Source organism: Paenibacillus sp. 3LSP (assembly GCF_032465655.1).
Lineage (GTDB): Bacteria > Bacillota > Bacilli > Paenibacillales > Paenibacillaceae > Fontibacillus > Fontibacillus barengoltzii.
Map to the genome: position 1 here is coordinate 1 of NZ_JAWDJI010000232.1, position 49,777 is coordinate 49,777.

Consider the following 49,777-nt stretch of genomic DNA (forward strand, 5'->3'; position numbering starts at 1 on the left):
TCGCCGCCCTTCAGGCGCACGACCCGCTTCCCGTCCATGGCGTAGCGGATCAGCCAGCGCTCGATTTCCTCCTGCGGCATCGCATGGCGTCCCGGCGCCTTGCCGACGTACACCAGCTCCGCGAACGGCCCGGCGTATGCCAGCAGCTCTTCACTGACGAGGCGGTCGTACAACACAACCTCGGCTTCCCGCAGCCGGTTCATCGCCTTGACCGTGATCAACTCGGGGTCGCCGGGCCCCGCTCCGATAATACTAACCGTTCCGGGCTGCTTCATAGGCGTTCCCCTGCCACGGACAACGCGCGGCCATCCGGCTCAGCCATTTCCGCTCCGGTAACCGGTGCCTTCGCTCCGCGCCGCAAGCTGCCTTTTTGCGCCACATACAGCATCAAACCGGTGAACACGACGCCGCCCAGGAAGTTGCCGATCAAGACAGGAATTTGGTTCCACAGCCACCAGTCGGCCATACTGACGTCCGCTCCCAGCATCATGCCGGCGGGGATGACGAACATATTCACGACCGCATGCTCGAAGCCTTGTGCAAAAAAGATCAGGATCGGCAACCACATCGCTGCGATTTTGCCCGCCGTCGACTTCGAGGTCATCGCCATCACCACGCCCAGCGTCACCATCCAGTTGCACAGAACCGCCTTGATGGTGACCAGGGCGAGACCGCTGCCGCCCATCTGCTTGTAAGCCAGCGTCTTCGCTTCGCTCGTCTGGATCAACATCTGCACAAGCGGTTGGGACAGGTCCGTGCCCATTTTCGTAATCGTCAGCCCATAGAGAACAGCATACACAGCACAGCCGATGAGATGCCCGAGGATCACCCATCCAAAGCTGGAGAGCATCCGCCCCGGCGAAGCCTGCCGTTCCATCACAGCCAGCGGGATCAAGGCGAAGCTGCCAGTGACAAGCTCCAGACCCAGCAGAACAATCATCACAAAGCCAACCGGAAAAATCACCGCCCCCACGATTCCCAGCGAGGTCTGCTGCGTTGCGGTAAACGCCAAGGTGGTGGCGAATGCCAGGATCGCCCCGCCCAAAAATCCCTTGACCAACAGCTGCAGAATGCTGAGGTTGGCTTTATTTTTCCCGGTCTCAATCATGCTCCCTAGTACTTCTCCTGGTTTGACGTAATCCATGGTTCGTTCACTCCTTTATTCGCACTGCGATTCTCTATACGCTCTATACGCTACAGTGAAATATATATAGCTCCGGTCGCTTCATCCACTTCGGTCTCATAGACCGTGACCTCCCCGTGGTCGGGCTCTTGGACACGTCCGCTCCGCAGATTGATCTTCCAATCGTGCAGGGGACAGTGCACGGCTGCACCGCACACCATCCCTTCCGACAGCTTGCCGCCTTTGTGCGGACAGCGGTTTTCAATGGCGTGAACACTGCCGTCGCTGAGGCGGAAAATCGCAACCTCCTTCCCCTCAACAAACACCGTACGTGAACCAAGCCGATCAATGTCGTCCAACCGTGCCACTTGAATTTTAGTTATCATGGTATCTGCCCCCCCAAAAAAGATCACGAATTTTGCAGTTGTACGTCTTGCAGCGGTTCGAAGTTTTTACGCAGCTCCTGGTTTTCAATAATTTCTTTCCACGGGTCTGTCGTCCGGCTTAAGGTGTCTTGAATCCGCTCAGCCAGTGCTTTCCGTTCATCGGCTTGCTCCAACACTGCCTTGATGGCGTCCAATCCTACCCGCTCAACCCACTGCGCTGTCCGTTCGTTCCAGCTGGCTTGCTCACGGTAATGCTGCAAGAACGCTGCGGTCCATTCGACCACTTCATCTTCGGTCTTCACTACGCAGAGCAAATCTGCCGCCCGAACCTTCACACCGCCGTTACCGCCCACATAGATCTCCCAACCGCCGTCGATAGCCACAACGCCAAGGTCCTTAATCGTGGCTTCGGCGCAGTTCCGCGGGCAACCCGATACCGCCAGTTTGACCTTGCCTGGGGTGTTCAGGCGTTCAAACGTTTTTTCCAGCTGAATGCCCATGCTGATGGAATCTTGGGTCCCGAACCGGCAGAACGTGGAGCCGACGCAGGTCTTCACCGTCCGCAGCGCCTTGCCGTACGCATGACCGGACGGCATATCGAGCTCCTCCCACATTTTCGGCAAATCTTCCTTCTTTACGCCCAGCAGGTCAAGCCGCTGTCCGCCGGTGAACTTCACCATCGGCACTTGGTATTTCTCGGCAACCGCCGCAATTCGCTTGAGTTCAGCCGGTGAGGTTACACCGCCGTAAATCCGAGGCACCACAGAGAACGTTCCGTCCTTTTGAATGTTGGCATGGTAACGTTCGTTGGCGAAGCGGGATTCTTTCTCATCCACATACTCAGCCGGCCACAGCATCCCCAGGTAGTAGTTCAACGCCGGGCGGCACTTCGAGCAGCCCTCCGGCTCGCGCCATTCCAGCACGTTCATCACCTCGCGCACACTCTTGAGCCCCATCTCTTTGATGCTGGCGACGATCTCGTCGCGGCCCAGAGGGGTACAGCCGCAGATGCCTTCCTTCACCGCTTTGACATCGCCTTCTGCATATAGATGTAGCAGTCCCTCGACCAGCGGTTTGCAGCCGCCGCAGGAGCCGGACGCCTTCGTGCACGCTTTGATCTCGCCGACGCTGGAGCAGCCGCCCTTCACCGCTTCGACGATGGTGCCTTTGGTGACGCCGTTACAGCCGCAGATGATTTCGTCGTCCGCCATTGCGGCCAACCGGGCATTCGGGGACGAGGCCCCTGCCCCGGCTTGACCCGGAGTAAACCCAAGCAGCAGCTCCTTCTCTTTCCCGGCTACGGATTCTCCGCTTTTGATCTTGGCAAATAACGATGGGCCGTCCGTTGTGTCGCCGAACAGTACCGCGCCGATGAGCCGATCGTCTTGCAGGACGATTTTACGGTACGTGCCCTCCAGTTCGTCTTGAATGCGCAGCGAGCGCGTGCCTGGCGCATCATTGAAATATCCCGCAGAAAAAACATCTACTCCCGACACCTTCAGCTTCGTCGAAGTGACGGATCCTTCGTACGCGGCGGTTTCGACACCAGCCAGCCGCTTGGCCAATACACTGCCTTGCTCATAGAGCGGGGCCACCAGCCCGTAGGCGATGCCGCGATGCTCAGCGCATTCCCCAACGGCATAAACCCCCGGTGCGCTGGTTTCAAGATAATCGTTGACGATAATGCCTCGCGCCACATTAAGGCCTGCCTCTTTTGCCAATTCAATGTTTGGTTTGATGCCGACGGCCATCACAACGAGGTCCGCTTCCAACCGGCTTCCGTCTGCAAATTCCAGCCCCTCGGCCCGCCGTCCGCCGTAAATGCTGGCTGTTTGCTTTTGCATGAGGAACTTCATGCCTTGCGCTTCCAGCTCATGTTGCAGCATCCGCGATGCCGGCTCGTCGAGCTGACGCTCCATCAAGTAAGGATGGATATGCACGACGGTGACGTCCATGCCGAGATTAAGCAACCCGCGGGCCGCTTCCAGGCCTAAGAGACCGCCGCCGATCACCGCAGCTTTTTTATGTTTGCGGGAGGCCTCCATCATCAGCTCGCAGTCCTTGATATTGCGGAACCCGATGACACCATCTTTGCGTGCCCCGGGAATCGGTAAGATAAATGGATTGGAGCCCGTGGCCAAAATCAATGCGTCGTATTCTGCTTCTACCCCGGAGGCCGATACGACCTTGCGCTTATCGGTATCGAGCCGAACAACCTCATCGCCCAGATGGAGGTTGATGTGATTTTCCTCGTACCAGGCCAAATCGTTAATTACAATCTCCTTCATGTCTGCCCCGCCAGCCAACACCGAAGACAGCATAATCCGATTGTAGTTCGGATACGGCTCTGCACCGAAGACCGTAATCTCGTACGCCTCCGGAGCCAGCTTCAGCACATGCTCCACCGTGCGGATTCCCGCCATCCCGTTACCGACCAGCACCATCTTTTTCTTTTGGTTCATCTCCATCTCCCCTTTTCCCAAATTACCAAGAAAACACAAAAAGCCTGCTTCGCCCCTAGAGACACGCAGCTACACCACGTGATTTCTACGGATTGCGAAGACAGGCTCCATTGCCGCTTCTAGCGGGCACCCCATTGTACCCGGCATGATTACGATCGAATTTTTGAATAAACAAATTTGAATCAAGTGTTAAGTTGACATTAACTATAAAGGAGGTTGGAGGTTATGTCAATATACATTACATAAAATTGTGTGATTAAAATTTTTATGTCAGTTTTCATTACATTTGTATTGATTTTTCAGAAAAAAGGCGAGAAAATACATTTATCCTTTAAAATTTGAAATGTGATGTAAGGTTTTCTTTCCTCGCTGCAATTTCGCAGTTGCAGTTGTTGAAGTTATTCGTGTATCTCGATCCTTTATGACTTTAAAGCTAAACACCGCTTGGATTATGAAACAGATCGTTATGGATAGGAGGGATCCCTCTCGATGCGCTTCTTATTGGTCATTCGCGAAGCCGGTTTACCCGGGACTGCCTCGACAGATCCCCTGAAGTCTTTGCCCTTGGCTGATCCCGAAACCTTCCTCAAAACGAGCGGGTATCAAGTCTTCGCCTCCTGTCAGGAGCCGCAAATTCGCAAACGGATCAAGGAGGTTGACGCTGCGGTGCTGGATATGCCGCTTGAGGGGATGCAGCGCTGGGGCAACATGCTGCTCAAGTGGAAGCCACTCCCGCTCCTCTGGTGGTGTAGCCCCGAGACGGCAAGCTCCTCATTGGAGGCATGTGAGACAGAGGTCCCCGTTGACGGCCTGCTCTCCCCGTCCATGACGGCATCGGAGCTGCATTGGGCGCTGCATTTCAGCGCTAGGCATTTTTTTGAGAGGCAAACCTGGCAGAATGAACGGGCGCAATTGGTCTCCCGGCTGGAGGAACGGAAGTGGATCGACATGGCCAAGAGTATCTTGTGCGACGTGAACAAAGTGTCCGAAGCCGAGGCTTACGACATGCTGCGCAAGCGGGCGATGAATGAACGGAAACGGATGGTGGATGTGGCGACTTCGGTCGTCAAAGCCCATCAGCAATTAAAATTTTGAACCGATCTTACAAACAAAGGGGGGGCTCCCGATGACGATGACAGAAATCCTGAAGGAAGTAGGACGAGGCAAAAGAGGCGCCCGCGACTTGACCTATGAGGAAGCAACCGAAGCCGCCGAATTGATGATCAGCGGCCAAGCGACTCCGGCGCAGATTGGCGCCTTCTTTATGGCACAGCGGATCAAGCTGGAGAGCGTGGCGGAACTGAAAGCATTTGTGACCGTCTTTCGCAAACATGCCCGTCGCTCGCCGATTCCTCAGGGACTCGACTGTGCCGGACCTTATGACGGCCGCACCACCTCCTTTATGGCGACGTTTGCCACCTCCTTTCTGCTGGCTTCAGGAGGTTTACCCGTCACGCTGCACGGCACCCCGTCGCTCCCGCCCAAGTGGGGCGTGACCCTGACCGATCTGCTTGACGAGTTGGGCGTGGACAGCCGCTTGATGGAGTGGGCGCCGGCAGCCCGCCCGGCAGACTTCTCCGGCGTCCGGTTCGTGCCGTCTGAGGTCTGGTGCCCGCCGCTGGAGAAGCTTCGTCCGATCCGCGAAGAGCTGGGTCTGCGGACGATCTTGAATACGATCGAGAAGCTGCTGGACTTCAGCGATTCGCCTTATTTGGTGTATGGTGTATACCATAATACTGTGTTCGACCGGATGGCCCAGCTCATCGAGCAGCTGGATTACCGGAAAGCGTTGATCGTCCAAGGGGCACAAGGCTCAGAGGACCTGTTTATCGATCGGCCGACCCGCACCTATGTGGTGGGCAACGGTGAAGCGAAGCTGAACATTATCGATCCGGAAACGTACGGGCTGGACACCCCGCTGCCCGAAGAAGACGATACCGCCTGGAACGCAGCCAAACAACTGCACGTTACCGAACAGGTGCTGCAAGGGCAGGCGCACCCGGCTTACGTAAACCAGGTGCTGCTGAACGGAGCGGTTCGCCTGGAGCTCGCCGGGCGCGTCGATTCGATCGAAGAGGGCATTTACACCTGCAAGGCCCTTCTGGACGACGGCAGTCCATGGGCGACTTACTGCAGTTGGCGCGACACGCTGCGCTTGGAGCAATCGGCCGCCGCAGAACGCGCAAAAGCCCCCCATCAAGCCTGATTTCAAGGCGAATGATGGGAGGCTTTCTCGAATCATTCACCTTATTCCCGGGAATCACGCCAATTTGATGGCCACGCTCGGTGAATAAGGTGATTTCGCTTTAATACGCCCCGCGGATATGCTGCGCAACTTCGTTTTGGTAGAAGTCGGCCAGCCGCTCTAACTCTTCCTTGCTGAAGGAAGGCACGTCGATCGCGCCGAGGTTGTCCTCGACCTGACGCACGTTGCGGAAGCCCGGGATCACGCAGGAAACTTCCGGCTGGTCTAGAATCCAGCGCATCGCCGCGCGGGCCATGTCCCCGCGTCCTTCGGCGATCCAGCGGAGCTGGGCCGCCAGCTCAACACCTTTAACGAACGGCAAGCCGGCAAACGTCTCACCGACGTTGAACTGCTCGCCGTTCGCGTTAAAGTTGCGGTGGTCGTCGGCCGCAAATGTCGTGTCCGGCGTGAATTTACCGGTCAACAGACCGCTGGCCAACGGAAGCCGCACAAGGATGCCTACACCGGCTTCGTGTGCCTTCGGCAGCAGCTCTGCGAGCGGCTTCTGACGGAACAGGTTCAGGATGACCTGCAGCGCCTTAACTCCCGGCACTCCTAGGCAGAACAGCCCTTCCTCCACCGTCTCTACGCTTACGCCGTAGTGGCGGATTTTCCCCTCTTGTTGCAGCTTATCCAACACCTCAAAGACCCGGCCGTCCTTCAACACAGCCAACGGCGGGCAGTGGATCTGATACAGGTCGATACGCTCGCGCTCTAACCGTTTGAGGCTGGCTTCGCAATAAGCCCGTACCCGCGCTTCGGAATACGTCTCCAGGTCATGAATATCGCCGGCCCGGCAAAATTTGGTCGCGATATAGATTTCGTCTTCCTTCCCCTTGGTCGCTTTGGCGAGCAATTGTTCCGCATGTCCGTCACCATAGACATCCGCCGTATCAAAGAAGTTAACGCCTTCTCCAATCGCTTTATCCAATCCCTTTAGGGCTTCATCATCATTCGTGTTGCCCCAGCTTCCGCCGATGGCCCAAGTGCCGAAGCTCACTTCGCTGACTTGAAGACCCGTGTTTCCAAGCTCCCGATATTTCATCGAATTTCCCTCCTAAGGTTCGATAGGTCCAGATTCTGAACAGGTTCTGTATACTTCAAAAGAGGCCCTTCCAACCAGAAGGGCCTCTCTCATTTTACACCGAAAACGCTAGCAGAATAAAGCGTTTTCCTTATATCGTTGCTTTCCCTGTATGCGTACCGTTATGCTCGTTGCTCCGCAGCCAATGCCGCCACACGGTGATAAGCTGCCTTCGGCTGGTGCTGGGCATCGAACAGAAACGGCCAGTTCTTCCGGCCGCGCACCGGAAAATTGTCCAGCCAGGTATAATCATCCGCCGCTCCCCAGAAGGTAACGCCGCTGATGACGTCACGATACTCCAGCAACAGCCGGAACACGGCTTCATAACGCTCGGCCTGTTGCTCCAGCATCCCCGGCTCTGGCGCGGTCAAATCGGTTCGCCGGTCATCGAAGCGGAACATCGAGATATCCAGCTCCGTCAGCTGCAGCTGCAACCCCAGCGAAGCATACTTCTCAATCGCTGCCTTAATCTCATCCAACGATGGATCGTACAGGTTCCAGTGCGCTTGTAATCCGATGCCATGGATCGGCACCCCTTGCTCCAGCAGCGAATGAACGAGTGTGTAAATTTTATCGCGTTTCAGAGGATTCGATTCGTTGTAGTCGTTATAAAACAACAGCGCCTGTGGATCCGCCTCATGTGCATACTCGAACGCTTTAGCGATAAATTCAGGTCCCGCGATTTCCGTCCATTTGGAAGTGCGCAGCAGCGCCTCCCCTTCGTCCGCGATGACCTCGTTGACGACGTCCCAGGCGTAGATCTCGTTCTTGTACCGGCCTACTATGGTATGAATATGCTCCCGAAGCCTGCCGAACAGCACTTCCTTGCTAACCGCCGCGCCTTGGCGATCCTGGAACAACCAGTCAGACGTCTGATTATGCCACACCAGTGTATGCCCCCGCATGGCCATGCCGTGCTCTCGGGCGAAATTAACCAGCCGATCCGCGTCCTCGAAGGTATAGGTCTGTTCCTTAGGATGCACGCTGACGAACTTCATCTCGTTCTCCGCAGTCAGGCTGTTGAAGTGATACGCCAGCAATGCCTTCTGCGTCCGGATCGTCGTCGGATTGACCGCCGCTCCAATTTTGAAGTCCGCCGCAAACAGTTCCTTTAATGCCGGTACGGAATGGAACGTTGGATTCATGAAGATTCCTCCTCTGCCACGCTTGGGAAAATACTCGTACGAACGGTTCACGAAATAAAACAACTATTCTTTAACGCTCCCGACATTCAGGCCAACCACGAAATATTTCTGCATGAAAGGATATACGAGCAGAATTGGAACGGATGCCACCACGGTAACCGCAGCCCGAATCGATAACGGTGTAACCATGGAAGCCGCCGTATCCTGGGTCATGCCCGCCCCGTTAGCCACCGCCGGATTGCTGTTGGCATTCATGCTGGAAGAGAGCAATTTCATCAACTCATATTGCATTGTGCTGAGCTCTTGTCTCGAAGACGTGTACAGGAACGCATCAAACCAGGAGTTCCACGCGCCGACAGCCACAAACAACGCAATCGTCGCTAATACCGGTTTGCACAGCGGGAAGATGATGGTCCAGAAGATTTTGAAGTCTCCTGCCCCGTCAATTCTCGCCGACTCCACCAAGCTTTCGGGAATGGTGCCGATATACGTCCGGATAACAATCAGGTTAAATGCGCTGATCATCGTAGGAACGACATAAACCCAAAACGTGTTGATCAGATGTAAATCCTTCATCAGGAAGTACCCGGGAATCAACCCCGCATTAAAATACATCGTAAGCACGAAAATCAACGTAATTGGCTTGCGGAACACGTATTCCCTTCGGCTCAATGTATAGGCGAGCATCGTTGTCAGGAAGATGTTCAGAATCGTAGATAACACCGTTCTCGCCACCGAGATCAGGAAAGCATCGTAAATCGTGCCGGAAACAAAAATCGCCTTATAGTTCTGCAGCGTAAATTGTCTCGGCCACAGGTAGAGTCCTCCGCGAATCGTATCATTCCCCGCGTTAAGCGATACCACAATCGTGTTCAGAAACGGATACAGCGTCACGACGACGAGAAAGATCATGAAGATCGTATTCAGCGTATGGAAAATCACCGGCTCCACCTTGCCGCGTCCGACCCGACGTGGCAAAGCAGCTGCAGATACTCGCTCTGGGGTAATGGATTGGTTTGCCATCTCTATAACAGCCTCTCTTCCCCTAGTCGTTTGGCGGTCCAGTTTGCAAGAAGCAGCATGGTTACGCTAACGACCGTTTTGAAGATCCCGCCGGCGGTTGCCAGGGAGTAGTTGCCTTGGGCAATCCCGTATTTCAGCACGAAGATATCAATTGTCTCTGCCCAGTCCACCACCAGACCGTTCCCGAGCAGGTATTGCACCTCGAAGCCCGCTTCCAGGATATGTCCGATGGACATGATCAGCAGAATGACAATCGTTGGCTTAATGCCGGGAAGCGTGACATGCAACATCTTCCGGTATCGGCTGGCTCCGTCGATATCCGCAGCTTCGTATAACGACGGGTCAATCGCCGCCATCGCAGCCAAATAAATGATCGTGTTCCAGCCAACCTCTTTCCAGACATGAGAGGCACCAACGACGCCCCAGAAATACTTGCCTTCACTAAGCCATAGAATCGGCTCCTTGATCAGATGCAGCCGCATCAGAACATCGTTGATAATGCCATCGGAAGCAAGGGAAGTCGCAACAATCCCGGTGACGATGATCCAGGATAGGAAGTGCGGAAGATACGAGATCGTTTGAACCGTTCTTTTCCAGAAAATGTTCTTGATTTCATTCAGCAGCAAGGCTAGAGCGATTGCGGTGACAAAGCCCAGCACCAGGTTGATGATACTCATCCCCAACGTATTGCGCAGCACCCGAAGGAAGCTGTCGTCCGTAAACAGGAACTTGAACTGCTTGAACCCGACCCATTCCTGCTGACCAAAGCTTCTTGCCGGCTTGTAATTTTGAAACGCCATCGTCCAGCCCCACACCGGGACATAAGCAAACAATATAATATAAGCCAATAACGGAACCGACATGAAGATCAACTGCCGTTGACTCTTGATCAGGGACCAGGTTATTTGCTGTTGTTTTCGTTTTTTCGCTTTCGGGACGGCGTGTTTGTCCATTAAGGTCTCATCCATATTTTGTTCTCCCCACAAAGCCTAAGATTTCGAAGAATGGAAGGCTTAGATGCCTTCCATTCTTCGATTGAATCCCTGGATTATTTCACGGACCAGTTGTCAATTCTCCATTGCAACACTTCGTTAATGCGGTCTTCGTAAGCTTTAATGTTGAGCTTGCGGATTTCTCCCACGTATTCATCCCATACCTTATCGAAATCAGCCGGGTCGGCCAAAATCGCTCTAGGCAGATACTTCGTAGACAAATCATTCTGCTTGGTGTTCACTACCTTGGCTTCCGAACCTTCCACTAAGTCAACCGACCATGCCGGATAAGAAACTTCGTTTTCCGGTGCTGGTGTAAAGAAGTCAACATAGCTGTTATATCCATAAGCGGCCAAGAATTTTTTATCGTACTCTTCCAGCCCTGCTTGGTATTCTTCAGGTTGGGCTGCCGCATCGGTAGCATTCCCATCGCTGAAATACCCTTCCATTTTCGGACTGAATTTGTGCAACGTATCCGCTTTGTTCGCCAGTTTCCAAGTCGCATCCGTAAACTTGTCGCGTTGCTCTTGGGTTTTCATGAAGCGGCCTTCTTCGGTAACAATGTAGTCTTCGCCTTCAATCCCCCAAGACATGATTTTTTGCCAATCTTCCTGGATCAGGCGATCCCAGAATTTAAGAATTTTGATCGCCTTATCTTCCCCAGCATTTACGCTGATCCCAAAGCCATTGTTCAGGTTCAGTGCCGGGCGATCCAGATAATGGTCTGTAATGCTTGTATCGTAAACCAGCGGCAAGCCGACATAGGTTCTTTCATGCTTCTTCGCCGTAATTAACACATTCTCGGCATCTTGGAAGTTCCAGTGCTGGTCAAAAAATCCGAGCACCGTACCGCTGGAAATTTTCGCTTGATACTGGTCATAGTTTTGTGTAAATGTCTCTTTATCGATCAGACCTAAGGCATTCATTTCATTCAGCTTCTTGTAGTACCGTTTAGCATAATCCTTGTCGGCGAAAATCTCCGCTTTGCCGTCCTTCACGACAACGCCGCCGTCATTCGGGTGTCCGATCAGATGCTGCGGCGCATTAAACAGTCCCCAGTTTCTCCAGTCATAGTTCAGAATTTCGAAACCAATCGTTGGGCTGCCATCGATCGTTGGGTGTTTCTCCTTGTACTTGATGAGCAGATCAAAATATTCATCAAGCGTTTTGACTTGAGGATATCCTGCCTCCTCCAGCACAGCCTTTTGGATCCAGAAAGCCGGACCCGAATACCAAGTTGTGCTGACTTCCCCGTTATAGGCCCCGTAGTTTGGCAGGATGTAAATATGACCGTCATTCGGGTCCTTCATCATGTTCCAATATTTCTCATAGTGCTTCTTCAAATTCGGTGCATGTTCTTCAATCAGATCTTCCAAAGGGATATAAGCCCCTGCTGCCGTCAACTTCGTATTGCCGGTCATAATATCGGGATAATCGGAGCCTGCGATCATAACGCCAAGCTTCTGGTCAATGTCCCCGGCAAGAAATTCAAATTTGAATGTGACGCCCAGCTCATCTTTAATCTTCTTGTAAATCTTGTTGTCCGGCGTCGGCTGTTGGCCGGCTTCCCCGATAAACGCGGTGATTTCAAGCGGTTCGACTTTATCTCCGGCATTGTTCCCTGTAGTCCCCGTATTGCCGGTGTTGGTTTCGGCTGTGGTAGTTTTGTTACCGCCGCCACATCCCGCTAGGATGACGCTGAGCGATAACAGCAGGATAACGCTGAGCCGGAGCATTGATTTGGTCTTGCCCCCCATGTAAAGCACCTCCGTAATGATTTGTTGATGTTTAAGCTATTTTGTAAGCCCTTTCATCAACTTATCTTTAATTCTAAGAGCGCTACCCAGCCACAACTAGTTCACAATTAAAGGTTCCATCTTCAAAATTTCAGTTCCTGTTTCTGTACTCATTAGGCGACATTTGTAATCTTTTTTCAAATTGCTTCAGGAATTGGCCATAGTTCGCGTACCCCACTCGCTCGGCAATCTCCCCGTTATTTAAGCTTCCGTCCCGGAGCAGCCCAACGGCTTCTTCAATGCGAAAGTTATGGATCATTTCGTTAAAAGAAACGCCGTTCTTCTTCTGGAGTAATTGGCCCAAATAAACCGGATGAAGGTAAAACACCTCCGCTAACTTTTTAATCGTCAAAGGCTCACGGTAATGCTCCCGGATATAGGCGTTGATGTCTTGAATGACTCCCTGGGACCGTTGGGCTTTGTCCATCAGAAGCCCATCGATGCACTCTATCCCTAACGCTTGGATCCGGTCCATTAATTCCCGCAGGGTTGGCACGGCCGAAACTGTACCGGGAATGTCGTATTTGCTTTGCAGTTCCGCCGCCTTGCCCGGGAGTTCCTCCAGGTGTTCCATCATGAGATAAAACAAATGAATCCCAAATTTACGCACGATGTCCGGCGTAAGGTAAAGTTCCCGGAACCTACGCTCCGCCTCGGACAGCCCTTCCTCCAAGCCCGCTTTGTCCAGCAGTTGAATCGCCCCTATAATGCGATCCACCAGCTCGGTTTGATCGTACCTGCGGTGGAACTTCAGCGCAGCCACGTTACGATACTCCATAATCCCGGCAGGGCCTTCCGCATAAAACTGATGCTGCATCGCTGTCTGAGCCTGTCTGAACGCAGCTGGAATCTCTTGCAGGCTTGTCACGCCCTGCCCCGCCGATGCGACGACTCCAAGACTGCGGCATAATCTCTCCAGTTCGCTGATCCATTTAGCGCCGTCCGGCCCATCCTCGCCGGGATGAAATCCGTACACCAGGGCCAGAAGGCCCTCATCCAAGCCGCTATAGTCCAGATCGATGAGATACATGGCTTCCCTCTCCCCGACATAGGCGGCAACTTGCTCCCGGGTCTCGGCAAAGCAGCTGTCTCTTGGCTGAATGAGACACACATTCCACGCCTTCCGCAGGCTCGAAAGCGCAGCGATCCGCCCCTCATCCCGAGGGAGCCCCGGCGAGGGATGGAGCCATCCCTTAAGCAGACCCACTGTCTCCTCATAGGAAGCGATCCGGCTGATGCGTTGACGCTCCTGCTCCTCCACCAGCTCCTGATAGATCGCCCCGAGCTCTTCGGCGGCGATCTCCTCGTCAATCGGCTTCAGCAAATACCGGGTGACACCAAAGCGGAGCGCTTTTTGTGCATATTGAAATTCACTGTATCCGCTTATGATCGCAAAGCTGACCTGTCGGGTATTCTGCTTCTGCCACGCCTCGATCATTTCCAGTCCATCCATTCCCGGCATCCGCACATCGGTAACAACTAGGTCCGGCTGCAGCTGGCCGATCTTCTCCAGCGCCTCCGCGCCGTTGCTGCTAGTCCCGCATATCTCAAAGCCCAGCTCCGGCCAGTTGATCCACAGCTGCATCCCCTCCAATGCTGCCGGCTCGTCATCCACCAATAACACCTTGAATCTCATGGCTCTTTCCCCCCTGATTATCCTCCCTGGTGTTGAAGCCGTTTGACCGGAATTTCGATACACACTTTTGTCCCTTGTCCCGGCTTGCTGTCGATGTTAAAGCGAACCTGATCGTTGTAGTACAACTCGAATCGGCGATACACATTGCGAATGCCAATGCTGTTCCCGGACGTGTTCTCGCTCCGTACGGTTAGCAGCATTTCCCGCAGCTGCTCCGGTTTGATGCCTTTGCCGTTATCCGAAATGACGATGCGAAGCCGTCCGTCTTTCACGCGGGCTTTAACGGTAACGAGCCCATTGCCCTGCACCGCTTGAATTCCGTGCTTGCAGGCGTTCTCGACCAGCGGCTGGATGCTCATCTTCGGAATCGTATAATGCAGCGCTGCCTCCTCAATGTCGAAGACGTACTCGAATTTATCCCGGAAGCGGAATTTTTCGATTTTCAAATACATGTCGATAAACCGAATCTCCTCTTCCAGCGTAACGAGGTCCTCCTTCCAGCGGAGCAACCGGCGCAGCAGCTTGGACAAGTTCTTAATGATGTCCGTAACGTCGGAGTAGTTCTTTTTCGTACAGACCACTAATATCGCGTTCAGCGTATTAAACAGAAAATGCGGGTTCATCTGGCTCTGCAAGAAGTTCAGCTCTGCCCGCACGCGCTCGGCTTCAAGGCTTTTCTGCTGGATTTCCAGCTTGTAGACGTTGTTGATCAACGCGTTGATGCGAGCGGTCATCATGTTAAAGTTGCGGATCAGACCGCCGATTTCATCGCGTCCTTCATCGATGTTAATCAAATCGAATTTCTCATTAGTGACCTTCTGCATATGGCGCGAGAGCCGCTTCACCCGGTAATGATAGGAGCGGAGCATGACGAAAATGAAGATCGACGTGAATAAGGTGATTGCCGCAACCAACATCCCAACGAACAAGCGCATATCGAACATCGCCTTGGACAACCGGGTGCCCTGCGGGATCCCGATCAGCCGCCAGCCTTTCACGTATTTGGCATTCCCGATGACTACGGACTCCACCCCCTTCTCCCGATCCTCGGCAGACAATTCAAGCTTGGGATAACCCACACTTGTATCCTGCCGATAGCCGCTGTCCGCCGACACGATGATTTCATCGTTCCCGTTGACCAGATACAAATCCAGGTAGTCCCGCTCCCGGACGATCACGTCGTAAATTTTGCTGAGATCAATATCGATCCGCAGCAGCTTGTCGAAGGTGTTATAGGAATCGTAGTAGTCCATTTTCTCAATCACGCTGAAATAAGGTTCGGTATTCGCTCGGTTCGTAGCTTGAGATGCGCGGTACGCTGCGACAACCACCGGGTCCGACGAACTGCTCCAGATCCGGTACCATTCGCTACCCTTCACCTCATCATTGATCATATGATAATTGCCCCCGGGGACGATCGTCGGATTGGTGGTGTATATCCCGATTCGCAGAATCTGATTATTGACCGGAATGTAGCTGGTCACCCGATTGCGCAGCTGCTCATCAAACGTTTCGTAAAAATCGACCGGGCCCGAGTAGATTCGGTCCATCTTTTCATACAGCGTCTTATCGGTGTTCAGGGCATGACTAACCGCTACCCCGCCGTCGATAAAATCGAGAATATCCTTACGGGCACGCTCCATGGAAATCTCCAGGTTCTGCTTCTCGCGCTCTTTAATAAAGTCAGTCATCCGCCCCATGAACACCAGGTTAATAACCAGGATCGGCAGTAGCACGCCAATCAGGTAGATCAGCATAAATTTCGTCTTCAGCGGAATATCGTTCACTCTTCCCCGGAATCTCCATCTTCCCATGCTAGCACCACCTCGGGCTTATTCGGCCAATCTGGGCCCCTTTACTTTCTGGGGACCGTCATGTTGAAACTCGGATTTATAGACAGAGGGCAGCATACCGATTGCCTGCTTGAATTTGCTGATAAAATAGTCCGTATTGGGATAGCCCACTTGCAGCGCAATGTCGGAAATTTTCATGGAAGTGCGCTTCAGCAGTCGTTTGGCTTCCTCCAGCCGTTTCTCGTTGAGATAGTCGTTGAAGGTTTTGCCTGTTTCTTTTTTGAACACCTGTCCTAAATAGGTCGGGTTCATATGAAACTGCTTGGCAAGGGTTTGCAGCTTCAGCTTGCTGCGGAATTCCTCATCCACGTACTGAATGACCTGAAAAATCGTGTTATTCTCGTTCTTCCGGCGCAATCCGGCCAGCAGCAGCGAGGCTTCCCGGCACAGATTTAGGAGATACGGCTTCAACGCGGCGTAATCGCTGATCCCGTTCGATTCTCCTTCGTTCCCCTGCACACGAACCATAAAAGCGTCGGCATCGCCGCCGGCTTTCTTGATCCTGCGGCATAACGTGAGCTCCACATTAGCTGCGAAAGCTCGTAGGGTCTCCAGACCAATCTGGCTGCTGGCAAGGGCGCCAAACACTTCCTCCACCACTGCTCCCGTTGATCCGGGATCCCCTTGAAGCACGGCGTCCAAAAGCAGCTCAACCTTGCCCTTCAACACATCCTCCGAACTGTGAGTCTGCGGAAGATGGCATAGCATGAAGAAGCCAGTTTTCCCCTTCTCGCGCTTTGCTTTGACGGTCTCCAGCGTTTGCAGGTACAGCTCCCGGATGGAGCGGATGCCTTTCCCGACACGGCTGACGGCAATCACTGCCGGCGACCCTATCTCCGAAAGTTCACTGCTGATCGCCAGTCCCATCTCTTCGATCCGCGGCTGCGGCATTTCATCCGTCCGCAGGATCATCCCGAACCGGCCTGAGCCGTCCATGAAGGAACGATCCGCATCCGCGGGTTTCGAGAAATAACTGAGTACGCGTTGCTTTAGAGGTTGCGGATCCATCCCGGCGTCGAACAGCATACACTGCAGCTCCGGCTCACCCCCGAGCTGAAGCGCGGCGGCCGCCTCCTGCTCCAGCTGAAGGCCATCTTCCCCCTGAATCAATCGGTTCAGGAGGTTATTTTTAAATAACGTTTGCTTCCGTAACTTGGACTGCTCCAGTTCCCGCTCCTCGGCAATCATCTGACCGAGACGGTCCAGAATGGCCCCGAACTCGTCTTCGTCAATCGGCTTCAGTAAATACTCCGCCACCCGTTGCCGCATCGCCGTAAGGGCGTAGTTAAAATCGTCGTAACCGCTTAGAATCACAAATTTAGGGGGCCTTGCGAGCAGCCGTTTACTCCGTTCGATCAGTTCCAAGCCGCTGATGACAGGCATATGGATATCCGTAACGACCAGTTCAGGTCGCAGTTCCTGCATTTTGACTAAAGCCTCCGGACCGTCCAGCGCTTCACCGCAGACTTGAAAGCCGTGCCTTTCCCAATTCACCATGGTTCGCAGACCCTCCAACACCCAGGGCTCATCATCAACCAGAAGCACTTGCAACATCGCTGTCGTCCCTCCCTTTTTACGTGAATTCCATGGATCTATAATTCAGCCAATATCCACCATGTAAGCGTACACATTTTTATGCTAGCACAAAATCTTTCATTTGTGGGACTTAATTTATCCAACAAACAAAGGCAGTTCAGAGCAATGTGCTCCGAACTGCCTTTGTTGATTGTTGGGATTATTGATTTAGAAGATGATCTCGAAACCACGCTGCCGCTGCCTGAACCTCGGTTTCGGTTAACTGATGCCCGTAAGGCTCCCAATGCACATGCACTTGGGCCCCGGCACCTCGGAGCACCCCCGCCAACTCCTCGGTTTCCTCCGGTTTGCACATCACGTCGTTCCGCCCCGCCCCGATAAAGACAGGGATTCCTGTCATCTCCGGCAACGGCACGCCCCGCCGTGGAACCATCGGATGGTGCAGAATCGCCCCGCTCAGTGCGCCCGCATGGTGGAACAGGAGGCTTGCCGCGATATTGGCACCGTTGGAATACCCCACGGCCACGAGACGGCTCCGATCGAAGCCGTAGTGCACTGCCGCCTCGTCCAGGAATTCATGCAGCTCCTTCGTGCGCAGCACCAGATCCTCCTCATCGAATACGCCCATCGCCAGCCGCCGGAAGAAGCGCGGCATCCCGTTCTCCAACACGTTCCCTCGCACGCTAAGCACAGCGGAAGTTGGGGAGATGATCTCTGCCAGCGGCAACAGGTCCCGCTCCGTGCCGCCGGTGCCGTGGAGAAGAAGCAGTGTAGGTGCCGTCGCTTCACCGCTGGCCGTTAGGGTCCCCGGCTTGAAGATATGCTTTAGCTTCATCCCAGCAGGTCCTCCTTCAGCACCCGGACTTCAAACGGGGTGAGGTTTTGTTCAATGGCTTCACGATGCGGTTCATACCAAGCGGGAAGCATCAACCGTTCCCCTAAATGCTCCGGCGACTCATCATTGGCGAACCCCGGCGGATTTGTAGCGATTTCGAACAAGATGCCGCCCTCCTCCCGGAAATACAGCGCGTGAAAATATTGCCGGTCCACAATGGGCGTCGGATGATAGCCGTGCTCGGCAACCCGAACTCTCCAGGCTTCATGTTCCGCAAAGTCCCGGGCTCTCCAGGCGATGTGATGCACCGTCCCGGCTCCGCCCGACCCGTAATCCAACGGCTTGATGTTGACGTCGATCACGTCGCCAAGGTCACCCTCGGCTTTGAAGCGGGTATATTGGCCCTCTGTTCCAAGCTTCTGCAAGCCCAATACGGTTTCGAGCAACGCAGCCGTTTTCTCTGGGGCCATGCTGTAGAGCACCGCACCGCCAAAGCCTTTGATCGCCCGATCGGCCGGAACGCCGCCAAACGACCACATGTTAAGCGGACCCGCAGCCCGTTCCACCAGCTCGAGCTGGAGTCCGTCTTTGTCACGGAAATGCAGATAGGATTCACCGAATCGGCGGGTTTCGGTCGTGGAGATGCCGAATTTGTGCAGACGCTCCTGCCAGAACCCCATTGTGCCAACCGGTATGGCGAAGGTAGTGACGCCGACCTGACCGCCGCCAACCCGGCCGCGCCGAGCCCCGGGCGTCGGGAAGAAGGTCATAATCGTTCCCGGATTCCCGTCCTCATCGCCGAAGTACAAATGGTACACCTCCGGGGCATCGAAGTTGATCGTTTTTTTGACCAATCTAAGCCCCAGCACTCCTGCGTAAAAATCGACATTCGCCTGCGGATCGGTAGCAAATGCGGTAATATGATGAATCCCTGAAGTTGGATGTACCATGTGTAGCTCCTCCTTGTTTTGGGTGATAAGCATGCTCAGAAACGGTTAAAGCTGACGAACTCGCCAACCGGCTTACGGTAGCCGCGCGGACGGAAGCTCGAGCTGTCTTCTTTGCCGATCGCTATCAGCATCACCGGCACGTAATTGTCCGGAACGTTCAGCAGGCGGCGCATGGCGTCGGGATCAAACCCGATCATCGGGCATGTATCCCAGCCGCGGTCCTTCGCGATGAGCATCATCTGCATGGCCGACAGGCTGGCGCTGCGAATCGCCTCATCCCGCATAAACGCTTCGCCCCGGCTTTCATAGAACCTGATCGTATCCGACACGAGCATGTCGTACTCCTGCTTGCTGAGAACGCCCAAATTCAGCAGGCCTTCATTCATCATCCCGACATCCTTATGGGCATCCAATTTTCCCAGCACCAGGATCACCGCGGAGGCAGTTCGGACTTTATATTGCTTGGCCGCAGCCTCATACACTTGCTCCTTCAATTCGGGATCCTTCACCACCACATAATGGGTATGCTGCAAGTTAAACGCCGAAGGAGCGAATTTCGTAAGATTAAAGATTTCTTCCAGTTCCTTGTCTTGGATTTCCACGCCCGGGATAAATTTATTCACCGACCGGCGGGTTTTGATAATCGTAGTAAAATCATGCTCATTCGAACTCATCCCTAATTTCCTCCTAAATAAAACCCTAAGTTACGTTTGCGATCTCATTTGATGGCTCATAGCAGAGCATCGAGGGAGTAATCTCCGGCCCCGGACAACATCAAGCCAACCAAAACGGCAATCAGCAGCAAATTGTATTCAAAGCCGCCTGATGTCGACCAATACCCGTTCTTCCCATGAACGGAAACGATCGCCACGATCATCGTAAGAATCAGCAGTGCCACGCCCACGTGCGTAAACAAGCCAGTTGCCACCAACAAGCCGCCGCCAAACTCAGCGAGACCTGCTAGCACAGCCATCAGCACCCCAGGCTTCATCCCGATGGATTCAAACCAACCGCCGGTTCCTCTAGGACCGTGACCGCCAAACCAACCAAACAGCTTTTGCGCGCCATGCCCCATCATCGTTAATCCCAACACCAAACGAATAATTAATAATGCCAATTCCAGATTCATGTTATATAACTCCTTGCTTTTTATTTTTTTTGAGTGCGTACCTTTACGCACGAATCGCATACCTCTAAGCATTAAGAATCTTTATATTAAGATATTTGGCCTGAAAAGACGTCCTCTGACGCCCTTTCCCGCCGCCTATCGGAGCTTCGTCATGAAATCAATTCCTTTGCTAGCGATGATTCTAGGTCCTCCGGCTGCCCCTTGCCCCCTTGCCGCTACTTAAAGCCAGCCTGCGCCGATTTCCCAAGCTTCTTCAGCAGCATTCCCGCGATCTGCTTCTCTTCCGAGGAAAGACCGCTGACGGCCTCCTCGATGATATCGGTAATCCGCGGGAATACCTCTTCGATGAACTCGCATCCCTGCTCGGTGAGTTCTGCGTAAACTAACCGCCGGTCTTCCGCGCAATCCTGACGGGTGACGTACCCCTTCTTCTCCAGCTTATCCACGACATACGTAATGTTGCCGCTACTCATCAACACTTTAGAGCCAATTTGCTGAATCGGCTGTCTGCCTCTATGGTACAGCAAGTCTAATACGCTAAACTCAGTCCGGGTTAATCCGTATTTCCGAATCTCCTTATCTGCATGCGCATGTACCCACTCGTTGGCTCGGGACAAGACGATAAACAAATGCAACGCCTCACGCTTTGATGGATCCATCTATGAGTTCACCTCCCTGCCGTGATCTGACTATGACAACTATTGTATAAGGTAACCTCAAGCTTCTTCAACAATTCTTAATTTGTGATATCTTGATATTAAGATATATGATATCGAGATAACTGTCAACCTATTTGTGCAAAAAAAATATCCCCCGCAGATATCTCTCGGGGGCTAATGAAGGATAGATACGTCTTTTTTCGCTTGCGAATGCTACTTTCTGCCGCGCGCCGACGCGCTGGTTCGCACGTTCGTCAGCACGTTAACCGCAAACAAGATCACGCTGAATACGACCAGTGTTCCGCCGATCGCAGCCAAAGGCTCCAGCTGATCGGAACCATTCAGCACCAGAGATAAGCTGATCATCATGACCGGAAGTCCGATGGAGTACGTCCAAAACTGGATTTTGCTCAGCACGCTTTCCCCTGCTCCTGGAAACAACACATAAATGACACCAGCCAACGCGAAGGACGCCCACCCCAGCAAATTCACGTGAGCATGAACGCCCGATAAAGTATAGTCATGCTGCATGGACATGTACATGCCTAGCAATACACCGATGACAAAATAAACGACCGACACCTTAATATACGTGATCCCCAAACCGTCGCCTCCCCCAACTGGAACAAGTGATCCTTACATGTTCAAAATATGTCACAATTAAGGGGAATATTCGGACGTTGACTAATGCCATTCCTCCGGCAACAGCCGGGCGTAATGCGGTTGAAGATATCGGTCGTCGATCAGGGCCAATCGGCCATAATCCGTCTCCGAGCGAATCAGGCGCCCGCCGGCCTGCAGCACCTTATTTATGCCGGGATACACATAAGCATAATCGAAGCCATCTCGTCCGGTCGCCTGAAAGTAGTCGCGAATCAAGTTGCGTGCCGGACCGATTTGCGGCAAGCCAACACCGACAATCGCCACGCCTGTCAACCGGTCGCCGACTAGATCGATGCCCTCCGAGAACAATCCGCCCATGACGGCAAACGCGATAAAGGTCCGACCTGGTTCAGGGTTCGGGACAAACGCAGCCAAAAACTGCTCCCGCTCCTCCTCCTTCATCCCCGCCTGCTGAAGCAACAGCTCCGTCCCATCCTCCTTGGCAGCGGCAAAGTCCTCATAGATCATGTTCATATAAGCGTAAGAAGGGAAGAAAAACAAATAATTCCCCGGCCGTCCGCGGGTTACCTCCTGCAGCGCACGAACAAGCGGGCCTCGCGTCTGTTCCCGGTCCTGATATCTGGTGGACAGCGGCACCACAACCACTTCCAGCTGATCCCGAGAAAAGGGGGACGGCAGCGTGATCGAATAATCGTCCGGCCCGGCGCCCAACATGTCGCGGTAATACCCCATCGGTGATAAGGTCGCTGAAAAAAAGATCCGCGAGCGAAACCCTTTGCTCATTTCCTGCAGTAAATGAGAAGGATCCAGACAAAACAGCTTCACCCGCACGTCCTCCCTGGTGATCTCGGCATAGGTGACGAACCGTTCATCGTACAGCTTGCCCATTCGGCTGAAATGCAAAGCGTCAAAATAAGCCTGAAGCAGCAGCTCCCGCGTCTCGGCTTCCGAACTGCCTGGAGCATTCGCCTGCCCGGCGGCGGAGGGATCAATCGCCAGCTCCCGTTCGGCAGCCTTGGCAAAAGCTTCCACCCGCTGCAGCAGCAGCTCTGGCGCGGCCCGATCAACCCAAAACGACCCTTCCGCCTGCTTCCGCAGCTCGATGAACCCGGCGTTTACCGCCTTAGCCGCCTTCGCGACGGAGGGACTCTTCGCTTTATAGGCCCGTTGCAGCGTTAAGAAGCTGGATTTCAGCAGCTCAGCGGAATACATCTCCCGGGCCCGGTCGACCAGATTATGCGCCTCGTCGATCAGTAATGCAGTTTCTTTCTTCTGTTCAGCAAACATGCGCTGCAAAGACACTTTGGGATCAAACACATAATTGTAATCACAGATCGTCACATCGGCGGCATAGGAGAGGTCCAGCGAAAATTCAAACGGGCACACCCGGTGCTTCCGGGCGTATGCCTCAATGACCGGTCGGACAAGCTGGGTCTCGTTCGCCAGAATATCCTGAATCGCCCCATTGATCCGATCGTAATAGCCATCGGCATAGATACAGTCTTCCTTGGTACAGCGAACCTCTTCACGGAAGCAGATTTTCTCCTTCGCGGTCAGCGTGACCACCCAAGCTTGCAGCCCCTGGGCTTCCATCAACGCAAAGGCATTCTCTGCCGCAGTCCGGGTAATCGTCTTGGCAGTAAGGTAATACAGCTGATTCAGCTTGCCTTCCCCCATCGCCTTCAACGCCGGAAACGTGGTGGAGATCGTCTTGCCAATGCCGGTTGGCGCCTGGGCAAACAAACCGACAGCTTCCTCGATCGTCTTGTATACCGCGCCCGCCAGCTTCCGTTGCCCGGCCCGATATCCCGGAAACGGAAACGCCAGCTCTGCGATGCTCCGGTTCCGCTCGCGCCGATGATGGCGAAGCAGCCGGGCATACGGGGCATATTGCTGAACGACGTCATACATAAACGTCTCCAGCTCGTCGATCCCGGCGCGCGTCCGAAACTGCTTCCGCTCTCCCGTATCCAGCTGGACATACGTCAGCTGAATCCCCATCTCGCTCAGTCCGTTGGCTTTGGCGTACATGTACGCATAGCATTTCGCCTGAGCCCAATGCACGGGATAGGTATCCTCGTCGATGGCCGCCAGATCCCCGGCCGTCGATTTGATCTCGTCCACGGTTAAGCTTCCATCCTCACCGACCAGCAGCCCATCGCAACGCCCGTCCACGACAAAGAGGAGATCCCCGCAGGGAATCTCCGCCTTGACATACACTTCCTTCTGATCTCCTTCGCCGTACTGCTTCTGTATCTGCTGATGCGCCTTCGTGCCTTCCGTCAGCGAAACGGCGGCGCGAAAGCCGCCTTCCAAGCTGCCGCTGCGGAATACATGCTCCACTAGAGGGCGCACCGCGATCGTAATTGTGGACTCTTTTGCCATAAATCTATGTGTCACCCGCCGATATCCCTAGGGAACATTTGTTCCACTAGTATATCACGAACTGACGAGGCTCGCTATGCAAAGCGGTTTGCCCAAGACTCTGACGAGAGCTATTGACGTACGTGCAACGCCCGGAACTCGTCCTCTAGAATGCTCATCAGAATCGAATCATGGTACTTGTGATCGTAGAACAACGCTTCTCGCTGCACACCCTCTCGCTTGAACCCCAGCTTCTCATAGACGTGCATCGCCCGGGCATTGTAGTCGAACACATTCAGCTCAATCCGGTGAAGATTCAGTACGCCAAAGCCGTAATCCAGCATCAGCTTCATGGCTTCGCTGCCGTAACCCTTCCCGGTATCCGACGTCTGGTTAATCGCAATGCGAATGTTGCAGCAGCGGTTGCTCGGATCGATATCCTGCAGCGCAATGTCCCCGATAGGCCGGTCATCGTCCCGTCGTACAATCGCCAGCAGTACGGTGAAATCGTCCTGACTTTTCCGCTCCAGATAGGAGGCGATAAAATCCTTCGTGAAGTGACGTTTCGTCCCCGTCCATTTTCTCACTTCCGGCTCATGCAAATTCAAATAATACCACTCCGCATCCTCCACGTTCATCGGGCGGAGATATACTTTTTCACCCATTAGAAAACCCGCGTTACTCATCGTTATGTTCCCCTTTTTCATCTCTTGGCTTATTCTCTCTTACTGCACATGTTCATCTTGCTGCGTTGTTCTTTTCGCATCTTAACACGGTACTGTATACTGAAAAATATACAAATCGAGAAAAAATCAAAGGACAGTTTGCCATCGAAGGAAGGGGATCCACGAGTGTATATCATACCGCACCAAAATGACGGACAAACTGGGAAGGCCGGGCGTTCCTACCGGTACGTCGAAATTTATGAGTCGTTCAAACGGGACATCATCGCCGGTTCGCTTCAAGAAGAGCAACGTTTGCCTTCGATCCGCAAGCTGGCGGAGTTCCTCGGCATCAGCACTACGCCCGTCGAGCTGGCCTACCAGCAGTTGATCGCCGAAGGGTTTATCGAGAGTCGGCCGAAACGGGGATACTTCGTTGTCAAACTGCCGGAGCCCTATAAGGCACTTGAGCTGGGACACGAGAAGCCGGAAGGCCGGGACCGGGTGTCGTCGAAGTCCGCTGCAGCTGCTGCTATGCCTCAAACGAAGCCTGCACCAAACGAGAAGAAGGCGGGATTCCCACGATACGATTTTCACCTGTCTAAGAACGATTTCAGCTTGTTTCCTTTTGCCCTATGGAAAAGACTACATAACCAGCTCTTACGCCCGGAATATGCAGACCTGCTGTTCTACGGAGACGCTCAGGGGGACCCGGGATTACGACGTGCCATCGCCGGATATTTAGGCCGGTTCCGCGGAGTGAAAGCCTCACCGGACCAGATCGTTATTGGGGCGGAACAACATCTGCTGCTTCTGCTGCTAGGGCAAATGCTGAAGGGGGAGATCGATTCCATTGCCGTCGAGGAGCCCGGATACCGGATCGTTCCCGCTACGCTGGCCGCCCTGGACTTCACGGTCCATCCGATCCGCCTTGACGAGCACGGGCTGCGCCCCGATTTGTTGCGGGCCAGTGGAGCCCGGATCGCCAGCGTGTCTCCGTCCCACCAGTTTCCGACGGGTCTCGTCATGCCATTATCCCGCCGACTGGAGCTGCTGGAATGGGCTAAGGCGGTGGACGGCTACCTGATCGAAGACGATTACGGAGGCGAGTTCCGCTATCAAGGCAAACCGGTGCCGGCGTTGCAAGGACTGGTCCCCAACGACCGCGTCATCTATCTCGGCGGCTTCTCCCAGGTGTTAGCCCCGGATATCTGCATCCATTATCTCGTGTTGCCCGAGCATCTGGTGCCCCGGTTCCACGCCTTGCGGCGGCATATTCTGTTTGAAGCGTCTGCGTCGGGGATACATCAGCGAACGCTGGAGCGGTTTATTCAGGAAGGACACTTCGAACGGCATATCCGGCGAATGCGGAATCTATATCGCAAAAAAAATCGGCAGCTCGTCGCCTCCCTCACATCACATTTCGGGAAACAAGCTGCCGTTACCGGTGATAGCGCCGGGATGCATGTGATTCTAAACGTCAAATCCCGCCTGCCGGAAGCACAGCTGCTGCAGCTGGCTGGACAAGCCGGCGTACGGATCGCCTCTGCCGCCTTCTATTGGGAGGCACCGCCGGAAACGGAGCTCAAATCGTTTATGCTCGGATTCGGCGGCATCCCGTTCGATCGGATCGATGAAGGCGTGGCTCGACTCCAGGAGGCCTGGTCGACCTGGCTTCAGGAACTTCCGCATACAGATCATTGATCGACCCGGATGTTGTAATCCTTCTTCAAATATTGGTGGATTCGGCGGAAATCCGCCGCGGTCAGCTCGCTTAACCGCTTGTGCCCCTTCTTCCATTCCCGCGCGAGCAGGATGCCCATGGTTTCCGCGGCCAAAGCAGTGGTGGGGATGATACGGGCGCTGCCGTAGGCTTTGATTTCCGCACCAATATTTTTACCAGCTACCAGGACGTTGTCGTAGTTCTTCAGCTCAAAGGAACGCAGAGGAATCCCGTAGCGGTCCGGCTTTCCGAAACCAATCCCCTTCTTCAACGCGCGAGTTGCCTGTAAATCGACGGGATATCCTCCAAGCGTCACGTTATCCCAGAACATCCGGCTCGACATCACGTCTTTATAGGTCAGCACGTATTCCGTTTCATAACGGTTATAGTCGCGAATGTACAAATAATCGGGATATCCATTGAGCTGCGCTTTGCTGAACCCGGGAATATGTTCACGTAAAAATTTGGCGATATACGGGGCTTCGGCCTTGCCCTTAGCCACGGCAGAGCGGACCGATTTCGGATCGGCCGGATCGACATCGTAAATCAGCAAGCCATTAACGATCACTTCACCGTCTTTCTGATAGGTGGCATTTAATCCTCTCAGTAGTAGCTGGGAGTCCCGCGGCTTATACTGGTAGGTTATGTTGCTGAAGCCAGTGGCGAAATCCCAATCAACATATGTATTGGGGCCGTATTTCTTGACGACATTCGTCAGCGGATAATCCTCTAGCACCGCTTGATGCAGCTTGCCCCAGTTAACTCCCTTGAACCAAAGCATATAGGTAGCGGCCATATAATCCGGCTTCTTGCCGTTGTACAAGCTTTCCATCCCCGGGATTCGTTTGTTGCCAAGATGGACGGTGAGTGCGTTAAAGTCGGTATTTTCCACAAAGTATCCCGCCTGTACTTGATACAATTTGCCGTCTTTGGCCAGGTAGGTGATTGATTTCAGCGTCTTCCCTTGATTTGATTTGCCGGTTCCATTAATCTCCACGCTGTCAATGACGATGCCGCTTCGCATCGGAATCCCTCGGATCATCTTACGGTAATAGTTTTCAAAAGCAGACAATTTACGAATTGTCCCGGCATTGTAGCCGTCGTACAAGGATTTCATTTCGCCTTGCACCAAGCTGCGCTTACGATTGTCGTTGGGTTCGTCCAGCACCAGCATCTGTCCTTGGATCAGCTCCCCGCCCGGCTTCTCGCGAGGATCGAGGATCAGTACGCTTAGCCCGGCATCATGCGCCCGCTTTGCCAAGAGCACACCTTCAATTTCACTGCCAATCATAACAATGTCATAACGTTGACAACCCGGACCGCAGGATACGGGGGATGCGGTTGAAGCGGACGCTGCGATCACCGGAGTTGAAGCGCCCACCGTTTCGAGCAGCAGCAGTATGCACAGGAGTGCCAATGCACAACGTTTTGTTAAAGTTTGTTGGTTATTGGGATAAGTATGCATAAATTCAGGATCGCTCCTCTATATGGGATTTAATGACATGTTATCTCCCGAAGAGGTGTCGTATCCAGTAAATTTTTGTTATATTATGCTGTTATCTGTTATTTTATGCCATGTAACAAACGAGATAAGCTCTGCAGCTTGGAGGGATCAAGGGGAGCCAGTCCGTTCCCGTTGATTCGAACCGCAGAGCCGCAGTGTACTTCGCTCACGCCTGTGTCGGCAATGACTTGGGAGACCGTCTCCAGGGTTAAGCCGTGTCCAGCTAAAATGCGCAACGAGCTGCCGCGTGCCATCTCCACCAGCTCCCGAATCTCGGAAACCGCCTGCGGCGCCGGGCGCGGTCCGCCCGAGGTCAGCACCCGGTTCACCTGCGGGTACTGCATGAGTGTGCGCAAACCGGACGGCAGATCGGCCAACTCGTCAAACGCCCGGTGAAACGTAACGTTCAGCCCCCCCGACAACTTTAAGATCCGCTCCAGCGCCCCCTCATCAATTTGCCGATCGGCGGTCAGCGCGCCAAAGACGATCCCCGCCGCCCCCGTTTCGGCGATCGCTCGCACTTCGGCTTCCATCGTCAATAAATCGGCTTCCCCATATACAAAAGATCGGCTATGCGGGCGCACCATCACATGAACGGGAATAGACACCGCCTTCACCACTTGTTGAACCATGCCAATCCCTGGGGTGAGTCCCCCTTCCGTCATCGCTGTAATCAGCTCCAGCCGATCCGCTCCATTTGCCTCCGCCACGACGGCGTCCTCTACACAGGTTGCGATAACCTCTAGCAGCATCAGATAACCTCCTTCACTCGAGGATAACAATTGTACCCCTATGTTAGCGGGTCTCGTTCAAAATAACAAACCATTAGCCGAGCCCGCAGCTTAAGCGGCTTGTTTGCCAAAGCGCTGGAGCCGGATGAACGTTTCGTACGACTCCCTCTGTCGAGAGAGGTGCTCCAGAGCGGACCGCATGCGGTAGCGAGCTTGCTGGAGGACGTGATCCGAAGACATCTCTAGTGGAGGATGTGCGAGGCGGCCACCCGCTTGTCGCAAGCGTGTTGCACCACCTTGACACGAAACGCATTCACGAAATGCAAAAGTACAGTTCATTTGCACCAAAACCGGTCATATTTGAAGCTTCAAATGTAAAAGTGCAGTTCATGAGCCGGCAATCGGCTGGATTCTACTCTAATCACTCCTTTTCAACTGTACTTTTGCAGTTAATCACCCAAAAATACGCAATCTGCTTGATTTTAGATGTACTTTTACAGTTAACTGGTTCCCCGCTAGGTACAGCAAGCTGCCTCCAGCAACCTAAAAAGGACTTGGAGTTATTCTCCAAGTCCTTTCCCTTTGCCATTATCCCGCTCGCTCAGCTTAGTTCAGCTTATTTTAGCTCAGCCCAGCTCTGTTCAGCTCTGCTCTTCACAGTCCCACTCAGCCTAATTCTGCTCAACTCAGTTCAGCTCAGCTCGACTGCTTCAATTGCTTGCTGCGCAGCTGCCCGCAGGCCGCATCGATGTCGGCCCCGTGCTCCAGCCGGACGCTGACGCTAAGGCCTCGTTTTTTGAGCGTATCGTAGAAGGCCAGCACGGATGGCTGTTCACTCCGCTGATACTGGCTGTGCTCATCCACCGGATTATACGGGATCAGGTTGACGTTCACGAACCGGTCTCCCAGCAGATCCGCCAATTCCTGTGCATGTTCCGTTCCGTCGTTCACGCCTTTGAGCAAAATATACTCGATCGTCAGCCGCCGGTTCGTCCGCTCCAGGTAATAATCAATGGCCGCCATCAGCTTCTCAATCGGAATCGCTTTATTGATCTTCATGATCCGTGTGCGCAGCTCATTGTTAGGCGCATGCAGCGATACAGCCAAATTCACTTGCAGATCAGAATCGGCAAACTCGATGATTTTGTCCGCCAGACCGCTGGTCGACACCGTAATGTGGCGCGGACCAATCGCAAGTCCTTTCGGGTCCTGGATCACTCGCAGGAAGTCAGCCATATTGTCATAGTTATCAAAAGGCTCCCCGATCCCCATCACCACGATGTGGGATACGCGCTCGCCTTTACCCTGCCGGTCCAAATGCATTTGCACCTTCATGACCTGCTCCACGATTTCTCCGCTCGTCAGGTCCCGACTCTTCTTCAACAGCCCGCTGGCGCAGAAGCTGCAGCCGATATTACAACCGACCTGGGTCGTCACGCAAACCGACAGGCCAAATTTATGGCGCATAAGCACCGTCTCAATCAAATTGCCGTCCTGCAAACGGAACAGGAACTTGATCGTTCCATCCATCGACTCTTGGCGGACATGCTCCTCCAAGGTTTCGATCACAAACTGTTCTTTCAGCAAGGCGAGGCATTCGGGATGAACGCCTTCCATCGCATCAAACGCAGTGACCCGTTTGCGGTACAAGCCTTCCCACACCATCTCGGCCCGGCCTCGTTTATGTCCACGGTCCAGCAGCCAAGCGGCCAGCTGATCCTTCGTCATACCATAAATCGATTGTTTATTCATCCATATCCTCTTTCTAAAGGAACTTAAGTCATTTTTTAATTATACCTAATCCGACATCCCGAATGCCACAGGTAAAAAAACGAATCCCATCCCCCACGTCCATTTACACAGATACCTATCCCCTTTAAACGAACGTTAACATTCGCCCTCTAAAGTGAAGGTATACTCGCTTAGGATACTCGGATGTTCTACGAAGTTATATTCCCTAGCGGTCCGCGGTCCGGCCCGCATACTGGACTAAGGTCGGAATGAAATCACGCCGGACGCCCGGTTTGATTCTTCCATGCTTCCTATATACTGGAACTCGGAATGAATCGACGGAAAGAACCGTGAATTTTCGATTTCGGTGGAAAGGCGGCAGCGATCATGAAGCATAACATGCATATCGTCATCCTAACCGCCGGATACGGCAACGGCCATATCCAGGTAGCGCGGACGCTGGAACAATCCCTGCTCCGTTCGGGTGTCCGTTCGGTCCATGTGATGGACCTGTACCGTGAAGCCCATCCGGGACTGAATTCCATTTCCCGGCATCTTTACTTATACAGTCCGTGGTTCTCCGCTTACGGCTTAGATTATTACGGTTGGAGCTATTACGCTACGAAGGATCTCCAGAAGACAAGCGCGATAGCGAAATGGGGAAACCAGTTCGGTATGAAAAAACTCATCGCCCTGCTCCAAAAACAGCGGCCTGACGCAATCATCAACACCTTCCCCTTCGGCGGCATCACGGAACACTTGCGAAAACACGGCATTCAGGTGCCGGTCTTTACCGTAGTGACCGACTTCAGCTTGCACAACCGCTGGTTGTTCACGCAGCCGGATCGTTACTATGTGGCGACCGCAGATTTGAAGCGGGAGATGATGGAACGCGGCGTGCCGGCAGAGGCCATTGTGGTCAGCGGGATCCCCGTGCGGGAGCCGTTTTATGATCCGGGGCGCCCCCCATATCCGCTGGCGCAGAGCCAAACAAGGCGATCCTTGGAGAGAACCCGCTCGATTCTGGTCATGATGGGGGCGCATATTCCTTTGCCCGATGCCCAGCGGATCATCGCCAAGCTGTTGGCGCTGCCGGATGTGCGCGTGGACCTCGTCTGCGGAGGCAACGAGAAGCTGCGGCGTCGCCTGGAACGACGTTTCGCCGGTCACGAACGGCTCCGTCTATTCGGTTATGTCGAGGCGATCCACGACCGCATGCGAGAAGCCGACTGTATCGTGACGAAGGCCGGTGGGATCACGTTGTCGGAAGCGATCCAGATTCGCACGCCGATCGTGGTTTACAAGCCGTTCTCCGGCCAGGAGCGGGAAAACGCAAGGTACCTGGAGCGCAAAGGCGCAGCCGTAGTAGCCTCCTCGCCGCGAGCCTTGGCGGAGCAGGTGCAAGAGCTGCTTGATTCTGAGGTCCGCAGGGCCCGAATGCTCCAGCAGTACGACGAATTAGCCGCGGGTTGCGCCACCGAGACGATCGTCCGGGATGTGCTGCGCCTGGCAGACCGTCTGCCGGCGTTGGCGGATAGCCGATGATTCAGCGGGCCGCATCGTTGACGATGAAATGAAGGGCGAATAAGAAGCAAGGGGTCTGACTCATATGAAAAGTACTCGACGATCGATATCCAGCAATCATCTTACACCAGCATTTCTGCACTGTGCGGCCATATTGTTTTTCACAGAAATCGCCCGCAGCGCCTTTCTCATCTCGTTCCTGCCCGCCTATGCCAAAGAGCGCCAGATTACGCTGGCGGCGGTCGGTCTAGCGATCTCGGTCCACTATTTGGCCGACACGCTGATTAAAGTCCTCGCAGGATACGTGCTGGATCGGTTCCCCGCCCGGGTGATCTTAAACATTTTCCTGCTGCTCGGACTGCTGGGCCTGTTCGTCTCTTACGGGGTTCATGCTCCTTGGGCGATTGTCCTTGGGGCAGGCCTGATCGGGATTGGGGTCTCCCCCGTTTGGCTGCTCTGTCTCTCCGAGATTCAGGAGGATCGCCGCGGCTCTCAGATGGGATCGATTTATACGATTTGGCTCATCTCGCTGGGGCTTGGCCCCATTGGCGTCAATTTTCTGATCGACCGCAGCTATACGTTATCGTTCTGGCTATTGGCCGGATGCTGGGCTGCGGGGTGGCTGCTAGCCGCCTTCAAACGGATGGATTTATCGTCCCGGCGCTTGCTGGAGCGCACGGTTTCGTTGAAACAGCAAATACGTGAAATCGGGAGCAAGCTTGTTCAGATGAAGCCGCTGGTCCCCGGCATGATTGTGCAAACGCTGGCCGCCGGGCTGCTGGTGCCCGTCCTGCCGAGCTTTGCCTCCGAGTATTTGGCGCTGGATTATTCGAACTATTCCATCATGTTGATGGCTGGAGGCTGTATGACCGTCCTGCTGCTCGTTCCGATGGGCCGGCTCGCCGACAAATGGGGGTATAAATGGCTGTTGATCGCCGGTTTTGGCGTCTTGGCCGCCTGCCTTGGATTGCTGATCTACTCCCGCCAGATCTTCAGCACGATGCTGCTCGCCGTCTGTCTGGGTGCAGCATATGCCGCCGTGCTCCCGGCATGGAACGCCATCCTGTCCCACTACGTTCCTGCGGAGCAAAAAGCGACCGGCTGGGGGGTTCTCTCCGGCATCGAAGGGATCGGGGTTATCCTCGGCCCGATTCTAGGCGGCTGGATGGCAGAAAGCTTCGACGTCACAGTAACCGTTGGGATCAGCTCCCTGTTGTTGTTTGGCATCATGTTGTTTTATTGGATTCGTCCTGTGCGACAGCATCAACGGGAACAATACCGCCAGCGTAGTTGAGTTGCAGTTTGGGTTTATCTTGGTCATGGATTGGAGGGGTTGGAATGAGACATCGCTATTATCTTCGGTTGCGCGAGTACGATAACCGGCTGTTTCTGTGGTGCAACCATTCGCTAAGTCATCCGTGGCTGGATCGGATCCTGAAAGGACTTACCCATCTGGGCAGCGCTGTGTTTACGATTACTCTAACCCTTTCTGTGGTCCTCTTCACCACAGGGGTATGGCAAAGGGCTGGATGGCACAGCCTGATCGCCCTATCCGTGAGCCATCTGCTGGCGGTTGTGATTAAGAAGCGATTCCAACGCACGCGCCCTTACGAAGCGTTGCAAAATGCGCGGATCTCCATCCACCCGCTCAAGGATTACTCGTTCCCATCCGGGCACACCACGGCCGCCTTCTCAACGTTTATCCCGCTTCTTTACGCGGCGCCGGGTCTGGCTCAACTGCTTCTGCCGCTGGCTTGTATCGTTGGCCTGTCGCGAATTTATCTAGGCGTTCACTACCCCTCCGATGTGCTGGCGGGCGGGTTACTGGGAGCCGCAACAGCCCTTCTCGTTGTTTTAAGCGCTGGCCTGGTCTAGCACGTTATGACTTCATACAGAAAGAGAGGACATTCCATGCAAGTAAAAAAGATCATGAAGCATTCCGTCCAAAAGGTTTGGATGGGCTGGGAGCGGGTGTTTGAGCTGTTTAGTCGACTGCGCTCCAAATACGCCGGAGAGTTCGGCATCTGCAAAATGTTTGTCACCCAGTATCGCGGCAAAAGCATGCAATGCGAGGATGGGACGTGGATTCAAGACGGAGATTGGATTGGAGAGTTACATCTGGATAATCGCCAGATCCTCGCTATGCTGCAATCCAATGAGGCGAACCGAGTCGCCTTAAAGATCGCCCGGCTGACAAGAAAAGCGATGACGCAAATCTGCGCCGAAATGCAAAGCAACCCGCAGCTTAGTCAAGTGAAGGCGCTGCAAGGCATTACGCTCCTGCATCGGGGCATCACGCATGGGTTAGGCTTCGAAACGCATCATGTTGAACACGGGGCATTTCGGACATTAACGACCACCTATCTGCGTTTGCTGCTCACCGTCTTTCATCCAAGCCATCGCAAACGGATCACCGGCCATGCGGACAAGCTGATTCCGGTCAAGCTGGTCATGAGCCGCGCGTCGCTGTTCCGGCAATTTGGGCCATTAGAGATGGAGACGGCGATGTAAGGCGCAGCAGAGAGTTACGTTATTTTGAGGCTAGTCGATGAAACCCGCCAGTCCATGCTCGGTTAAATAATCCATCTCCAAGTCAAGGATCGTTTCCACGGTTAATTCGTCGAGCTTCACATCGTTTCGGCTTAGGACATAATCCACCAGTTCATCGCCGTCAATCTCGACCTCGCCATCGGCGTTTTGCGCTGCCTGATTGATATAATCAGCTTCGTGCTTTAACACCAATCGCACGTGGTCCACACTCGTCTTCGCACGCTCTGCAATAAACTCGACCATTTCCTGTTCATTCATTTGATCGCTCACCTTAGGTTCACTCCTGCTAGGTTAGTTTGATTTCGCCTCTAGTCTTTCTCGTAGATATAAATTTTAGTCCGGTACAAATCCCGGCAGGTGACGATCTTCCTCGGCTGCCAACCCGGCAGGGCAAAGCATATGCTGATCACCCGCGCACCCGGGAGCAGCTTCTCGCGAAGCAGAGGGTCCAGCCGACGCATGGCTCCAGGATACAAATAACAGATTACCGTACCTGCAGTTTCGTAAGGAAACGCATATAAATCTCCCCGTAAAAATTGCACCTGAGAATGCGCACTCCACCGCAAGCTCAACCGGGAAAATAACCACGGAATCAACGAATTCTCAACTCCGATGATTCGCCAATGCGGATAAGCCTTCGCTAGCGCCAAGGCCAGCGTTCCCCATCCGGCTCCCGCCTCAATGATAGGGTTAACGGTGGCCATTGGAGCCTCTCCAGCGAGGGCAGCGGCCCGCTCCAGTTGTTTCATTTCCGTGATGACCGCCTGCCTCACGGGAGCGGAAGTGGGCATCGGCGAAATGCCATTTCGCCAGCTCCGATAAACGATCGCTACAACCACTAGCAGCAGAAGTAGTAGGAATATAGCGGTCAGGATCGTGTAGACGGAAGCTGGCATAGGGACATCTCCTTCAACGTTTGTGTTCAACTGCTTGCATTGTACCAGAAAACGCCAACTTTAGGACGATCCCTTGACCACTTTCCAATTCCCATCACAAGAGGCGTGAATCGTTCCGTGCCGTTGAATGTACTCCGCCACTAGCTCTGCCATGTCAGTCTGGATCTCGCGAACCACCGGCTTGCCCCGGTACATCTCATAATCGCCGCCCCCGCCAGCGCGGTAATTGTTCATCACGACGTCAACTTCAGCGTCGTCCTGCAGCGGCGCTCCGTTACGGGTCAGCTTCACGACCCGTTGCCCTACGGGCTGGGCGATATCAAGCTCGTACTCAATCCCCTCCCACATGTCGTAGTTGTAGTGCTGAGCCTTCGGCTGGATATACACCGGATTTACCGTAATTTCACCATCCGTGTCCAAAACGAAATAATTCGCTGTCTGCTCCAGCGCCTTCCGGATATCCTTCCCTGTTAAGCGGAGGACGGTCAGTGTGTTCGGGTACATGAAGTTCGTCAACACATCTCGCAGCGTGATGCTTCCGGCAAACCCTTTGGATGCCTCGCTCAGCAACGCGGCATTGGACACGTCAACTCCAGCAGCCTCCATCTGCACCCGATTCACGAACTCCATAAACGGATGATCCGCCAAGCGACAGGCGAGCGGGTTTTCGATCGTCATATCGCCCTCCACCCGGCCGATCGGCTGGTCAAGCCAAGCCTGTGTAGCCGATTCCAGCGGCCGTATGAGCTCCATCACCTTGGCATCCGCCTCCACGGCGGCATCGGGAACGAGCAGCTCGGCCGTTTTCTCGCGGATGCTCCAATGACCGTCAGTTCCGCGCTTGAAGCGAACGGTGATTTGGCCCAACGCTTGTCCGCCCGTTCCTGGCTGGATCACCGTGACTCCGCCGACCTCGCCCGTGAGCATGCGATGCTGATGGCCCGTGATCAAGACGTCGATGCCCGGCACCCCCAGGCACATGGCATAGCCTTGGTTTTCACCCGTTAACCGTTCCGTCGGTACGCCGGTCGCCAAATCCCGCTCGAACCCGCCGTGATAGCTGACCACCAGCAAATCCGGCTGCTCTATTTCTCGGATGCGGGGAACCCAGGTTTTCACCGTCTCAAGCGCATCCCGAAACGCCCAACCCTCGATATGCCGGGGATGCTCCCAATGCGGGATATAGTGAGTCGTAACACCCAAGATAGCGATCCGTACGCCTTCCGGGGTTGTTTTTACCACATAAGGCTTGCCAAACGCCGGCTCCCCCGACTCCTCAGCCAAAATCCCCGCCGACAGCCACGGAAAGCGGGCATCCTTCATCGCCTTACCCAGAAGTGCTTGCCCGTAATTAAACTCGTGGTTCCCCGGTACTGCGGCGTCATATTCCAATAGATTCATCACCGCGATGGACGGATGAACCCCGTGGGGGTGATTTTTGACGTGATAGGTGCACAGTGGTGTCCCCTGAATCGCATCTCCGTTATCAATCAGCAGCAAGTCGGGTGTATGCGTGCGTTCTCGTCGAATAAGCGTAGCCAGCTTGGCCAGCCCCAGCGAACGTTCCGCCGTCGAACGATAATCTGTTGGATAAATAAAGCCGTGGATGTCGCTGGTGACCAGGATTTTGCAGAGAACTTCCTCCTGTCCCGATGGGATCGCCCCGGTTCCACGTTCCATATGTTGCTCCATCACCTTCACCTCGGATTCCTATTTATTCCCCTCCTCATTCTAGCAACGAAGATCGCAAAGTTTGTAAACTCCTGAAAGAAAAGGAATTTTACATACTTCCGCTTTTCCTCTGACGGCGTGTTAATAAATCTCTTTTATAGTAGTCTCGAACCTAAAAAAATGAGAATAGTGGAGGTCATACGCTTGAAGAAGATTAGTAAGTTGGTTTTACCTTTATTATTAACATTCTCCGTGATCCTGAGCGCCTGTGGTAACAACGCTCCGGCGAACACCAGCGGGAATGCATCGGCCGAGTCCAGTCAATCGAATGCCGCGTCTTCCGGTGCTGGATCCAACGCATCCGCAAATGCGGCTGACACGTCTGCAGATACCGGCTACGTTCCAGAAACGTTAACCGTCCAATTCGTACCTTCGCAAAACGCCGACACGCTGGAAGCCAAAGCAAAACCGCTGGAGCAGCTGCTGTCCGATCGCCTGGGCATTCCGGTTAAAGTCAGCGTGTCGACTGACTACAATACGATTATTGAAGCGATGGCTTCCAAGCAAGTGGATGTCGGCTTCTTGCCTCCAACCGCTTACGTGCTGGCCAAAGATAAAGGCGCGGCCGAGGTGATTTTACAAGCACAACGTTACGGAGTACAAGATGAGACCGGTGCGCCTACGGATAAACTGGTAGATTTCTACAAGGCGATGATTATCGTCAAAACAGATTCCGACATCCAGTCCGTGGCAGACCTGAAAGGCAAAAAAATCGCCTACCAAAACGTCACATCTTCTGCCGGTTATGTCTGGCCGGCTGCCAAGCTTCAAGAAGCTGGTTTGGATCCGCTGTCTGACGTCGAGCCGATCACGGTAAAAGGTCACGACCAAGGCGTAATCGCAGTCCTGAACGGTGATGTCGATGCCGCCGCGATCTTCCAGGATGCACGGAACACTGTGGTGAAGGATTATCCTACCGTATTCGAAGACACCCGCGTCCTGACGTACACGGAACCGATTCCAAACGACACGATCTCCGTTCGTTCCGATATGAACGCCGAATGGGTGCAGAAGCTAAAGGATGCCTTCATCGAAATCGGCAAAGATCCGGAAGGACATCAAATCATCGCGGATATCTACACGCATGAAGGCTATGTCGAATCCAACGACAGCGTGTTCGACATCGTCCGCGAGTATAACGAGAAAGTGAAGACAGAATAGGCGATGATGCGAAATTTGACGAATCCTCCTTCAAGCCAGTCGGAGCGCGGTGTGCTCCCGGCTGGCTGTGCACTTTTCCTGATTATTTTTTGTGAAAAAGGAGCCTAAACGTGATAGAACTGCGCAATGTTACCAAAACGTATCCGAACGGCACCAAAGGTCTGGATCAAATTAACCTAAAGATTGATCCCGGTGAATTTGTGGCGATCGTGGGCTTGTCCGGTGCGGGCAAATCGACGCTGCTACGGTCCATTAACCGGCTGCACGACATCTCGGAAGGCGACATTCTCATCGACGGCAAATCGATCACGCAAGCCGCTGGCAAATCGCTCCGGATGATTCGCCGCGACATCGGCATGATCTTTCAGAGCTTTAATCTCGTGAAACGCTCCTCCGTACTGCGCAACGTGCTGGCTGGCCGGGTCGGCTACCATTCCACGCTTCGTACGTTGTTTGGCCGTTTTCCGGAGGCCGATGTAGAGTTAGCCTTTCAAGCGCTGGAACGCGTAAACATCGTGGAAAAAGCCTACGCCCGGGCCGACCAGCTCTCCGGCGGGCAGCAGCAGCGGGTGGCCATCGCTCGCGTGTTGGCGCAGGAGGCTAAAATCATCCTCGCCGACGAGCCCGTGGCTTCCCTGGATCCTTTGACGACCAAGCAGGTTATGGATGATTTGAAGCGTATCAACGTCGAGCTGGGCATTACGACGATCGTTAACCTGCATTTTATCGACTTGGCGCGCAGCTATGCGACGCGCATCATCGGGCTCCGTGCCGGGCAAGTCGTCTTCGACGGTCCTGTGGGGGAAGCCACGGACGAGCGGTTTGCCGAAATTTACGGTCGCGCAATCGACCGCGAAGAGCTGTTGGCCAGTCGACTTCCGGGGCCGCAGGTGCTGGAGGCGCAGGCTTGATGAACATGAACCCTCGTCCTAGCTTCGATGCAGATGCTAAGGCTAATACCAATGCCAACGCCGTAACCGACGCCGACGCCAACGTGGGTGCTAACATTAACATCAACAGCAACGCCGATGCTAATTTTAACGCCAATCCAAGCACTAGCCCGTCCGGCCATGCTGGTCTAAAGCAGCATCGCCCTGCAGCCCCCAGCAAGCTGAAGCATTATTTAACCGCCGCGATCATCTTGCTCCTGCTGTGGGGCAGCGCCGTGGATACGGACGCTTCGTGGGGCAAGCTGATCCAGGGCTCGCCAAACATGCTCGATCTGCTGCGGGAGATGTTCCCGCCGAAGTGGAGCTACTTCGACAATATCGTTCCGGCGATGCTGGAGACGATCCGCATGGCGCTGATCGGCACGACGTTTGGCGCAATCCTTGCTGTACCAGTAGCGCTGCTCTGCGCCTCCAATCTCAGCCGCAGCGCCTGGATCTATCAGCCTGTCCGCTTCTTGCTGAACCTGGTGCGGACGATTCCGGACCTGCTGCTGGCGGCCACTTTCGTCGCCATCTTTGGACTCGGCCCGCTGCCCGGCATCATGGCGCTAAGCGTCTTCTCGTTTGGTCTAATCTCCAAACTGACGTACGAAGCGTTGGAGACGATTGACCGCGGGCCGCTGGAAGCGATGACGGCCGTCGGGGCTACGCCCGTGCAACGGATCGCCTTTGGCGTTGTGCCTCAGATTCAGGCCCATTTTATCTCGTACGTGTTGTACACGTTCGAAATTAACGTTCGCGCCGCGGCGGTATTAGGTCTCGTCGGGGCCGGGGGGATCGGCCATTATTACGAAGTGACCTTAGGCTTCCTAGAGTATGACAAGACGTGCATGATTATCTTGTTCACGCTCGTGGTCGTCCTGTTGATCGATTATGTAAGCACCAAATTGCGGGAGAAATGGTTATGACAACAAACACAACGACTTGGCGGCACAAAGTGCCAAAGCCCAAAAAGAACCGTTACCGCTTGCTGATCTATATCTTGCTCCTGCTTCTCTATGTATGGGCTTTTGCCGGGATTCCTTTTGACGGAATAAAGGAAACGGCGGGGCAAATCACGAAGTCGATCCTCTCGGGCTTGTTCTCGCCGGATTGGGATTACGTGTATTTGCCAGACGGGGAGGATTTGCTACGCGGTTTGCTGGAGACTCTGACTATCTCGATCCTGGGCACGTTCGTTTCTACGCTCGTCTGCCTGCCGTTCGCCTTCTGGGCGGCGGCCAATCGGGGCAAGTCTCGTTTCGTCTCTGGATCCGGCAAAATCCTGCTCAGCTTCGTCCGCACCTTCCCGGAAATCGTGATGGCGTTGCTGTTCATCAAAGCGGTGGGGCCGAACGCTTTTGCCGGAGTACTGGCGCTGGGGCTGCACTCGGTCGGTATGCTTGGCAAGCTGTTCGCCGACGAGATCGAGAACATGGACCACGGTCCCACCGAAGCGCTGATTGCTGCTGGAGCGAACCGCCTGCAAATTCTGTGGTACGCCGTGCTGCCCCAAGTGCTGCCGGGCTTCCTGTCGTACACGCTGTACCGGTTCGAGATCAACCTGCGCTCCGCAACAATCCTCGGCGTCATCGGCGCCGGCGGCATCGGTACCCCGCTGATCTTCGCTCTCAGCTCGCGGGATTGGGACCGCGTGGGCATCATTCTGCTCGGCATCATCGTGATGATCACGCTCGTAGACTGGATGTCCGGTTATCTGCGGAAGAAGCTGGTTTGAGGCCGTACATCTCGGAATCGATTCCCGCCTATATTGACCGGTTTCACGAGTCAAGGCCCAAATGTACACGATTTTTCGTGTACATTTCCCCCAAACCCTCGCCACACGGCGCATTCTATATGAAATTTCGTGTACATTCTGCCACTTCGCCATCAATTCGGCCCATTCTATATGATTTTTCATATATATCGGGCCGTTTTCCCCTCCCGAGGCCCAAATGTACACGATTTTTCATGTACGTTCCCCTAAGTCCGCCGCGCTCACACCAAATCCGGGCTCAGCAGCGAACCCACATACTCATATGAAGTGATGCGTCCGGAGCTCCCTTTGGCGATGGCGCGGAATTTCCCTTTTGCCGTGAGAATCCGGCAGTACTTTATGACTGTCATCGGGTGCAGCTCCAACTCCCTCGCCACCTCGGTCGGGCGAATGACCCGATCATGGCGAACCGCGGCACGCATCAGATCCCTCTCAATCTTCGAAAAGGCCCGCAGGGCACCCCCCTCAACCACAGACAAATACGGCGCCAGAATACTCCGCAAGGAGGAGAGGATAAACGAAGGGTTCTCCTTCATTTCGTCCAATGCAATATAGTAGATTAGAAAGCCTTGGGACTGCAAAAACAATCCCCTGTTCAAATCCATCCGATATTTCGTCCGGTCTGTGCCATGTGAACCGTAATCCATAATCTCAAACACGATCCGTACCGTCCCCACCTCCCACATGAAATCAGCATAATAAGACCTCCCCCGCCAATCCTTCACTTCGTATTCGGGATGCAATCCGTCAAAGTGTCCCACCAACGGCCACCAAATGCGCTCGACAAACAACCGATTCCCATAACCATGCCCTCGCCGAAGTGCATCCAGACGCTCCCCCGTTCTTCGTTTCATATGCTCCTGCAGCCAAATCTCATGTTCCGCTTCGAATCCCATAAGAAAGCCCCCTACACATCCTTAGTAAAAAAACAAAAAGCCCCGCTCCTCTCCATTCAGGATAGGAAACGGGGCAGGCTTTGCCTCACGTCAGTTACTTGTATTAATACTAGTGTGACATAGCAGAGAAAGTTACGCAATAGGATCTGAGGCGTTTCCGCACTTCGCGCGACAGTCGTTGCCCTAAACCCCAAGCAGCTTGCGAATCTCCCCTTCAATGCTCGCAGGTTCATCGGTTGGTGCGAAACGCTTGACCACCTTGCCGTCCCGATCCACAAGGAACTTCGTAAAGTTCCATTTAATCGACTTGGAGCCCAGCAATCCCGGAGCTTCCTTGGTCAAGTGCTTGAACAGCGGATGAGCGTTCTTTCCATTCACATCGATCTTCGAAAATAACGGGAACGACACGCCAAAATTCAGCTCGCAAGCCTGCGCCACTTCTTCATCCGTCCCGAGCTCCTGGTTGGCGAACTGGCCTGAAGGAAAACCTAATACCGTGAAGCCTTGGTCCTTGTAGGTGTCATGCAGCTTCTGCAGCCCTTTAAATTGCGGAGCAAACCCGCATTTGGTCGCCGTATTCACAATCAGCATGACTTGGCCCCGATAAGGCTCCAGCGTTTGCACTTGGCCTTGAATGGTTTTGACTTCAATATCGAATAATGACATCTATGGCACCTCCGCCAACAAATTAATTAAGTGTAATTTAATTGTATACAATCTATATAATCGTGTCAATTTGTAGATCTAAACAGAGCGCCCCCCCCCTCAACTTTACCGGCAATCCCGCATCTCCGTCTCCTCAAGCGTTTGTGTATCCAATTACGTCCCGCTCCAGCCCCTTTACGCCAAAGAACAAGCAATGCTATAATGGCTCAACAGCAATTACATTGCATGCAATTAAATGGCAGGTGAATATAGATGAATACTGATGAAATGTTGAAGCTGGAGAATCAGCTTTGCTTTGCTTTTTATACTTGCTCCCGGGAGATTATGAAGCTGTACCGGCCTTTGCTGTCGGAACTAGGCTTAACCTATACGCAATACATTACGTTGCTCGCATTGTGGGAGCGGGACGGGATCACGGTGAAGGAGCTGGGTTCGATGCTGTTCCTTGACTCAGGCACATTAACGCCGCTGCTCAAAAAGCTGGAGCAGATGAACCTGGTTACCCGAACGCGGGACAAAGCCGATGAACGCAACGTCATCATCGCGTTAACCGAGGAGGGGAAAGCGCTGAAAAACAAAGCCTGCACCGTCCCGATGCGGCTGTTTGAAGGTACGCATGCCGAGGTGGAGGACATCATTTCCATGCATCAACATATCAACGAGTTTCTTCGCAAAATCGGCGGCGACTCCGATCAACCGGAGCAATCTGAATAAGCCCAACCTTAATCCTCCATAATAGGAAAGAATCACGGAGTAACCAATGGAGGAGATCAGCATGCTGGAAAATCTCGAAAGCGATTATAACTGCGCCAACGCAGGTGAGGACCTGCACCGATTGAAGCAAGAACTCGCCGAGATGCGAGGCTTGGGTCACGCTGACCCGGAAACGCAGGAGAAAATCAACCGGCTCGAAAATCAAATCAGATTTATCATGAACAAATGCGATATTAACCATTAAGAGGGTGAAGCACCCGTTTACGCCGCTGAACAAGCGTGTGGTAGGCGGGTGTTTTTTTGCCCGGGGATAGATTGAAGCCCAAAAGTGTGTTACGATTTGCCTGTTCGACCTTTTTTACATTTACGATTGATGGACATCAGGAGGGCTTCCCTTGAAAGCGCAAACACAACTTGATGCGGAGAAGACGACGGCGGCTTCCGTCGACGCCACCCCCCGCGCCGCTTCTTCCAAACGAAATTATGTATTCCAACTGTTAACGGTCTTTATCGGTTTCTTAGTCTTTGGCTTCTCGGAAAATATTAAAGGCCCCGCGATCCCGCGTATTCAAACGGACTTCGGCCTGGACGAGATGCAAATCGGTACGCTCCTGTCGCTCAACTCGTTGGGGTATCTGCTGGCCTGTTCCTTTACGGCCTACTTAACCCGCAAATGGGGCGCAAAAACGGTGACGATGCTCGCCTTTGGATCCATGGTTGCTTCCGGGGTTCTCATCTTTGCATCACGCACCTACCCGGCATTATCAGGTTCCTATTTCCTGATGTACATCGGCAACGGGATGCTGGAAATCGCGCTCGCGATCTTGGCCGCCCGAATTTTTGTCGGCAACACCGGTACGATGATGAACCTGTCTCACTTCTTCTACGGGCTGAGTTCTACGGTAGCACCATTAATCGCCTCGGGGCTGATGACCGTCTCTATTGGCGGGCATACGCTGGATTGGAGAGGCATGTATTTGATCATGCTGTCCCTCTCGGTCATCCCGATGATCCCTACGCTGCTAAGCCGGTTCCCCGGCGAGGAAGAACAGGGCGGCGAGCGGGTTCCGTTCACCCAGCTAATGCGTGATCCCGCAATCTGGTTGATCGTGCTGGTGCTTTCGTTTGGCGTCGTGTCAGAGCTGGCGGTAGGCGGCTGGCTGGTGAACTTTCTGGAAAAAGCCTATCACTGGAACACCACCAGCGCATCCGGGATGCTGTCTGCCTTCTTCCTTTGCTTTACATTTGCACGGCTGGCACTCGGTCCGGTTACCGATAAAATAGGGTTTACGCTCTCCTTGATTCTGTTCTCGGCTTTCTCGGGAATCTGTACTTTGGTTGCCATCGGGGCAGGCGAACCCGGAGCTTTCCTGTTCGCAGCGGCCGGCATCGGCATCGCTCCGATCTATCCGACCGTCATGGCGCTGATCGCCAAGAAGTATCGCTCTTCCAGCGATTCAGCGATTACTTTCATCGTTACGCTGATGGGGGTGGGCAGTGTCATCGGCAACTATCTGATCGGTTGGATCACGGACGGGATCAAAGAGCTCTTCTCCGGCGGCACGGACACAGGACTTGGCCTCTTGCGCGGCCTGCAAGCTGGGTATGCTTTTATCGGCGTGTGCGCCTTGTTATGCGCAGTATGCAGCCTGATCTTATACGGCTATCTACGTAAACGGCAAGAGTTAATGTAACCGACCCTCCACACATACAAAAAAACACCCCCGCATTCCACCAGGCTCGAATTCATCGGCGGAATACGGGGGTTCTTGTTTATTTGCCCTGCGTTAGATAATGAGGCTGCTCACTGCAAACGCCATCCCGATAAACACCAAGCACAGCAAGGTGCCGACCGCAACATTTCCCTGCTTCAGTTGGTCGGAAATCTTAAATCCCGGGGTAACCAATTCAAAAATCCAGTAAGATACCACGAGACACACATAACCTACGGCAAACCACAGGACCATATGTAAGATGGAGGTGTTCGTGAAGGCGGACACCCCTAAGATGATTGCGGTGCCCAGGAATTTGCCGCCCAGCGCCAGGGCTACGGCGACATTACCTTTCTTCAACTCCTCCATATCGCGGTAAGGGGTCATCCAATTGAAGACCACCATCCCCAGCAATTGCAGCAAAATCATCACGATGACACTAACTACAATATTGATCACGATCGTCAATTCGCCCACCCCCGAAATTTCGCAAACGCCAAATCATAATCGGCAAAATCATGCACTTCCTCCAGCACAACCGGCACCGTCTTCGCTTTCTCCAGCGCAGCATACCGTTCCTCGTCAATCGGTTGCTTAATCCGGTTCCCAGTTGGCAGCTCTAGCACGGCGAAGCACCGTATTTTGCCTTGGTATTCCGTTTTGTACACGCCAACTAGGTTGACGTCGGTCGTCACCGACACCTTCAGTTCGGCCAGATCTTTCTCGGCAGACGCCTGATCCGGATAGGATTTCAACGTCGTCCAGGAGGATAGGCGTACTTCGTTTTTCTGGTTCTCATCCGTGGTCAGCTCGGCGTCCATAAACTGCAGGATCCAAATTTTATCCCCAGTGGCGTAATTGTTATCGTTCGGCAGCAGATCGTTATCGGGTAAAATCGTCATATCACTGCCCACCAGATCGCCAACCGTTGCTTCCACGATTTTATAGTCCCATGGGACGCGGGCGGTCGTTAACTCCGCTTCCGAACCGCTCTCGGTTGAGAAGACGCTGGTCGTATCCCCGCAGGCTCCAAGGAAGCCCACCGACAACACCAGCATCAACGTAATGAGGAAACGCCGCGTCCAAGGCTGCTTCGAACTATGCATCTATTTCACTCCTAACGCGATAAAATGACTGGTATTGCCCGTAATCGGTCCGCCGGCACGCCCCAATAAGCCGCAAGGCGTCCCGTTCAGGACGAACAGGCCGGTCAACAAATGGCGCTCGCCGAAGACGGTATTGATTCGTGCCAGCTCGGCTCTTTTTTGATATACCGTAGGGAACAAGACGCTGCTGTCAAAGCCCTCTTGATCCTCCAGCTCCAGACGGCCCTCTTCATCAAACAAGCGGACCGAACCGCCTTCACGTCCAAACATCGACTTGGATACGAAGCCGCCGGCGAAGACCGGCTTGTTGTAGGTGGGCAGCATGTACTTCGCAATCGCCTGGCGTTCCTCGGTATCAAACAGCAAGCCCAGCTCGTAAAGCCCCCAGACAGCGGCAAGCAAGCCTTTGGATTGCAGCAAAATGCTGTGCGGCCCGTTGAAAATGGTCAGGCGACCGGTTTCGATCGCGTAGCTTAACGCCTCGCCGGCATCGTCCACTGCCATCCATTCCTTCGGGTACAACGCGAAGAGGCGCTCAATGGTACGGCCGTCTTTATTTTTCAGGATGCCTTCGTCAATCCACAGCTCCAGGCAATCTTCATAGTGCAAATCCAGCCCGCTGTGCCGGCCCAGTGCTTCAATCGTTCCGGAATCCTCCAGATGCCAGCCGTAATCCACGCATGCGACGGTATCCGGACGCTCAATGGCCCAAGCTTCCGCGACCAGGTCCATCATCCGGGCATTTGGCGAATCGTATCCCGCCTGCTCCATCAACCACGGGGTGGCGATCGAAGCTTCCACGTAGCCGGTTGGCGTATCCGCATTGAGCTCCAGCAGCTTGATCGTGCCGTCATTCGCCACAGCAAAATCAAACCGCGCATAGCGGCTAATCAATCCCGGCTCCGGGATCGGCAGCTCATCGAGCATCGTCCACAGAATCGGTGGAATCCCAATCAGCTCATACAGATCCGGCCGACGATGGACGTAGCGTGCGGCCTTGTCGAGAATGCGCCACAGCGCGGCGGCGGCCTGCTCGAGCTCCGCATAGGTTTCCTTCGGCATCAACACCAGCTGATCGATCCAATACTCCTCTTCCTCGAGATCTGCCCAGGTAAAGCCCAGCTCGGCCAGCTTCTCCACCCGCTCGCTCCGGTTGGGATGCGGCTGGCCCACAACTTCAAAAATATTGTTCTCGTCCGTCATCCGCCAAAGAACCCCTTACCGGTGCCGCTGGATCTCGAACCGGAAATCGAGCTCTTGGATGAGCCGGACGAGGAGCTCGACGACGAGCCCAGAGAGCTGGATTTCCCGCCGATGCCGCCCGCCTTCGAGGAGGTCGAACGCCGAACGATGGAGCCGGTTGACGAGGTCGAAGTCTTCGGACGAACGACGGAGCCGGCCATCTGTTTGTTTTGGAACGTTTCGCTGGAGTACGTTTTCGGCTTGTACGGCGTCGACGTTCCGGCATAATACCCGCGGTGATTGTCATACCAGCGGCTGGATGAATAGCTGGACCCGCTGTTGAACAGCAGGTGATACAGCAGCATATCGTCCCAACCGAATCCCCCGCCGTAATGGTTGATGACGGTGGTTCCTCCGGAGCCGTTCGAGGCGTCTATGCCGTTTGAGCTACCGGTCCCCGCAGCCTCCCCGGATGCTCCTTCTTCCTCCACCGGAACTGGGATGTTCCAGTCTACGTTTTTATCGAAATATTGCTTCACTTCCTCTGTCGACCAAGCCACCAGCTTCGGTTCGTCAGCCGACGTCCCGCTCCCTGTTGCCGTAGCCCCGGCCCCTGGAATCAGGAACGCATTCGCCAACAGCGCAATGCCCAGTGAGGTAGACAAGACGCGGATCGGCTTGCCTTCCGGGGTCAAAAATTTAGATGCCAACGGCTCCTTCGCCGTTGTCTCTGATGCAGCGGTATTTTCCGTTCGTGTGGCTTCCTCTTCTTTGGCCAAGACCTATTCCCTCCTTACGAAAAAAACAGCTTACTCATGCACAACCGGTACGAGCAGCAGCTCCAGCTTCCCCTCGTCGACGTTCAGCCGGCCTTCTACCGTTTCAAACTCCCGGTTGCCCACGACTAGATAGTTGACATGCTCCAACGCAGCGACCATATTCGCGTTCCAGACACGCTCTTCCAGTTCCCGCAGCTCGCCATCCGGTAATTTTTCATACAACTTCACGTTCATGCCGTTCTCCAATGCCCCTCACCCTTTCGTTATACACACTAAATATTGTTACGCGCACATCTCCGCTTCGTTTCATCCTTTATGCAGGGAGAAGGTGGGAAATGAACCGGGAAGTGGATTGGTTATGCTCACGGGTTCGGCGCCAAATGCCTATCAGCAGGCCGCTAAGGCAACCGTTGGAGACCCCGCTGGAAAACCCTTCCGTTAGCTTACGACCGTTGCTTAAGAAATGCAATGTAAAAATGGATGCGAGGTCAGGTGGCCTCCCTGCCCCCCAGCATATGCCCTCAACTAACACTCCCATGCTGGACGGAGCCCTCCGCCGGCACTATACTAAAAGCTAAGACGAAGCACGTTCCGTTTAGCTCAAGTTTGAACCATATTCAAGGGCTGGTACCATGACCTTTGGGTTGATGGCGCTCCTGGCGATTAAGGATCAAACTTCAAGAGCTAATGCGGGGCGTTTTTTATTTTGTTTGGAGGAGGCGATTGGCTGATGAGTTCTATGAGTTTTGAGGAAAATTACACAATTTCTCGAGCACCATTTAACCCGGAGATCCGGGGAACGCCGAGGCCGACTCGAACGTGGACATGCCCATGCGGAGTCATTGTTTCTGAGGAATGTGTGGTGGCCGTTGCGCGGCAACTTTGATGATCTTCATCCGGAGTACGAAGTCACCGATTGGCGGGGGCGCTCGTACTTCGCTGATTTTGCCTGGTTGCCTGGGAACGGAGAGTTGAAGCTGTTGTTTGAGATTAAGGGTTACGCTGCACATGTTCGCGACATGGACCGACAAAAGTACTGCCATGAGCTTAACCGCGAAACGTTTTTGCACGCCATGGGCTATCAGGTGATCTCCTTCGCTTACGACGACGTGGAGCAACGTCCAGAGCTCTGCATCAACCTGCTGCGTATGGTGCTCAGCCGATACCATCCGGAACAGGTGCCTATAACGCGCGGCCTGCTGGCGGAAAAGGAGCTCATCCGACTTGCCGTGCAACTCGCGCGCCCGATTCGCCCGGTGGATGTCGAACGTCATTTCGAGCTAAACCATAAAACGGCGGTCCAAATGCTGCATAAGGTGACAGCTAAAGGGTGGATGAGACCCGTTTATCGTGGAAAGGGGGAACGCATCGTCAAATATGAACTGGTACGCGGAGTGGTGAACTATTTGTGATGGTGGATGCTGTAACTGAACGGTGGGGGTGGTCGGAGTGTGAGGCAGTGAGGGGGGGCGGAGTTTTAATGAGTAATTAGGGAGTCGTACGACGGGACAAAGCTGGTGTTGTGAAGAAGTCAGACGGTCTAACGGTAAATGCTACTGTTAATTTAGGCAGATCACGGGGTTTGGTTACGATTAACGGTAAATCCTACTGTTAATTTGGTCAGAAACTGCGGTTTGGGGCAAATGTGCCGAAATTAACGGTAGGTTTTACATGTAAATTGCGCTAACCGCTCAAACTTGCGAAATTAACGGTAGGTTTTGGAGGTAAATTAGTTCAAGGGATGCATTCGCGGCAAAATCAAAGAAGGAGGCGGCCACACCGCCTCCTTCTTTGCAAGTGCAAGTACAACCCATTCCCTCCCTGGTGTTACACCAGGAACATCGCCACCACGGTGGTCACGGCAAGGCCGATGAGCACCGGCTTGAGGTTGCGGCGGGCGAGCTCGAACGGACTCACGCCGCAGATGGCGGCGGCCGGAATGAGCGCCCACGGGATCAGCG

The 49,777-nt window shown here is 54.0% G+C and carries 49 protein-coding genes; 16 read left to right on the forward strand and 33 right to left on the reverse strand.

What is annotated here, in order from left to right:
* The 4 genes from RW092_RS20030 to nirB all read right to left on the reverse strand — a co-directional run.
* Positions 1-275: uroporphyrinogen-III C-methyltransferase (locus tag RW092_RS20030; protein ID WP_316011082.1), on the reverse strand; the 275-nt coding region annotated here is incomplete at its 3' end.
* On the reverse strand, positions 272-1,144 hold the full coding sequence (locus RW092_RS20035) for a formate/nitrite transporter family protein (RefSeq protein WP_316011083.1): 873 nt from the start codon (positions 1,142-1,144) through the stop codon (positions 272-274). The genes RW092_RS20035 and RW092_RS20030, both read right to left, overlap by 4 nt.
* A 50-nt stretch (positions 1,145-1,194) precedes the next feature.
* Complete coding sequence (nirD, locus tag RW092_RS20040) at positions 1,195-1,509, reverse strand: nitrite reductase small subunit NirD (RefSeq protein WP_316011084.1); 315 nt, start codon at positions 1,507-1,509, stop codon at positions 1,195-1,197.
* Positions 1,510-1,532: 23 nt separating this feature from the next.
* Complete coding sequence (gene nirB, locus RW092_RS20045) at positions 1,533-3,971, reverse strand: nitrite reductase large subunit NirB (RefSeq protein ID WP_316011085.1); 2,439 nt, start codon at positions 3,969-3,971, stop codon at positions 1,533-1,535.
* A gap of 489 nt (positions 3,972-4,460) precedes the next feature.
* On the opposite strand from nirB, the gene RW092_RS20050 reads away from it, so the two are divergent.
* Together RW092_RS20050 and RW092_RS20055 are read left to right on the forward strand one after the other, a co-directional pair.
* On the forward strand, positions 4,461-5,066 hold the full coding sequence (locus RW092_RS20050; protein WP_316011086.1) for an ANTAR domain-containing response regulator: 606 nt from the start codon (positions 4,461-4,463) through the stop codon (positions 5,064-5,066).
* A gap of 31 nt (positions 5,067-5,097) precedes the next feature.
* Entirely contained in the window at positions 5,098-6,177 is a 1,080-nt protein-coding gene (locus RW092_RS20055; protein WP_009223579.1) for an anthranilate phosphoribosyltransferase, read from the forward strand.
* 100 nt (positions 6,178-6,277) lie between these two features.
* Here the strand turns inward: RW092_RS20055 and RW092_RS20060 are convergent, their stop codons facing one another.
* From RW092_RS20060 to RW092_RS20135, 16 genes are all read right to left on the reverse strand, one after another.
* Positions 6,278-7,261 carry an aldo/keto reductase gene (locus RW092_RS20060; RefSeq protein WP_316011087.1) on the reverse strand — a complete coding sequence of 328 codons (984 nt, stop codon included), beginning with the start codon at positions 7,259-7,261 and terminating at the stop codon, positions 6,278-6,280.
* A gap of 161 nt (positions 7,262-7,422) precedes the next feature.
* The gene (locus RW092_RS20065) at positions 7,423-8,445 is read right to left on the reverse strand and encodes an endo-1,4-beta-xylanase (RefSeq protein ID WP_028540341.1); all 1,023 of its coding nucleotides are present in this window, start codon (positions 8,443-8,445) and stop codon (positions 7,423-7,425) included.
* 63 nt (positions 8,446-8,508) lie between these two features.
* Entirely contained in the window at positions 8,509-9,468 is a 960-nt protein-coding gene (locus RW092_RS20070; protein ID WP_009223576.1) for a carbohydrate ABC transporter permease, read from the reverse strand.
* A 2-nt stretch (positions 9,469-9,470) separates the two neighbouring features.
* On the reverse strand, positions 9,471-10,436 hold the full coding sequence (locus RW092_RS20075) for an ABC transporter permease (RefSeq protein WP_028540342.1): 966 nt from the start codon (positions 10,434-10,436) through the stop codon (positions 9,471-9,473).
* A gap of 80 nt (positions 10,437-10,516) precedes the next feature.
* On the reverse strand, positions 10,517-12,217 hold the full coding sequence (locus RW092_RS20080; protein ID WP_016314319.1) for a type 2 periplasmic-binding domain-containing protein: 1,701 nt from the start codon (positions 12,215-12,217) through the stop codon (positions 10,517-10,519).
* 130 nt (positions 12,218-12,347) lie between these two features.
* Positions 12,348-13,892 (reverse strand): response regulator, encoded by a 1,545-nt coding sequence (locus tag RW092_RS20085; RefSeq protein ID WP_316011088.1) that lies wholly within the window; start codon positions 13,890-13,892, stop codon positions 12,348-12,350.
* 17 nt (positions 13,893-13,909) lie between these two features.
* A complete protein-coding gene (locus RW092_RS20090; RefSeq protein WP_085279654.1) occupies positions 13,910-15,706 on the reverse strand; it encodes a sensor histidine kinase in 1,797 nt (598 codons plus the stop codon).
* A gap of 18 nt (positions 15,707-15,724) precedes the next feature.
* Positions 15,725-17,299, reverse strand: a complete 1,575-nt coding sequence (locus RW092_RS20095; protein ID WP_316011089.1) for a response regulator transcription factor — start codon at positions 17,297-17,299, stop codon at positions 15,725-15,727.
* Between the two features lie 181 nt (positions 17,300-17,480).
* Positions 17,481-18,116, reverse strand: a complete 636-nt coding sequence (locus tag RW092_RS20100; protein WP_316011090.1) for an alpha/beta hydrolase — start codon at positions 18,114-18,116, stop codon at positions 17,481-17,483.
* On the reverse strand, positions 18,113-19,066 hold the full coding sequence (locus RW092_RS20105; protein WP_316011091.1) for a ring-cleaving dioxygenase: 954 nt from the start codon (positions 19,064-19,066) through the stop codon (positions 18,113-18,115). Before RW092_RS20105 ends, RW092_RS20100 begins: the two co-directional genes overlap by 4 nt.
* Positions 19,067-19,101: 35 nt before the next feature.
* Positions 19,102-19,740 carry a nitroreductase family protein gene (locus RW092_RS20110; protein ID WP_316011092.1) on the reverse strand — a complete coding sequence of 213 codons (639 nt, stop codon included), beginning with the start codon at positions 19,738-19,740 and terminating at the stop codon, positions 19,102-19,104.
* 56 nt (positions 19,741-19,796) lie between these two features.
* On the reverse strand, positions 19,797-20,195 hold the full coding sequence (locus RW092_RS20115) for a DoxX family protein (protein ID WP_316011093.1): 399 nt from the start codon (positions 20,193-20,195) through the stop codon (positions 19,797-19,799).
* 215 nt (positions 20,196-20,410) lie between these two features.
* A complete protein-coding gene (locus RW092_RS20120) occupies positions 20,411-20,854 on the reverse strand; it encodes a MarR family winged helix-turn-helix transcriptional regulator (RefSeq protein WP_016314326.1) in 444 nt (147 codons plus the stop codon).
* A gap of 213 nt (positions 20,855-21,067) precedes the next feature.
* The gene (locus RW092_RS20125; protein WP_316011094.1) at positions 21,068-21,457 is read right to left on the reverse strand and encodes a cytochrome-c oxidase; all 390 of its coding nucleotides are present in this window, start codon (positions 21,455-21,457) and stop codon (positions 21,068-21,070) included.
* Positions 21,458-21,538: 81 nt separating this feature from the next.
* Complete coding sequence (locus RW092_RS20130; protein ID WP_316011095.1) at positions 21,539-23,863, reverse strand: ATP-dependent DNA helicase; 2,325 nt, start codon at positions 23,861-23,863, stop codon at positions 21,539-21,541.
* Between the two features lie 110 nt (positions 23,864-23,973).
* Positions 23,974-24,507, reverse strand: a complete 534-nt coding sequence (locus tag RW092_RS20135) for a GNAT family N-acetyltransferase (protein WP_316011096.1) — start codon at positions 24,505-24,507, stop codon at positions 23,974-23,976.
* A gap of 186 nt (positions 24,508-24,693) precedes the next feature.
* On the opposite strand from RW092_RS20135, the gene pdxR reads away from it, so the two are divergent.
* Positions 24,694-26,208 carry a MocR-like pyridoxine biosynthesis transcription factor PdxR gene (gene pdxR, locus RW092_RS20140; RefSeq protein WP_244268365.1) on the forward strand — a complete coding sequence of 505 codons (1,515 nt, stop codon included), beginning with the start codon at positions 24,694-24,696 and terminating at the stop codon, positions 26,206-26,208.
* On the opposite strand, the gene RW092_RS20145 is transcribed toward pdxR, so the two are convergent.
* Entirely contained in the window at positions 26,202-27,692 is a 1,491-nt protein-coding gene (locus RW092_RS20145; protein WP_316011097.1) for an FAD-dependent oxidoreductase, read from the reverse strand. The genes pdxR and RW092_RS20145 overlap by 7 nt on opposite strands.
* A gap of 98 nt (positions 27,693-27,790) precedes the next feature.
* Positions 27,791-28,483, reverse strand: coding sequence for a copper homeostasis protein CutC (locus RW092_RS20150; RefSeq protein WP_316011098.1), 693 nt, complete (start codon positions 28,481-28,483; stop codon positions 27,791-27,793).
* Between the two features lie 99 nt (positions 28,484-28,582).
* Between RW092_RS20150 and RW092_RS20155 the strand changes: the two genes are divergently transcribed.
* Positions 28,583-28,708: a hypothetical protein gene (locus RW092_RS20155; protein WP_316011099.1), complete on the forward strand. Its 126-nt coding sequence runs from the start codon at positions 28,583-28,585 to the stop codon at positions 28,706-28,708.
* Between the two features lie 450 nt (positions 28,709-29,158).
* Here RW092_RS20155 and rlmN read toward each other — a convergent pair whose 3' ends face one another.
* Positions 29,159-30,214: a dual-specificity RNA methyltransferase RlmN gene (rlmN, locus tag RW092_RS20160; RefSeq protein WP_028540355.1), complete on the reverse strand. Its 1,056-nt coding sequence runs from the start codon at positions 30,212-30,214 to the stop codon at positions 29,159-29,161.
* 366 nt (positions 30,215-30,580) lie between these two features.
* Here rlmN and RW092_RS20165 point away from each other — a divergent pair, with 366 nt between their 5' ends.
* The 4 genes from RW092_RS20165 to RW092_RS20180 all read left to right on the forward strand — a co-directional run bounded on the left by RW092_RS20165 (position 30,581) and on the right by RW092_RS20180 (position 34,228).
* Positions 30,581-31,738: an MGDG synthase family glycosyltransferase gene (locus tag RW092_RS20165; RefSeq protein WP_316011100.1), complete on the forward strand. Its 1,158-nt coding sequence runs from the start codon at positions 30,581-30,583 to the stop codon at positions 31,736-31,738.
* Positions 31,739-31,802: 64 nt separating this feature from the next.
* A complete protein-coding gene (locus tag RW092_RS20170; protein WP_316011101.1) occupies positions 31,803-33,011 on the forward strand; it encodes an MFS transporter in 1,209 nt (402 codons plus the stop codon).
* Between the two features lie 44 nt (positions 33,012-33,055).
* Positions 33,056-33,592: a phosphatase PAP2 family protein gene (locus RW092_RS20175; RefSeq protein WP_036701615.1), complete on the forward strand. Its 537-nt coding sequence runs from the start codon at positions 33,056-33,058 to the stop codon at positions 33,590-33,592.
* Positions 33,593-33,628: 36 nt separating this feature from the next.
* On the forward strand, positions 33,629-34,228 hold the full coding sequence (locus RW092_RS20180) for a YkoP family protein (RefSeq protein ID WP_085169919.1): 600 nt from the start codon (positions 33,629-33,631) through the stop codon (positions 34,226-34,228).
* A 30-nt stretch (positions 34,229-34,258) separates the two neighbouring features.
* Here the strand turns inward: RW092_RS20180 and RW092_RS20185 are convergent, their stop codons facing one another.
* From RW092_RS20185 to RW092_RS20195, 3 genes are read right to left on the reverse strand one after another with little or no spacing between them, the layout of a single operon-like run.
* A complete protein-coding gene (locus RW092_RS20185; protein ID WP_016314339.1) occupies positions 34,259-34,537 on the reverse strand; it encodes a hypothetical protein in 279 nt (92 codons plus the stop codon).
* A gap of 38 nt (positions 34,538-34,575) precedes the next feature.
* A complete protein-coding gene (locus RW092_RS20190) occupies positions 34,576-35,163 on the reverse strand; it encodes a class I SAM-dependent methyltransferase (RefSeq protein WP_085169918.1) in 588 nt (195 codons plus the stop codon).
* Between the two features lie 60 nt (positions 35,164-35,223).
* Positions 35,224-36,843, reverse strand: a complete 1,620-nt coding sequence (locus tag RW092_RS20195) for a bifunctional metallophosphatase/5'-nucleotidase (protein ID WP_028540361.1) — start codon at positions 36,841-36,843, stop codon at positions 35,224-35,226.
* Between the two features lie 195 nt (positions 36,844-37,038).
* Here RW092_RS20195 and RW092_RS20200 point away from each other — a divergent pair, with 195 nt between their 5' ends.
* The 4 genes from RW092_RS20200 to phnE (RW092_RS20215) all read left to right on the forward strand — a co-directional run bounded on the left by RW092_RS20200 (position 37,039) and on the right by phnE (RW092_RS20215) (position 40,722).
* Entirely contained in the window at positions 37,039-38,055 is a 1,017-nt protein-coding gene (locus tag RW092_RS20200; protein ID WP_028540362.1) for a phosphate/phosphite/phosphonate ABC transporter substrate-binding protein, read from the forward strand.
* Between the two features lie 110 nt (positions 38,056-38,165).
* A complete protein-coding gene (gene phnC, locus RW092_RS20205; protein WP_028540363.1) occupies positions 38,166-38,966 on the forward strand; it encodes a phosphonate ABC transporter ATP-binding protein in 801 nt (266 codons plus the stop codon).
* Positions 38,966-39,913, forward strand: a complete 948-nt coding sequence (gene phnE / locus RW092_RS20210; protein WP_316011102.1) for a phosphonate ABC transporter, permease protein PhnE — start codon at positions 38,966-38,968, stop codon at positions 39,911-39,913. The genes phnC and phnE (RW092_RS20210) overlap by 1 nt, the downstream gene beginning before the upstream one ends.
* Complete coding sequence (phnE, locus tag RW092_RS20215) at positions 39,910-40,722, forward strand: phosphonate ABC transporter, permease protein PhnE (protein ID WP_016314345.1); 813 nt, start codon at positions 39,910-39,912, stop codon at positions 40,720-40,722. The genes phnE (RW092_RS20210) and phnE (RW092_RS20215) overlap by 4 nt, the downstream gene beginning before the upstream one ends.
* A 260-nt stretch (positions 40,723-40,982) precedes the next feature.
* Here phnE (RW092_RS20215) and RW092_RS20220 read toward each other — a convergent pair whose 3' ends face one another.
* Positions 40,983-41,657, reverse strand: coding sequence for a hypothetical protein (locus RW092_RS20220; RefSeq protein WP_028540365.1), 675 nt, complete (start codon positions 41,655-41,657; stop codon positions 40,983-40,985).
* A gap of 183 nt (positions 41,658-41,840) precedes the next feature.
* Positions 41,841-42,323, reverse strand: coding sequence for a glutathione peroxidase (locus tag RW092_RS20225; RefSeq protein ID WP_028540366.1), 483 nt, complete (start codon positions 42,321-42,323; stop codon positions 41,841-41,843).
* 252 nt (positions 42,324-42,575) lie between these two features.
* Between RW092_RS20225 and RW092_RS20230 the strand changes: the two genes are divergently transcribed.
* From RW092_RS20230 to RW092_RS20240, 3 genes are all read left to right on the forward strand, one after another.
* Complete coding sequence (locus RW092_RS20230) at positions 42,576-43,037, forward strand: MarR family winged helix-turn-helix transcriptional regulator (RefSeq protein ID WP_028540367.1); 462 nt, start codon at positions 42,576-42,578, stop codon at positions 43,035-43,037.
* Positions 43,038-43,098: 61 nt separating this feature from the next.
* On the forward strand, positions 43,099-43,281 hold the full coding sequence (locus RW092_RS20235) for a hypothetical protein (protein WP_016314349.1): 183 nt from the start codon (positions 43,099-43,101) through the stop codon (positions 43,279-43,281).
* 250 nt (positions 43,282-43,531) lie between these two features.
* Positions 43,532-44,731, forward strand: a complete 1,200-nt coding sequence (locus tag RW092_RS20240) for an MFS transporter (protein WP_316011106.1) — start codon at positions 43,532-43,534, stop codon at positions 44,729-44,731.
* 93 nt (positions 44,732-44,824) lie between these two features.
* Here the strand turns inward: RW092_RS20240 and RW092_RS20245 are convergent, their stop codons facing one another.
* Genes RW092_RS20245 through RW092_RS20265 form a run of 5 tightly spaced genes read right to left on the reverse strand, consistent with a single transcriptional unit; the run spans position 44,825 to position 48,050 of the window.
* Positions 44,825-45,217, reverse strand: a complete 393-nt coding sequence (locus RW092_RS20245; RefSeq protein ID WP_085278706.1) for a DUF350 domain-containing protein — start codon at positions 45,215-45,217, stop codon at positions 44,825-44,827.
* Positions 45,214-45,855, reverse strand: a complete 642-nt coding sequence (locus tag RW092_RS20250) for a hypothetical protein (RefSeq protein ID WP_028540369.1) — start codon at positions 45,853-45,855, stop codon at positions 45,214-45,216. The genes RW092_RS20245 and RW092_RS20250 overlap by 4 nt, the downstream gene beginning before the upstream one ends.
* Positions 45,856-47,058, reverse strand: a complete 1,203-nt coding sequence (locus tag RW092_RS20255) for a glutathionylspermidine synthase family protein (RefSeq protein ID WP_316011103.1) — start codon at positions 47,056-47,058, stop codon at positions 45,856-45,858.
* Positions 47,055-47,816 (reverse strand): hypothetical protein, encoded by a 762-nt coding sequence (locus RW092_RS20260; RefSeq protein WP_316011104.1) that lies wholly within the window; start codon positions 47,814-47,816, stop codon positions 47,055-47,057. Before RW092_RS20260 ends, RW092_RS20255 begins: the two co-directional genes overlap by 4 nt.
* A gap of 30 nt (positions 47,817-47,846) precedes the next feature.
* Positions 47,847-48,050 (reverse strand): hypothetical protein, encoded by a 204-nt coding sequence (locus RW092_RS20265; RefSeq protein WP_036701668.1) that lies wholly within the window; start codon positions 48,048-48,050, stop codon positions 47,847-47,849.
* Positions 48,051-48,562: 512 nt separating this feature from the next.
* Here RW092_RS20265 and RW092_RS20270 point away from each other — a divergent pair.
* Positions 48,563-49,228 (forward strand): hypothetical protein, encoded by a 666-nt coding sequence (locus RW092_RS20270; protein WP_316011105.1) that lies wholly within the window; start codon positions 48,563-48,565, stop codon positions 49,226-49,228.
* Positions 49,229-49,777 lie beyond the last annotated feature (549 nt).

Excerpts from the sequence above, each read along its gene's own strand:
- RW092_RS20035 (WP_316011083.1), bottom strand. The coding sequence starts at position 1,144 with ATGGATTACGTCAAACCAGGAGAAGTACTAGGGAGCATGATTGAGACC.
- nirD (WP_316011084.1), bottom strand. The coding sequence starts at position 1,509 with ATGATAACTAAAATTCAAGTGGCACGGTTGGACGACATTGATCGGCTT.
- nirB (WP_316011085.1), bottom strand. The coding sequence starts at position 3,971 with ATGAACCAAAAGAAAAAGATGGTGCTGGTCGGTAACGGGATGGCGGGA.
- RW092_RS20050 (WP_316011086.1), top strand. The coding sequence starts at position 4,461 with ATGCGCTTCTTATTGGTCATTCGCGAAGCCGGTTTACCCGGGACTGCC.
- RW092_RS20055 (WP_009223579.1), top strand. The coding sequence starts at position 5,098 with ATGACGATGACAGAAATCCTGAAGGAAGTAGGACGAGGCAAAAGAGGC.
- RW092_RS20060 (WP_316011087.1), bottom strand. The coding sequence starts at position 7,261 with ATGAAATATCGGGAGCTTGGAAACACGGGTCTTCAAGTCAGCGAAGTG.
- RW092_RS20065 (WP_028540341.1), bottom strand. The coding sequence starts at position 8,445 with ATGAATCCAACGTTCCATTCCGTACCGGCATTAAAGGAACTGTTTGCG.
- RW092_RS20070 (WP_009223576.1), bottom strand. The coding sequence starts at position 9,468 with ATGGCAAACCAATCCATTACCCCAGAGCGAGTATCTGCAGCTGCTTTG.
- RW092_RS20075 (WP_028540342.1), bottom strand. The coding sequence starts at position 10,436 with ATGGATGAGACCTTAATGGACAAACACGCCGTCCCGAAAGCGAAAAAA.
- RW092_RS20080 (WP_016314319.1), bottom strand. The coding sequence starts at position 12,217 with ATGGGGGGCAAGACCAAATCAATGCTCCGGCTCAGCGTTATCCTGCTG.
- RW092_RS20085 (WP_316011088.1), bottom strand. The coding sequence starts at position 13,892 with ATGAGATTCAAGGTGTTATTGGTGGATGACGAGCCGGCAGCATTGGAG.
- RW092_RS20090 (WP_085279654.1), bottom strand. The coding sequence starts at position 15,706 with ATGGGAAGATGGAGATTCCGGGGAAGAGTGAACGATATTCCGCTGAAG.
- RW092_RS20095 (WP_316011089.1), bottom strand. The coding sequence starts at position 17,299 with ATGTTGCAAGTGCTTCTGGTTGATGATGAGCCCTGGGTGTTGGAGGGT.
- RW092_RS20100 (WP_316011090.1), bottom strand. The coding sequence starts at position 18,116 with ATGAAGCTAAAGCATATCTTCAAGCCGGGGACCCTAACGGCCAGCGGT.
- RW092_RS20105 (WP_316011091.1), bottom strand. The coding sequence starts at position 19,066 with ATGGTACATCCAACTTCAGGGATTCATCATATTACCGCATTTGCTACC.
- RW092_RS20110 (WP_316011092.1), bottom strand. The coding sequence starts at position 19,740 with ATGAGTTCGAATGAGCATGATTTTACTACGATTATCAAAACCCGCCGG.
- RW092_RS20115 (WP_316011093.1), bottom strand. The coding sequence starts at position 20,195 with ATGAATCTGGAATTGGCATTATTAATTATTCGTTTGGTGTTGGGATTA.
- RW092_RS20120 (WP_016314326.1), bottom strand. The coding sequence starts at position 20,854 with ATGGATCCATCAAAGCGTGAGGCGTTGCATTTGTTTATCGTCTTGTCC.
- RW092_RS20130 (WP_316011095.1), bottom strand. The coding sequence starts at position 23,863 with ATGGCAAAAGAGTCCACAATTACGATCGCGGTGCGCCCTCTAGTGGAG.
- RW092_RS20135 (WP_316011096.1), bottom strand. The coding sequence starts at position 24,507 with ATGGGTGAAAAAGTATATCTCCGCCCGATGAACGTGGAGGATGCGGAG.
- RW092_RS20145 (WP_316011097.1), bottom strand. The coding sequence starts at position 27,692 with ATGCATACTTATCCCAATAACCAACAAACTTTAACAAAACGTTGTGCA.
- RW092_RS20150 (WP_316011098.1), bottom strand. The coding sequence starts at position 28,483 with ATGCTGCTAGAGGTTATCGCAACCTGTGTAGAGGACGCCGTCGTGGCG.
- rlmN (WP_028540355.1), bottom strand. The coding sequence starts at position 30,214 with ATGAATAAACAATCGATTTATGGTATGACGAAGGATCAGCTGGCCGCT.
- RW092_RS20165 (WP_316011100.1), top strand. The coding sequence starts at position 30,581 with ATGAAGCATAACATGCATATCGTCATCCTAACCGCCGGATACGGCAAC.
- RW092_RS20170 (WP_316011101.1), top strand. The coding sequence starts at position 31,803 with ATGAAAAGTACTCGACGATCGATATCCAGCAATCATCTTACACCAGCA.
- RW092_RS20175 (WP_036701615.1), top strand. The coding sequence starts at position 33,056 with ATGAGACATCGCTATTATCTTCGGTTGCGCGAGTACGATAACCGGCTG.
- RW092_RS20180 (WP_085169919.1), top strand. The coding sequence starts at position 33,629 with ATGCAAGTAAAAAAGATCATGAAGCATTCCGTCCAAAAGGTTTGGATG.
- RW092_RS20190 (WP_085169918.1), bottom strand. The coding sequence starts at position 35,163 with ATGCCAGCTTCCGTCTACACGATCCTGACCGCTATATTCCTACTACTT.
- RW092_RS20195 (WP_028540361.1), bottom strand. The coding sequence starts at position 36,843 with ATGGAACGTGGAACCGGGGCGATCCCATCGGGACAGGAGGAAGTTCTC.
- phnE (WP_316011102.1), top strand. The coding sequence starts at position 38,966 with ATGAACATGAACCCTCGTCCTAGCTTCGATGCAGATGCTAAGGCTAAT.
- phnE (WP_016314345.1), top strand. The coding sequence starts at position 39,910 with ATGACAACAAACACAACGACTTGGCGGCACAAAGTGCCAAAGCCCAAA.
- RW092_RS20220 (WP_028540365.1), bottom strand. The coding sequence starts at position 41,657 with ATGGGATTCGAAGCGGAACATGAGATTTGGCTGCAGGAGCATATGAAA.
- RW092_RS20225 (WP_028540366.1), bottom strand. The coding sequence starts at position 42,323 with ATGTCATTATTCGATATTGAAGTCAAAACCATTCAAGGCCAAGTGCAA.
- RW092_RS20230 (WP_028540367.1), top strand. The coding sequence starts at position 42,576 with ATGAATACTGATGAAATGTTGAAGCTGGAGAATCAGCTTTGCTTTGCT.
- RW092_RS20235 (WP_016314349.1), top strand. The coding sequence starts at position 43,099 with ATGCTGGAAAATCTCGAAAGCGATTATAACTGCGCCAACGCAGGTGAG.
- RW092_RS20250 (WP_028540369.1), bottom strand. The coding sequence starts at position 45,855 with ATGCATAGTTCGAAGCAGCCTTGGACGCGGCGTTTCCTCATTACGTTG.
- RW092_RS20255 (WP_316011103.1), bottom strand. The coding sequence starts at position 47,058 with ATGACGGACGAGAACAATATTTTTGAAGTTGTGGGCCAGCCGCATCCC.
- RW092_RS20265 (WP_036701668.1), bottom strand. The coding sequence starts at position 48,050 with ATGAACGTGAAGTTGTATGAAAAATTACCGGATGGCGAGCTGCGGGAA.